Origin of the sequence: Pseudomonas putida, assembly GCF_005080685.1 — a bacterium.
Classification (GTDB): domain Bacteria; phylum Pseudomonadota; class Gammaproteobacteria; order Pseudomonadales; family Pseudomonadaceae; genus Aquipseudomonas; species Aquipseudomonas putida_V.
In genome coordinates this window covers 114,986-169,861 of record NZ_CP039371.1, presented here as the reverse complement: position 1 = coordinate 169,861, position 54,876 = coordinate 114,986, and the positions used below count along the sequence as shown (strand labels likewise).

The window sequence follows — 54,876 nt, the reverse complement described above, 5'->3', positions numbered from 1 at the left end:
CGAACTCGAACAGCAGTTACGCCAGGTACTGCGCGGCGGCACCCTGGACCGCCAGCCTGACGACCTGGCCATCGAGGTCGACGAGGAGTCGCGCCTGCTGGCCTACAGCCTGACCCCGGTCAGCCACCCCGAAGGGCCGATCCTGGGCGCCGTGATGGTCTTGCACGATGTCACCGAGCAGCGCGTGTTCGAGCGCGTGCGCAGCGAATTCGTGCTGCGTGCGTCCCACGAATTGCGCACCCCGGTCACCGGCATGCACATGGCGTTCGGGCTGCTGCGCGAGCGGGTAAAGTTCCCCGCCGAAGCCCGGGAGAACGACCTGCTGGAGACCATTGGCGAGGAAATGCAGCGCCTGACCCAACTGATCAACGACCTGCTGAATTTCTCGCGCTACCAGAGCGGCCTGCAGAAGCTGGAACTGGCGCCCTGTGCCATCGATGAGCTGCTCGATCGCGCCCAGTTGCGCTTTGCCGAGCACGCGGGCGCCAAGCACATAGAGCTGGTCAAGGCGCTGGAGGGGCCGCTGCCGCGCATCCAGGCCGACGTCGCGCAACTGGACCGTGTGCTCGACAACCTGCTGCACAATGCCATCCGCCATACCGCCCCCGGCGGCCATATCCGCCTGCATGCACGGCGTCATGCCGAGCGCGTGATCATCAGCGTCGAGGACAACGGCGAGGGTATTGCCTATGGGCAGCAAGGGCGGATCTTCGAACCCTTCGTTCAGGTGGGACGCAAGAAAGGTGGCGCCGGCCTGGGCCTGGCGCTGTGCAAGGAAATCGTGCAGCTGCATGGCGGGCGCATGGGCGTGTTCTCGCGGCCGGGGCAAGGCACCCAGTTCTACATGGCGCTGCCGGCATAGGAAGCTAGGCCTCGTCCCCCATCGGCGGTGCGCCTTTGTACCGGCCGCGCACCACCAACTCGATGAACTGCCGGGCATTGAGCGGGTGGGCGAACAACCAGCCCTGGCCATAGTTCACACCCTCGCTGTTGAGCAGCACCGCCTGGTCCTCGCACTCGATCCCTTCGGCGATCACCCGCAGGTGCAGGTCATGGGCCATGCGGATGATGTGCGGCGCCACACCGCTGCTGGCGGCGTCATGGCCCAGCGCATCGATGAAGGCCTTGTCGATCTTCAGGCAGTCCACCGGCAAGGTCTGCAGGTAGGCCAGGCTGCAGTAGCCCGTGCCGAAATCATCGATCAGCACCTGGTGGCCGACCGCGCGCAGCGCCTGCAGATTGTCCCGCGCCACTACCACATCGATCAGCCCACGCTCGGTGACCTCGAAGGCGATCTGCCTGGGCGAGACCCGATGATGGGCCAGCAACCGTGCCGCCACCCGACCGATGCGCGGCACCATCACATCGCAGGCCGCCAGGTTCACCGAAATGTACAGGTTATGGTTGGCGCGCAGCAGATGGCCCAGTTGCTCGAGCACCCGTTGCAGCACGAAGTCGGTGATCTCGCAGATCTGCCCGGTGTTTTCCGCCAGGGGGATGAACAGGTCGGGGCTGGTCAGACTGCCGTCGGGCCTGCGCCAGCGCACCAGCGCCTCGGCGCCGACGCAGCGCCGGCTGTCGAGTTCGATGATCGGTTGGTAGAGCACCTGCAATTCGCCCCGACGCAGGGCATTCTGCAACTCCGAACTCATCGAGCGACGCTGCAGGATCAATTGCAGCACCAGCCAGCCAATGCAGCACGCGGCCAACACGCTGCCAGGGAACAACAACCAGAGCGTGCCGTTCATGCGCAGGGGCAGGCTGGCGCGCGGAGCGATCAGGACCAGCTGGTAATCCGGCGACTTGGTCGGCATGCGATAGACCAGCCGGTCGGGTAGCTCGAGCAGTGCGGTTTGCCCGGACGCCCACCAATCGGGGGCCGGCGGCCAGGGCTGGCGCGGGCCGAGCACGGGAATGGCGCGGTTGCCGTTGTCCAGCACCACCAGCAGGCTGCCGCCCGGCGGCAGGTCGACCACATCGGTCAGGTGCCCACGCGAAGTGGACACCAGGAAGTTGCCGCGCCCGAGCATCAGGGCCGCCAGGTTCTCGTCGGGCTCGGTGGTGGTGTTGAGCCAATAGCTGTAGGTAGGGCCCTGGATATCGGGCGCACGCAGCGGCACGAACGCCGGCAGCGCGCCGCGGTTGGAGCAGGCGAAGCTACGGTCGACGTAGGCTGCTTCATAGATGAACCGCGAGCCCAGCGCAGCCTCGCGCAACGCCACCATCATCGCGGCGCTGCAACCACGCAAAGGCTGCGCCTGCAATTGGTCGACCGAACGGCGCAACTGGCCGAACACCTGTTCGAGGCGTTCAAGAAAGCGCTCGCCCTGGGCATTCATCTGCGCGCTCTCGCTCTGCTTCATCTGATGCAGGGCGATGGCGAAGCTGGCAGTCAGCAACACCGCGGCGCTGGCCAACGCTGCAAGAGTGGCCAGCATCCAGGGTCGATAGAAAAATTGGCGCAACGCAGTTAAAAGGGCCAGCATCGCAAGCATCCAGTTGATTACCAAGGTATAGCAACTGGATGGCGAATTGGCGCGGCCATTGAGCGGAGCGGCTCAACGCATGCGGTTGAGTACCTGGAGCATGGCTGCGGTCTGGGCATCGGGCGTGCCGTCGAAGCGCTGCGGGCGGAAGCGCATCTGGAAGGCGGCGATCACGTGGCGGGTGGCGACGTCCAACTGCCCGGTCTGGTCGATGGCGTAACCGAAACGCGCCAGTTCCTGCTGGTACCAGCCGATGGTCGGCGGATTGGCACTGAAATAGGCCTGCTGGCGCGCCACGGCATTGGCTTCGGGCCAGACACCGAGGCCCGCATCCGCCAGGCGCTTCCAGGGGAACATCGGCCCGGGATCGAGCTTGCGCAGCGGCGCGATGTCGCTGTGCCCGATGATATGCCGGGGCTCGATGTGGTTACGTTTGACGATGTCCTTGAGCAAGGCGATCAGCGACTGGATCTGGGCTTCGCTGTAGGGATACCAGACCCGGCCATTAGGCGTGTCGTCGAAGCCTGGGTTGACGATCTCGATGCCGATGGAGCTGGAGTTCAGCCAGGTGCGGCCCTGCCACTGGCTTTCGCCGGCATGCCAGGCCCGGCGGTTCTCGTCGACCAACTGGTAGATGGTGCCTGGGCCGTCGCCGATCAGGTAATGGCTGCTGACCTCGCCATGGGTGAGCAGCGCCAGCGAGCGCTCCAGGGAGGCACTGGTGTAGTGCAGGACGACGAACTGGATGCGGTCGTCCTGGTTGGCCGAGGGGTGGCTGCGGTCGATGCGCAGGCCGGTCGAGCAACCGGCCACGGTCAACAGCAGCACCGCGATTAGCATGGGTTTAGCGAAGGAGAACACATCAAGAGCCTCTGCTGGGGAGCGCTACAGTATAACCGCTAGCCTTGCTCTACGCGGTTGCGTCCCTGCGACTTGGCGCGGTAGAGCGCATCGTCGGCACGCTTGAGCACCTGGTCGCCACGCTCGCCGGTGCGGAACGTGCCCAGGCCGATGGAGACGGTGATCACCACACGCTCGCCTTTGAAATGGAACGGGCAGGCCTCGATCGCTGCGCGCATGCTTTCGGCTACCTGCGCAGCCGCAGGTGGCGAGGTCTGCGGCAGCAGCAAGACGAATTCTTCGCCGCCGAAGCGGGCGATGAAGTCGCGCCCGCGCAGGCGCTTGCTCAACTGACCAGCAACGATCTTCAGCACCTTGTCCCCGGCCAGGTGGCCATAGCTGTCGTTGATCCGCTTGAAGTGGTCCAGGTCGAGGATGGCCATGGCCAGGTGGCCACCGTTCTCCTGCCAGTCGAGGATTTCGCGCTCCACCCTCTCGCTCCACGCCGCCCGGTTCGGCAAGCCGGTCAAAGGGTCGATCAGCGCCTTCTGGCGCTGCTCCTCCAGGTGTTCGCGGTAACCGAGCGCCTCCTGCTCCATGTTCGCCACGCGTTCGGCCAGGCCGTGCAAGCGCCCCGCCAGCTCCTGTTCGCGCAGGTCCCGGGCGTGCTGGTGCTCGTCCATGGTCGTCAACAGGCCTTCCAGGCGGTTTTCCAGGATGTGCTTGAGGCTGTCGACATCCGCGGCGCCCTGCACGCTGTGCTGCAGCCCGCCGACCTGCTCGCGCAGCTGATTGTCCAGGTCCCGCGCCGCCGAACTGTTGTCGGCGTGGCCCGCACTGGCTTCGTGCAGGTGGCTCTGGAAACCTTCCAGGCGCTCGTTGAGCTGCTGCAGGTAGGCCTCGAATTCATGCTGGCCGCTGTCGGTGATCGCCAGCATGAGCACCGCCAGGTCATCGAGCACAGGTATCAGCTCGTACCAGTTCAGCCCGCGTGCCACCCGATTGCGCATTTCCAGGGCCTGGGCCTTGTGGCGTTCGGGCAGGCTGAGGTCGTCGAGCAGGCCGAGCAGGGTCTGCTCGATGTGCGCCGCCACTTGGCTATATGGAGGCTCGACGGCATCGGGGAGCGCGTAGGGGCCGTCCTCGCCCTGCAGTTCCTCGGCTGTGTCTGCCATTGGCTCTACTGGGGCGGCGGCGGTACCTTGTTCCGGCTCAGCGTCGGGCTCGGAGGGGATGTGCTCGGTGGGCGCCGGCTCGGAGGGGGTGTGCTCGGTGGGCGCCGGCTCCGAGACGATTTCGACTGGCACTGTCGCGGCGAGAGGGGACGCCGCCGGTTGCGCCTGTGGCGCAGGGTCTTCCTGACGCGCATCGCCCACCTCGGCATCGCCATCGGCCACTGGAGCCTGTTCAGGGGGCTGAGCGACAGGAGCCAGAGGCTGCAATTCGTCGATATCGGCAGTTTCGGGTGGCTCGGGCGCAGCTGGCGGCTCGGCGACAGATGCTGCAGCCGCCGCCGGCTCAGCCTCGGCAGGGGCCTGCACATCATCGTGCGCCTCGCCGTCGCGGCCACCGAACAACCGCTGGAACAATCCAGGCCGCGACTCCTCCGGCGTACTCAACGAAGACAGCGCCCGACCCTGCAGGCCGCTGAGCTCGCTCAACAGCGGCGGCAGCTCACGCGACTGGCTGACGCCTCCGTCGAGCTTCTTCGCCAGCTTCTTCAAGGGCCGGGACAGGTCTCCGGACAACGGCAGGGCCTGGAGCTGGGTCACCAATGCGGTGAGCGCGTCGCTGACCTGGTTCATGCGGGTTTCGCGGCGCTGTTCGGAGTCCAGCACGGCCTTTTCCAGACGCGGGATCAACCCGGCCAGGCCTGCATCCATGTTGTCGCGGCGGATGACCTCGCGCATTTCCTTCATGCATTCGTCGACCGCCTTGTCACTGCCTTCGGCGGCCAGCGAACTGCGTACCAGGCCACGGCGCAGCAGGTCGAGACGCGCTTCCCAGCGACGTTCGAGCTTTTCCTGCTGTTCGATGCTTTTGAGGTATTTTTCTTTCCAGCGCTCAGCTTCTTCGGTCATGCCTTGATCCGCAACGGTGGTGCATCGGGTGGCTGTGTGTACTGGCTGTCGGCGCGAGTTGGCAACACTTGAGGGTTGGCCCCGCCAAGGTTGATCTAGCTCAGGACCGGCAGCGTATCCACAGTCAATGCATCAGGCAATCGGATCTCGACGGCGACGGGAAGGTGGTCTGAAATCGGCTGAGCCAGGACCTCGACCCGCTCCAGGGTCAGGCTCGGGCTGAGCAGGATATGGTCCAGGCAGCGTTGCGGGCGCCAGCTGGGGAAAGTGGCCTCGACCTGCGGGGCGACCAGCCCCAGATCTCGCAGCGGCGAGCGCTCGAGCAGGTCGTTGGCGTGGGTGTTCATGTCGCCCATCAGCACCTGATGGCGGTAGCCGCCGATCAGCTCGCGGATGTAGCCCAGTTGCAGGGCGCGGGTCTTGGCCCCGAGCGCCAGGTGCATCATCACCACGATCAAGGCATCCTCGCCCTCGCCGAAACGCACCAGGATCGCGCCCCGGCCGGCGGGGCCAGGCAGCGGATGGTCCTCGAGCAGTTGCGGCTTGAGGCGGCTGAGCACGCCATTGCTGTGCTGGGCGAAACGCCCGAGATTGCGGTTGAGCTGCTGGTACCAGTAGGGGAAGGCGCCCAACTGGGCCAGGTGCTCCACCTGATTGATATACCCCGAACGCAGGCTGCCGCCGTCGGCCTCCTGCAGGGCCACCAGGTCGAAGTCGTTGAGCAGTTCGCCGATGCGCTGCAGGTTGCCGGCGCGGCCGGTATGCGGCAACAGGTGCTGCCAGCTGCGGGTCAGGTAGTGCCGGTAGCGCTCGGTGCTGATGCCGACCTGGATGTTGAAACTGAGCAGCCGCAGGCGACCATCCTCGGGCAGGCCAGGGGCCTGCAGGTGATGCTCGTTGACCTGCGGCTGGTGCAGGCCAATGCCGCGCGTGGTACGGAAGCGGGGCATGGGGCTGCGCCGCTTACTTAGCGGCGCGCTCCTTGTCGATCAGCTGGTCGGCGACGTTCAGCACGCCTTCCGGCCCACCGGCGGTGCCGAGGTCGAAGCGGTACTTGCCGTTGACCACCATGCTCGGTACGCCGGTGACTTCGTACTTCTTGGCCAGTTCCTTGGCCTGGTTGACCTGGCCCTTGATGGCGAAGGAGTTGTAAGTGGCCAGGAACTTGTCCTTGTCGACGCCCTGGGTGGCGAGGAAGTCGGCCATCTCCGCAGGATCGGTCAAGCGCTTGTGCTGGTTCTGGATGGCATCGAACACCGCAGCGTGGACCTTGTGCTCGACGCCCATGGCTTCGAGGGTCAGGAACATCTGGCCGTGGGCATCCCATGGGCCGCCGAACATGGCAGGTACACGCTTGAAGTTGACGTCCTTGGGCAGTTTTTCGACCCAGGGATTGATGGTCGGCTCGAAGTGATAGCAATGGGGGCAGCCGTACCAGAACAGCTCGACCACTTCGATCTTGCCTGGCTGGGATACCGGAACAGGGTTGCTCAGCTCGATGTATTCCTTGCCGGCAGTGGCAGGCTCGGCGGCCTGTACGGCAGTCATACCGAAGACGCTGGCTGCGACCAGCGCGGCGCTGAGAATCAGTTTACGCATGCTTTACTCCTGAGCATTCATTGGTCGCCTCGACGCGACCTGGTCTGAGACTGGTCGGGAAGGGCCCGAGTTCGTAGTGTAACGGCTGCGGACGAAAAAAAGGGCGGTCCGCGCCGCCCTTTCATCCTTAGTCCCACAACATTAACCGAACGTTAATGCAGACCCTGGATATAGCTGGCCAAGGCCTCGATATCCTTGTTGCTGAGCTTGCCGGCGATGGTGCGCATGGTCATCGCGTCGCCATCGTTGGAACGGTTGCCCTCGCGGAAATCGGTGAGCTGCTTGGACACGTATTGTGCATGCTGGCCGCCCAGATGCGGGAAACCGGCCAGCGCGATGCCAGCGCCGTTGGGTGAGTGGCAACCGGTACAGGCCGGCATGCCTTTTTCCAGATCGCCACCGTTGAACAGGGCGCGGCCACGTTCGACGAGCTTCGGATCGGCGGCCCCCACGCTACCCTTCTGGCTGGAGAAGTAGGCAGCGATATCGGCCAGATCCTGTTCACTGAAATTGGTCAGCATGCCGGTCATCTCCAGCACGGTACGCTTGCCGGACTTGATGTCGTGCAGTTGTTTCTCGAGGTAGCGCTGGCCCTGGCCGGCCAGTTTCGGGAAGTTCGGCGCCAGGCTGTTGCCGTCGGGGTTGTGGCAGGCGCCACAGACGGCCGTCTTGGCCTGGCCGGCGGCAGCATCGCCTTTGATGGGCTCGGCAGCAGTGGCTGCACCTGCGACACCCATGGTCAACAGCAGACTCACGACTAGTTTGTTCATCAGCTAATCCAACACGGCTAAGGGTGAAATGTTATGTATCGGGACTGCCGCTCATCCAAAGGATGACCAAACGGTAGTCCTCGGCACTGCAGTCCATGCACAATCCACGCGGCGGCATAGCCTTGAAACCCTGGGTAACGTGCGCCACCAGTGCGTCCACACCTTGCGCCAGCCTTGGCTCCCAAGCTGCCCGGTCACCCCGCTTGGGTGCCTGTGGCAACTGCCCGGCGTGACAGGCCGCACACGTGCGGTTGTACAACGCCTCGGGATCCTGTGTAGCCTGTGCGCCGTAAAACGGCAGGAACATACCGACAGCAAGCAGCCATTGCGCCATGCGCATCGACCTGACAGGGTTGGGGGCCGCGCTGCGTTCTGATGCGCGAGCTATTGTTCGACACCCCATGCGCATTCCTCTTCGCTGGAAGAATGAGCACACAAAAACTGGGGCATTATATACTTCCGCCATCCAAACGGAAACGACACCGCTTGCCGGCCTTGGCGTTGGCAACACCCACATCGGATATCCCATGCAAGTCAAGAACCCCATCCTCGGCCTCTGCCAGAAAGCCAAATTCGCCCTCAGCGCAGCCAAGGTCGAACAATGCCCGGAAGACCAGGGTTACGAGGTGGCTTTCGCCGGCCGCTCCAACGCCGGCAAATCCAGCGCCCTCAACACCCTGACTCATGCCAGCCTGGCGCGTACCTCGAAAACCCCGGGGCGCACCCAGCTGTTGAATTTCTTCAGTCTGGACGATGAACGGCGATTGGTCGACCTGCCGGGCTACGGTTATGCAAAAGTCCCTATCCCGCTCAAGCAGCACTGGCAGCGCCACCTGGAAGCCTACCTCGGCAGCCGCGAGTGCCTGCGCGGGGTCATCCTGATGATGGACGTGCGCCATCCGATGACCGATTTCGACAAGATGATGCTTGACTGGGCCAAGGCCAGTGGCATGCCCATGCACATCCTGCTGACCAAGGCTGACAAGCTGACCCATGGTGCGGGCAAGAACACCTTGCTCAAGGTGCAGTCGGAAATCCGCAAGGGCTGGGGCGAGGGGGTGACCATCCAGTTGTTCTCGGCGCCCAAGCGCCTGGGCCTGGAGGAGGCCTACCGGGTGCTGGCGGATTGGATGGAGCTGGAAGACAAGCCGGCGGAATAATAAGGTTCTTCACGGATTGTCGGGGGTTTGGCTTGGCTTGTTGGCATTGAGATTGGGAACGGTCCATTTTGTGTAGCGGCGCTACTGGCCCCTTCCGCCTTTACGGCGGCCTACTTTTTTCTTGGAAAAAGTAGGCAAAACCGCTCGCTCCTGCATCCGGCCCTCCGCTGCGCTACGGGTCCCCTCGCTACGGCGCCTTCCGGGCCCGCGCGGCCTACGACTTGCTCCGCAAGTCTACATCTCGCGCCTTCGGCTGCGCCGAAGGGTGCTGCGCACCTGGCCCTACAGGCGCCTACGCTCGGCCTCCTGACGTCGCGAAGTTAGCGGCGGCGCCTGCACTGGCGTTATCTTCGAAAGAGACACCGTGCTATCCGCTACAACACAAAGCGATAGGTAAAGGTAAGCGAGAGCGCAGCGATTCGCCTGCCGTTGCTCTGGCTTTTGATCTGCTCTTGATCTTGCTGTTGATCTTGATCTACCCGCGACCTCAGGAGGCCGAGCGTAGGCGGCTGGAGGGCCAGGTGCGCAGCACCCTCCGGCGTAGCCGGAGGCGCGAGATGTAGACTTGCGGAGCAAGTCGTAGGCCGCGCGGGCCCGCAAGCCGCCGAAGCGAGGGAACCCCGAAGCGCAGCGTAGGGGCCGTATGTGGGAGCAAGCGGTTTTGCGTCCCTTTTTCCAAGAAAAAAGGGACCCGCCGTGAAGGCGGAAGGGGCCGGTAGCGCCGCTACAACACTCGGATCAACCACCCAAGCCCAAGCCCAAGCCCAAGCCCAAAGCCCAGCCCGCACCCCCCAGGCAAATCGCAGGCAAAAAAAACCCCGGACTTCGTATGGGGAGGGGGAAGTTCGGGGTTCAAGTCCGGACCGCTAGGGCAAGTCCAGATATCTGCCAACACTTAACACAACATAGGAGCATCGAAAGGCTTCACCAGCCATTCAGTTACTCTGAGTAGCGTTTCACTGGTTTAGTTCCAGCCCCCTCGAAACTATTTGCGATAGTTTCATGAAACTTAAGAACCGTCTGCCAAGATCCGCAGCACTCGCCACGGATCCTACACAGCTTTGCCCGCTCAATCAGTGAGCTTCGTCCCAATTCGAGCCAACACCCACCTCGACCAGCAACGGCACATCCAGCTGCGCAGCGCTGCTCATATGCTGGCGAATTTCATCTTTCACCTGCTCGAGCAGTTCCTCGCGCACCTCCAGCACCAGTTCGTCGTGCACCTGCAGAATCACCCGCGCATTCAGCCCAGTGCTGCTCAGCCAGTTGTCGACATTGACCATCGCCCGCTTGATGATGTCGGCAGCGGTACCCTGCATGGGCGCGTTGATCGCCGTGCGCTCGGCGCCCTTGCGCAGGGCCGGGTTCTTGGCGTTGATGTCCGGCAGGTACAGGCGGCGACCGAACAGGGTCTCGACGAAGCCTTGCTCGGCGGCCTGGGCGCGGGTGCGCTCCATGTACGCCAGCACGCCTGGGTAGCGAGCGAAGTAGCGGTCGATGTAGTCCTGCGACTGCTTGCGGTCGACGCCGATCTGCTTGGCCAGGCCGAACGCACTCATGCCATAGATCAAGCCGAAGTTGATGGCCTTGGCGCTGCGGCGCTGATCGGTGGTGACCGCATCCAGGTCCACGCCGAACACTTCGGCAGCCGTGGCCCGGTGCACGTCCAGGTCGTTGCGGAAGGCATGCAGCAAGCCTTCATCCTTGGCCAGGTGGGCCATGATGCGCAGTTCGATCTGCGAATAGTCCGCCGCCAGCAGCTTGTAGCCGGGGCTGGCGACGAAGGCCTGGCGAATGCGCCGGCCTTCGGCGGTGCGGATCGGGATGTTCTGCAGGTTCGGGTCGCTCGACGACAGCCGCCCGGTGGCCGCCACCGCCTGCTGGTAGGACGTGTGGATACGCCCGGTGCGCGGGTTGATCTGCCCCGGCAGCTTGTCGGTGTAGGTGCTCTTGAGCTTGCTCAGGCTGCGGTACTGCATCAGCACCTCGGGCAGCGGATAGCCCTGCACGGCAAGGTCGTCGAGCACCGCCTCGGCGGTGGAGGGCTGGCCCTTGGCGGTCTTGCTCAGCACCGGCATGCCCAGCTTGTCGTAGAGGATCGAGCCGAGCTGCTTGGGCGATCCGAGGTTGAACTCCTCGCCAGCCAGTTCGAAAGCCCGGCGTTCCAGTTCGGCCATTTTCACGCCCAGCTCGCCGCTTTGCACCTTCAGCAACTCGGCATCGACCAACGCACCTTGGCGCTCGATCCGGGCCAGCACAGGCACCAGTGGCATCTCGATGTCCATCAACACCGGCTGCACGCTCGGCGTCTGCGCCAGGCGCGCCTGCAAGGCGTGGTGCAGACGCAGGGTGATGTCGGCATCTTCGGCGGCGTAGGGGCCGGCCTTGTCCAGGGGGATCTGGTTGAAGGTCAGCTGTTTGGCGCCCTTGCCGGCGATCTGCTCGAAGGTGATGGTGGTGTGATCGAGGTACTTCTGCGCCAGGCTGTCCATGTCGTGGCGGGTAGCGGTGGAGTTGTACACGTACGACTCGAGCATGGTGTCGTAGGCCACGCCGCGCATCTCGATGGCCGGCGAGCCATTGGCGAGGATATTGATGTCGTACTTGGCGTTCTGCCCGACCTTGGCCTTGTTCGGGTCTTCCAGCAGCGGCTTGAGCGCCAGCAGCACCGCCTCGCGGCTGAGCTGGGCCGGAGCGCCTTCATAGTCGTGGGCCAGCGGCACGTAGGCCGCCTCGAACGGGTCGACCGCGAACGACAGGCCGACCAACTGCGCCTGCTGGGCATCCAGGCTGGTGGTCTCGGTGTCGAAGGCGAACAGTGGCGCCTGGCGCAGTTTCTCCAGCCAGACGTCGAAGTCGGCCTGCTCGTAGATAGTGTGATACTTCGGTTCGACCTGGGCCGCCGGTGGCTCGACCGCCTCGATGGCTTCGCCGGCCTGGGCCGCGTCACGCTGCACCTCGGCGATCCAGCTCTTGAACTCCATCTCGGTATACAGCGCCAGCAGCGCCTCGCGATCAGGCTCGCCGCAGACCAGCGCCTCGACTTCGATATCGAGTGGCACATCGAGCTTGATGGTGGCCAGCTCGTACGACAGGAACGCCGCGTCGCGGTGCTCCTCGAGCTTGGCCGGCAGGGTCTTGGCACCCCGGATGGCCAGGGTCGGGACCTTGTCGAGGTTGGCGTACAGGTCGCTCAGGCCACCGCCGATGCCGGTCAGCAGGCCGACCGCGGTCTTTTCGCCAACGCCAGGCACCCCTGGGATGTTGTCGACCTTGTCGCCCATCAGGGCGAGGAAGTCGATGATGTGCTCGGGGCCGACGCCGAACTTCTCGTGCACGCCGGCAACGTCCAGCACGCTGCCGGTCATGGTATTGACCAAGGTGACGTGGCCGTCCACCAGCTGCGCCATGTCCTTGTCACCGGTCGAGATGATCACCGGACGGCCCAAAGCCGCGCTGCTGCGGGCCAGGGTGCCGATCACGTCGTCCGCCTCGACGCCCTCGACGCACAGCAATGGGTAGCCAAGGGCCTTGACGCTGGCGTGCAGCGGCTCGACCTGTACCCGCAGGTCGTCCGGCATGCTCGGGCGGTTGGCCTTGTACTCGGCGAACATGGCGTCGCGGAAGGTGCCGCCCTTGGCGTCGAAGACCACGGCGAACAGGCTGTCGGGGTATTGCTTGCGCAGGCTCTTGAGCATGTTCAGCACCCCTTTGACCGCGCCGGTCGGCATGCCCTTGGAGGTGGTCAGCGGCGGCAGGGCGTGGAAGGCGCGGTAGAGGTAGGAGGAACCGTCCACCAGGACGAGGGGCGCTTGGCTCATGAGCAGAATCAACCTTTTCGGCGGGTCCGGAGCTAGAATAGCCGGATCAATGACGACAAAGGGACAAGGTTATCATGCGTAGACTCAATCGCCTGTTACTGCTCGGCCTGTTGGCAACCATGCCTGTCGTCGCAATGGCTGCGGATGACGCGCCCTCGGCCGATCCCGAGGTAACCATCCGCACCGAAGGCGACCGAACCATCCAGGAGTACCGCCAGAACGGCTTCCTGTATGCGATCAAGGTCACGCCGAAACATGGCAAGCCTTATTTCCTGGTACGCGCCGATGGCTCCGATGGCAATTTCGTTCGATCCGACCAACCGGACATGCTGATTCCGTCCTGGAAGATCTTCGAGTGGTAATCTGACGCGCATCACTTACATCAACCTGGCACTTCCCGGCGGAAGTGCCCGCATGGGCAACTCTTCATCATGTCAGTCTTCACCCCCGTGACCCGGCCTGAGCTGGAAACCTTTCTGGCGCCGTACGAGCTGGGCCGTCTGCTCGATTTCCAGGGCATTGCCGCCGGCACCGAAAACAGCAATTTCTTCGTCAGCCTCGAACAGGGGGAGTTCGTCCTGACGCTGGTCGAACGAGGCCCGGTGGAGGACATGCCGTTCTTCATCGACCTGCTCGACGTGCTGCACGACGCCGACATGCCTGTGCCCTACGCCCTGCGTGACCGCGACGGCAACGCCCTGCGCGAGCTGTGCGGCAAGCCGGCGCTGTTGCAGCCACGGCTGTCGGGCAAGCACATCAAGGTTCCGAACAACCAACATTGCGCCCAGGTGGGCGAGCTGTTGGCGCACATTCACCTGGCGACCCGCGAGCGCATCATCGAACGCCGGACCGACCGGGGCCTGGACTGGATGCTGGCCAGCGGCGCCGAACTGCTGCCGCACCTGGACGCGCAGCAGGCGGCGCTGCTGCAGCCGGCGCTGGCCGAGATCGAGGCGCACAAGGCGCAGATCCTGGCCTTGCCACGGGCCAACCTGCATGCCGACCTGTTCCGTGACAACGTGATGTTCGAAGGCACCCACCTGACCGGCGTGATCGACTTCTACAACGCCTGCTCGGGGCCGATGCTGTATGACATCGCCATCACCGTGAACGACTGGTGCCTGGACGCACACGGCGCCATCGACGTACCGCGCGCCCAGGCCCTGCTGGCGGCCTATGCGGCGCTGCGGCCGTTCACCGCGGCCGAGGCCGAGTTGTGGCCGGAAATGCTACGTGTGGCGTGCGTGCGTTTCTGGCTGTCGCGCCTGATCGCAGCCCAGGCGTTCGCCGGCATGGATGTGATGATCCATGACCCGCGCGAGTTCGAGGTGCGCCTGGCGCAGCGTCAGCAGGTGGCGTTGCACCTGCCGTTCGCACTCTAGGCCGCGTCGGCCCTTTCGCGGGCTTGCCCGCGAAAGGGCCATTACAGGCTCAGAGCTGCTCCAGGCACCCCGCCAGGTCACTGCCCAGCTTCTCCAGCAGGCGCTCATAGCCCTTGCCATCCACCGGATCGGTACCCCCCAACGCATCCAACTCCGCCAGACGCACAGGCAACCCGGCAGTCAACGTCTCGGCCAGACGCGGGCGGATCGGTGGCTCGCTGAACACGCAGGTCTTGCCCACTTCCTGCAAACGCGCGCGCATCGCCGCCACGTGCTGGGCACCGGGCTGTACCTCGGAGGCCACGCTGAACACCCCGGTGTGCTTCAGGCCATAGGCATTTTCGAAGTAGTCGAACGCCTCGTGGAACACGAAGTAGGGTTTGTCGGCGACACCTGCCACGCGTGCCTTGATGCGCGCATCCAGAGCGTCCATGCGCTCGACGAAGGCCCGGCCGTTGGCCATGTAGCGCGCGGCATTGGCCGGGTCGGTGCGCGCCAGGTCGGCGGCCATCGTCAATGCGATCACCCGCGCGTTGACCGTCGACAACCACAGGTGGGCATCGAGGCTGCCCGGACGGTGGTCGTGGTCATGATCGTCATGCGCCTCTTCCTCGTGGGACTGGCTGTCCTCGCCGAAGTGGCGCAGGTGCATGCCCTTGAGCGTCTGCACGGCCACCGTGGGCTTGCTGCGGCTACCCAGCACCCGCGGCAGGAAGCTCTCCATGTCGGGGCCGATCCAGTAGAGCAAATCGGCATCGGCAACCCGTCGCACGTCGGAAGGGCGCAAGGCATAGTGGTGCGGCGAAGCGCCAGGCGGCAGCAGCACATCGGGGCTGCCGACGCCGTCCTGCACCGCTGCGGCAATCTGCTGCAGGGGCTTGATACTGGTCAGCACGCGCACGTCGGCCTGCGCCGAGCACGCGATGAAAGCGACAAAAAGCACAAGGAATCGGGACACGTTTAATACTCGGCTCGTCAGAAACAGGTAACATAATAACGTCTCCATCCAGAACCGTCGCTGCCCATGTCCATCACGCCGCTGGCCAACCGTCCTCACGATCATTCCCATTGCGTGCACAGCGCATTGTCCGAAGCCGATGCCCTGTGCACCCGCCAGGGCCTGCGCCTGACCGCATTGCGCCGCCGCGTGCTGGAGCTGGTGTGGCAGAGCCACAAGCCGCTGGGCGCGTACGACATCCTCGCCGTGCTCAGCGAGCAGGACGGCCGCCGCGCCGCGCCGCCCACCGTGTACCGCGCGCTGGACTTCCTCCTGGAAAACGGCCTGGTACACCGCATCGCCTCGCTCAACGCCTTCATCGGCTGCAGCCATCCAGAGCACGCGCACCAGGGCCAGTTCCTGATCTGCCGCGCATGCCACGTGGCCATCGAGCTGGAACAGCAGAGCATCAGCGACGCCATCGTCGCCAGCGCCCTGGACGTGGGCTTCAGTGTCGAGACCCAGACGGTCGAGGTGGTCGGCCTGTGCAGCAACTGCCGGAGCGCGGCATGAGCGACGCATTGATCCGCCTGGAGCAGGTCGGCGTCACCTTCGGCGGCGAGGCAGTGCTGGACAGCATCGACCTGTCGGTGGCACCGGGGCAGATCGTCACCCTGATCGGCCCCAACGGTGCCGGCAAGACCACCCTGGTGCGCGCCGTGCTCGGGTTGTTGAAACCACACCGCGGCAAGGTATGGCGCAAGCCGAAGCTGCGTATCGGCTACATGCCGCAAAAGATCCAGGTGGATGCAACGCTGCCACTGTCGGTGCTGCGCTTCCTGCGCCTGGTACCCGGTGTAGACCGCGCCGCCGCTCTCTCGGCGCTGCAGGAAGTGGGCGCCGAACAGGTCATCGACAGCCCCATCCAGACCATTTCCGGCGGCGAGATGCAACGCGTGCTGCTGGCCCGCGCCCTGCTGCGCGAGCCGCAACTGCTGGTGCTGGACGAACCGGTGCAAGGTGTGGACGTGGTCGGCCAGACCGAGTTGTACAACCTCATCACCCGCCTGCGCGACCGCCACGGCTGCGGCGTGCTGATGGTGTCCCACGATTTGCACCTGGTGATGAGCACCACCGACCAGGTGGTCTGCCTGAACCGCCACGTATGTTGCTCCGGCCACCCGGAGCAGGTCAGTGGCGACCCCGCTTTCGTCGAGCTGTTCGGTCAGAACGCCCCGAGCCTGGCCATCTATCACCACCACCACGACCACAGCCACGACCTGCATGGCTCGGTGGTCGCCCCCGGCACCCATGTTCACGGAGAGCACTGCAAGCATGGCTGATTTTCTTCTGTATGCCCTGCTTGCGGGTCTTTCCTTGGCGCTGGTGGCGGGCCCGCTGGGTTCCTTCGTGGTGTGGCGGCGCATGGCCTATTTCGGTGACACCCTGTCCCACGCCGCGTTGCTGGGGGTGGCCATGGGCTTTGCCCTGGACGTCAGCCCGGCGCTGGCGGTGACCGTCGGCTGCCTGCTGTTGGCGATCCTGCTGGTGACCTTGCAGCAACGTCAGCCACTGGCTTCCGATACCCTGCTCGGCATCCTCGCGCCCAGCACCCTGTCGCTGGGCCTGGTGGCGCTGAGCTTCATGCACGATGTGCGCATCGACCTGATGGCCTACCTGTTCGGTGACCTGCTGGCCATCAGCACCACCGACCTGGCCTGGATCCTCGGCGGCAGCGCCCTGGTGCTGGTACTGCTCGCCGCCCTGTGGCGGCCGCTGCTGGCAGTGACCGTGCACGAAGAGCTGGCCATGGTCGAAGGCCTGCCGGTGGCAGGCCTGCGCCTGGGGCTGATGCTGCTGATCGCGGTGGTCATCGCGGTGGCGATGAAGATCGTCGGCGTGCTGCTGATCACCTCGCTGCTGATCATTCCGGCGGCAACCGCGCAACGCCATGCCCGCTCACCGGAACAGATGGCGCTGGGTGCCAGCGTGCTGGGCGTGGTCGCGGTCTGCGGCGGCCTGGCCATGTCCTGGTTCAAGGACACCCCGGCCGGCCCGTCGATCGTGGTCTGCGCCGCAGTGCTATTCTTGCTGAGCCTGGCCCTGCCGAAAAGATAGGAAATTGAGGATGCGTCACGGCGCATCCTGCAACCATTTGCCGGGTAAAGGGTCTGTAAGACTTGTTTTCGAGCGTGCGCACCTGGGTGTAGACTTGCTCGCTTTTTGCGCAAATAGAGAGTCGCAGGAATGAAGCCGTTCGCATCCCGTTATCTGCTTGTTGCCGCGTTTTCCCTGTTCCTGGCCGCGTGTTCCAGCGCGCCGGTGGACCAGGCCACCGCACCTGCCCAAGCCGATGCCTGGCAGCAGCTGCAGCAAAGTATCGCCAGCAACGAGCTGGCCACAGCCGAAGACCAATTGGCCGCCTTGCAAGCCCAGGCGCCGGATGACTCGCGCCTGGAGCAATACCAGCGACAGTTGGCCGAGGCCTACCTGCAACGTAGCCAGATCGTGCTGCAAAAGGGCGATGTCAACGCCGCTGCCACTGCCTTGGCCCGCGCTCGCGCGCTGATGCCACAGGCTCCGGCGGTGACCGGTGGCGATGCCGTCGCCATGGCGCGCAAGGCTGAACTGGAAAAGGCCGAGGCGGCGTTGAAAGCGGCCGAGGCCAAGCCAGCGGCGCGCGTGATCGACCCCACCGCGCCAAGCACCGTGGTGGCATTGAAAACTACCGATATTGCAGCGATGCGTCGGCAACTCGACGAGATCGCCAAGGATGTGGTGAATTACCAGTGTGACGTGGTGTTCCAGGTGCCGCGCACGCAAGACGCACCTTGGCTGAAGACCCTCCTGGAAAAGCGCGTGCACAAGATCGACAGCGGATTCGCCTTGAAGCAAAAGCACGAGATCCAGCGCTCGCTGCCGGCGCAGGTGGTGCTGATTCCGCATCAGCAGTGAATCCGTCAGCGCCCCATCGCCGGCAAGCCGGCTCCTACCCTTAGGAGCCGGCTTGCCGGCGATGGGCTGCAAAGCAGCCCTCCTCAGGCAGGAACAGCCTCGGCCGCAGCCTCCCGTTCCCAAACCCGATGTGCCTCGACCGCCTTCACGAAGGCTTCCACTGCCTTCTGGTCATCCCCCAGCAGCAAGCCTTTGTCCGCCTTGAGCCCAAGCCCGTCGACCAGCGATTTGCCCTCGGCAGCGAAGGCGATCGCCTTGAGGTGCTTGTAGGCTTCCAGCAAGAAATGCTTGGCCAACCCGCTACCCGCCAGCGCATCCAGGGCCTTCTTGCCACCGGGCACCACCACCCCATCGAACATCACCGAGGGCATCCCCTCCATCGAGGCATCCACTGCCAGCGCCTTGCCATCGGCCGCCTTGACCGGAGCCGACGTCGGGCCAAGCACGAGGATGCGCGCACTGTGCGCCTCGAGCGCCTTGCGCCAGTGGTCGACATTGCCGGCGTCCACGCCATCGGCCACCAGTACGGCGATCTTGCGCCCCTTGATGCCGACATCGCCCAGGTGGTTCATCTGGCTCAGGGCTGGCGATTGCTTGAGCTGGCTACCCTTGACCTGCACGGTCCCGGCCTTCGGCGCAGGCAGGCCAAGGTTGGCCGCCACCGCCGCGGCGAGCTTCAGGTCGATGTTGGCGAGGATCTCGTTCACCTCGCGGGCGCGGATATGCTCGCGCTCGACCTTGCCCAACTCGAAGCTGTAGGCCTTGACGATGTGCTGCTGCTCGGTCGCGCTCATGCTCTGGAAGAACAACCGCGCCTGGGAGAAGTGATCGCCGAACGACTCGCTGCGCTCACGGATCTTGTGTGCGTCGATGCGCTCCTGATAGCTCTCGAAACCGCCATCCTGCGGCCCTGGCGGCGTCTCCTTGGGCCAGCCGCTATCGATGGAATTCGGCTCGTAGGAGGCGCGCCCCTTGTGCAATACATGCTGGTGCATCGCATCGCGCTGGTTGTTGTGGTTGGGCGCCACCGGGCGGTTGATCGGGATCTGGTGGAAGTTCGGCCCACCGAGACGGCTGATCTGGGTGTCGGTGTAGGAGAACAACCGGCCCTGTAGCAGCGGATCGTTGGTGAAATCGATGCCCGGCACGATGTGCCCTGGGCAGAACGCGACCTGCTCGGTTTCGGCGAAGAAGTTGTCCGGGTTGCGGTTGAGCACCATCTTGCCCAGGGGCGTCACCGGCACCAGTTCCTCGGGAATGATCTTGGTCGGGTCGAGCAGGTCGAAATCGAACTTGTGCTCGTCCGCCTCCGGAACGATCTGCACGCCCAGCTCCCATTCCGGGTAGTCGCCGGTCTCGATGGCCTCCCAAAGGTCGCGACGCTGGAAGTCGGTGTCCTTGCCCGCCAGCTTCTGCGCCTCGTCCCACAGCAGCGAGTGCACGCCCTGGCGTGGTTTCCAGTGGAACTTGACGAAACTGGCCACGCCCTGGGCATTGATCAGGCGGAAGGTGTGCACGCCAAACCCTTCCATCATCCGCAGGCTACGCGGAATGGCGCGGTCGGACATGGCCCACATGACCATGTGCGCCGACTCCGGCACCAGGGAGACGAAATCCCAAAAGGTATCGTGGGCCGAGCCGCCGGTGGGCATTTCGTTGTGCGGCTCTGGCTTCACCGCGTGGACGAAATCGGGAAACTTGATCGCGTCCTGGATGAAAAACACGGGCATGTTGTTGCCAACCAGGTCGAAATTACCCTCATCGGTATAGAACTTGACGGCAAAGCCGCGCACGTCGCGCACCGTGTCGCCTGAGCCCCGCGGCCCCTGGACCGTGGAAAATCGCACGAATACCGGGGTGATCTTCTCAGGGTCCTGGAGGAAACCGGCCTTGCTCAGTTCGGCGTGGCAGCCATAACTCTGGAAGTAACCGTGAGCGCCGGTGCCACGGGCATGGACGATGCGCTCAGGAATGCGCTCATGGTCGAAGTGGGTGATCTTCTCGCGCATGATGAAGTCTTCGAGCAGAGAAGGCCCCCGGGCGCCAGCCTTGAGCGTGTTCTGGTTGTCGGCGATGCGCACGCCCTGGTTGGTCCGCAGGGCCTGGCCGGTGGCATCGCTGCGCACCTCTTCCAGGCTCTGCAGTTTGGCGTTGGTATTGGCTCGGTCCGGGGTCTGGGTGCCGGCAACTTCACTGTTTCTGGGCGCGTCCGTTTTCTTGCTGGGCATGATCGGCTCTCCTCTTCAGTCTTCAGGCGTGCCCATTCGGGCTTGTCCTGTAGTGACCGGGACGCTTCGCCGAGCGTTCAATCGGGTTTACCAGTTGTCGCGTTATGCCCGTGGAATTGGTGCATTACGAAATAAATGCTAAGAACAGCTATGGGAAAACGCTAAAATGCGCGACCCCAGCTAACCGCTGACCCAAATTCCATGCGCCCCACAAGGTTCGCTACGTGATCGAGTTCCAACAAGTGCACAAGACCTACCGCGTCGCCGGTAGGGAAATCCCCGCCCTCAATCCGACCAGCCTGACCATCGAAGACGGCCAGGTGTTCGGCCTGATCGGCCATTCCGGCGCCGGCAAGAGCACCATGCTGCGCCTGATCAATCGCCTCGAAGAGCCCTCCGGTGGCAAGATCATCATCGACGGCGAAGACGTCACCGCGTTCAACGCTACCCAATTGCGCGGCCTGCGCCAGCAGGTCGGGATGATCTTCCAGCACTTCAACCTGCTGGCCTCCAAGACCGTTGCCGACAACGTCGCGCTGCCACTGACCCTGGCCGGCGAGCTGTCGCGCAGCGAGATCGACAAGCGCGTCACCGAGTTGCTGGCCCGCGTGGGGCTCTCCGACCACGCCAGGAAGTACCCGGCGCAGTTGTCCGGCGGCCAGAAGCAACGCGTGGGCATCGCCCGCGCCTTGTCCACCAACCCGAAGATCCTGCTGTGCGACGAAGCCACCAGCGCCCTCGACCCGCAGACCACCGCCTCGGTGCTGCAACTGCTGGCCGAGATCAACCGTGAGCTGAAGCTGACCATCGTGCTGATCACCCATGAAATGGACGTGATCCGCCGGGTCTGCGACCGCGTGGCGGTGATGGACGCGGGGCAGATCGTCGAGCAAGGCTCGGTGGCCGACGTGTTCCTGCACCCGCAGCACCCGACCACCAAGCGCTTCGTCCAGGAAGACGAGCAAGTCGACGAAGGCGAACAGCGCGACGATTTCGCCCATGTGCCGGGCCGCATCGTGCGCCTGACCTTCCAGGGCGAGGCCACCTACGCGCCGCTGCTGGGCACCGTGGCCCGCGAGACCGGCGTGGACTACAGCATCCTCGCCGGGCGCATCGACCGCATCAAGGACGTCCCCTATGGGCAGCTGACCCTGGCCGTCACCGGCGGCGACATGGAAGCGGCCTTCGCCCGCTTCACGGCAGCTGACGTACATATGGAGGTACTGCGTTGATGGACGCCCTGAATTTCTTTGCCAACGTCGACTGGGCCGAAATCTGGCTGGCCACCGTCGATACCATGATCATGCTGTTCGGCTCGCTGTTCTTCACCGTGCTGCTGGGCCTGCCGCTGGGCGTGCTGCTGTTCCTGTGCGGCCCTCGGCAGATGTTCGAGCAGAAGGGCGTGTACGCGTTGCTGTCGCTGGTGGTCAACATCCTGCGCTCGCTGCCGTTCATCATCCTGCTGATCGTGATGATCCCGATCACCGTGCTGATCACCGGCACCTCGCTGGGCGTCGCCGGTGCCATCCCACCGCTGGTTGTGGGCGCCACGCCGTTCTTCGCACGGCTGGTCGAAACCGCCCTGCGCGAGGTGGACCGCGGCATCATCGAGGCGACCCAGTCGATGGGGGCAACGACCCGCCAGATCATCACCAACGCGCTGCTGCCGGAAGCTCGCCCGGGCATCTTCGCGGCCATTACCGTCACCGCCATCACCCTGGTGTCTTACACGGCCATGGCCGGCGTGGTCGGTGCCGGCGGCCTGGGCGACCTGGCGATCCGCTTCGGCTACCAACGCTTCCAAACCGACGTGATGATCGTCACCGTGGTGCTGTTGCTGATCCTGGTTCAAGTCCTGCAGAGCGTGGGCGACAAACTGGTCGTGCATTTTTCCCGTAAGTAACCCAATGGGGTCGGCCCGGCCGGCCCACCCGGGGGCCGTCGCGGCCCTCACAAGGAGTGATCAATGAAGAAGCTGCTTGCTGTCATTGCCGCTGTCGCGGCCTTCTCGGCGCACGCCGAAACCCTGACCGTCGCCGCCACCCCGGTGCCCCACGCCGAGATCCTCAACTTCGTCAAACCGCAATTGGCGAAAGAGGGCGTGGAGCTGAAGGTCAAGGAGTTCACCGACTACATCCAGCCCAACGTGCAGGTCGCCGAGAAGCGCCTGGACGCCAACTTCTTCCAGCACCAGCCGTACCTGGATGAGTTCAACAAGGCCAAGGGCACCGACCTGGTCAGTGTGGTCGGCGTGCACCTGGAGCCGCTGGGCGCCTACTCGAGCAAGTACAAGTCGCTCAACGAGCTGCCGGACGGCGCCACCGTGGTCATCCCCAACGACGCCACCAACGGCGGCCGTGCCTTGCTGCTGCTGGACAAGGCCGGCGTGATCAAGCTCAAGGACAACAAGAACATCCTGTCCACCGTGAAAGACATCACCGGTAACGACAAGAAGCTCAAGTTCCGCGAGCTGGAAGCCGCGACCATTCCGCGTGTATTGACCCAGGTCGACCTGGCGCTGATCAACACCAACTACGCGCTGGAAGCCAAGCTGAACCCTGAGAAAGACGCGCTGGAAGCCAAGCTGAACCCTGTGAAAGACGCGCTGGTCATCGAGGGTAGCGACTCGCCGTACGTCAACATCCTGGTGGCCCGCCCGGACAACCTGAACTCCGACGCGATGAACAAGCTCAAGGCGGCCCTGCACTCGCCCGAGTTGAAGCAGTTCATCACGGACAAGTACAAGGGCGCAGTGGTACCGAGCTTCTGAGCCGCTAGACCTCGCTGAAACCATCGCCGGCAAGCCGGCTCCTACACGAAGGTGCGCCGCATTGACGGACACCCCGCTACCTGTAGGAGCCGGCTTGCCGGCGATGAGGCCGCCCAAGACAACCGCTACCTTGCGTCGCCCGCCGACTCTCCTTCCAACGCCTGCAGCGCCTGCCGCGCGTGGCCTCCCTCCAGGTAACGGCCCACCAGCAAGGACAGCTCGCCACCACTGAGCGCCTTGCCGTCCACGCTCCAGCGCCCCAAGGCCAACGTGACCTGCCGGGTCCGCGCATCGAACTTGGCGTCGGGCTCCCAGAACCTGCGCTTGTGGAACACCGGCAACGGTGCATCCTCGGCCAGCTGCAACACCACCGCCAGGCCAGGCGAGACCTTGATCATGTATTGATCGAAACAATGCAGCGCGATCGCTTGCGGGGCATTGGCAAAGCGCACCGTGTCCCGGGTCAGGATCAATGCGGGAGTGGCGGCACGTTTGATGAAGCGCCAACCGAACACGCCGAGCATCACCCCGGTGGCGGCAATACCCACGGCCAGCACACGGAAGAAGGTGATCAGCCCAGGCTTGGCGCCGTGCACATTCACGCCCAGCACCAACCATAGCGCGGCCAGCAGGCAGCCGATCGCCACCACCAGGAGAAAACGGCCACGCACTTGCGCGCCTTCGCGAACGATACTTTCGCTCGGCACCGCCTGCGCTCGTTCCTCCAGCTCGCGGCGCATCTCCTGGCGCTGGCGCGCGAGGAAGCCGCCGAGGGCTGCCGTCAGCTGGCGTGACAGTGCCGCAACGTCCGGCACGTCCTCGGCAAGGCGAGCCAGCGCCTGGTCGACCAGCACCGGGCGCAGGGCCTGGCCGTGGCGCGCATCCTCGGCCGACATGCCCAGCGCCTGAATGCGCTGCAAGGTCTGTGGATGGGTATCGGTCGGGTGGGGCAGTTGATCCGCCAGCTCGTTGTCCGGCAGCGCTATCGGTTGCTGTTCGAGGTGGGCCAGCACCGCGCCGAGGAGGTCCTGCGGCCATTGCTCCGGCTGGCCGCACAGGTGCGCATGGTGCTGATCGATCAGCGGCTCCAGCGCGCCGATCCGCACCAGCGAATCCACCACCGCCTGCGGCCCGCCAATCTTCGCGCCTGCGGCATCGGCCAGCAGTTCGCGCTCGCGGCTCCAGTAGCTCACGGCATGGTCGAATCGCTGCATCGAGTACACGGCCAGCGCGAAGGCCGGCAGGGTCAGCAATCCGCGTAGAAAGCCTGCCTCCATGTGCTCGCCAAGCACCCCGATGCTGCGCCACACACCCTGGTAGATGGGCGCGAAACGCATACTGTAGGCGGTGTCCTCGCCCGAGAAGTGGGCCAGCTCGTGGGCGATCACCGCATCGCTTTCGCTGCGGCTGAGCACCGCCAGCAACGGCAACGGCAGGTACAGCGTGCGCCCCTGCAGGCGGCGTTCGTCCGGCTGCAGCAGGACATCGGCCGAGGTCACGTAGAAGCCTTCGAGGCAGCCGACCACGATGTTGTCCGGCTCCAGCGCGTCGAGCCGCCGCGCCAGTGACCGCACCCTGGCCCACAGCTCAGGCGCCTGCTGCTCGGTCAGCGGCGTGCCGAAGATGTCGTGGGGCTCGGGGTTGAACAGTTGCAGCATGGTCTTGAGATGCCCTGGCAGGCGGTACAGCGGCCAGAGCATTGCCAGAATCAGGAAACCCACCAGCAGTTGCAGCTTGAGCACCCCGGCCGAGGTCTGCTTCAGCGCGAACAACCAGAGCGCTTCATAAGCGATTTCCAGCACGGCAGTCAGGGTCAGCAGCACCATCAGCGCGGCCAGCACCAGCGGTAACAGTTGCCGTACCCTATGGAACAAGCGCACCAACCTGGCCCTTGAGGCCAGCGCAGCCTTGCCGGCCCAGCGCAGCGTCACCAGCGAGCCCACGCCCAGCAGCGTGAGCAAGGTCGCCAACGGCAGCGACCACTGCGCCAGCGCGGTGCCGATGCGGGCGAAGGTCAACTCGCGCTCGACCTGCTGCAGATACAGCACCGCCATGCTGTTGGCCATGGCGGGGTTCACCGGGCGCCCATTGAACTGGACGTCGCGATGGTCGCGCTCGCGCTGCATGTGCTCCACCTCGGCGATGAAGCCATGCAGTCGGCCGCGCTCTTCCAGTAAAAGGGTGCGGTGCCCATCGGCGCGATGGCCCTGCCAAATGGCCAGGGCCAACAGCAGCAGCGGCAGCAAGACCAGCCGCCAGGCAAGAATGCGCGTGTCGCGCGAGGTCATATCGGGCTCTCCATGCCAATGCTCGAGGCCGGTCATCCTAACCGACAGGAAAGCGGAGTCAAACGCGCGATCGGGGTCAGTCGCGTTTGACCAGCCCCGGCAACTGCGCCACCAGCTTCTGGTTGTTGAACGGCGCCCGGATGAAGCCACGCTGGCGTCCATCCGGGCCGACGATCGCCAGGTTGCCGCTGTGGTCCACGGTGTAGCCGGGCTTGCTGGTATCGGCCGGGATGAACGGAATGCTCAGGGCGTTGGCAAGCTTCTGGGTGTCCTCGATCGATCCTGCAACGCCGACGAAGTCCTTGTCGAAGTAGCCCAGGTACTGCTTGAGCTGGTTCGGCGTGTCGCGGTTCGGGTCGACGCTCACCAGCACCACCTGCAAGCGGTCCACGGCCTCCGTGGGCAGCTCGCTCTTGACCTGGCGCAACTGGGCCAGGGTAGTCGGGCAGATGTCCGGGCAGTAGGTGTAGCCGAAGAACAGCAGCGACCACTTGCCCTTCAGATCGTCCAGTTGCAGCGGTTGGCCGTTCTGGTCGGTCATGGTCACGTCCGCCACCGTGCGGCTCTGCGGCAGCAAGATGATGCCGGCATCGATCAGCTCGGTGGGATTGGGCTGGTTGCGCTCGCTGAGCACCTTGTTGACGGTCAGGCCGATGATCAACGCGACCAGGGCAACGAGGATGAAGACGGTTTTCTGGGTTCGGGTCATAGGCTCAGCAACAGGTAGTGGTCAACGAGCATCGCGGTGAACAGCGCGAACAGGTAGCCGATAGAGTACTTGAAGGTGCCGATCGCCGCATGCGGCCGGCTGCCACGGTACAACACCCAGGCCCAGTGCAGGAAGCGCAGGCCCAGGACCAGGGCGCAGGCCAGGTACAACGGACCGCTCATGTGGATGGCGTAGGGCAGCAGGCTCACCGCGAGCAACATCAGGCTGTACAGCAGGATATGCAGGCGCGTGTAGCGCTCGCCGTGGGTCACCGGCAGCATGGGGATGTCGGCCTTGGCGTACTCAGCCTTGCGGTGAATGGCCAGGGCCCAGAAGTGCGGCGGGGTCCAGGCGAAGATGATCAGCACCAGCAGCAGCGGCTCGGCGCCGACCTGGCCGCTCACCGCCACCCAGCCGAGCAGCGGCGGGGCAGCGCCGGCCAGGCCACCGATGACGATGTTCTGCGGTGTGGCACGCTTGAGAAAGCCGGTGTAGAGCACGGCGTAGCCGAGCAGCGAGGCCAGGGTCAGCCAGGCAGTGAGGGGGTTGGTGAACACCAGCAGCAGGGCCATGCCCAGCAGTGCCAGGGCCAGGGCGAACAGCAACGCCGGCAAGGGCTCGACCCGCCCCTGGGCCAGCGGGCGCTGATCGGTACGGGCCATCAGCGCATCGATACGCCGATCCAGCACATGGTTGACCGCCGCCGCGCCGCCAGCGCACAGGCCAATGCCGAGGTTGCCAAACAGCAGCACGCTCGCGCTCGGGCCGCCATGGCTGGCCAGCAACATGCCCACCAGCGAGGTGATCAGCATCAGCGCTACCACTTTGGGCTTGGTCAGCTCCAGGTAGTCGCGCCAACTCGCTCGCCGGGCGTCTAGAAGCGTCGCCATGCCGGGCTCCTCGCGGGTTGGCCGACGCTGCCAGCAGCCACCGGCGTCAGGCGCCAGCCCTGGCCGACGCGGACCTTGTCGACCACACGGATGCGGTAGTTCACCAGCACCATGCACAGCAGCAGCGACGCGCCCCGGCGTTATGCGCCACGGCAACCGCCAGCGGCAGATGGAACACCACGTTGCTGATGCCCAGGCCCACCTGCAACGCCAACACCAGCAGCACCAGCCGCGCCAGGCCAATCAGGCCGCAGCGATAGAGCTTCCAGCTGAGCATCAGCAGCACCGCCGTGACCAGCAGCGCGCCGAGGCGGTGGCTGATGTGGATTGCCGTGCGCGCATCGCTGTCCAGTTGCCCGCCCAGATAGTTGGGGCCAACATGCTGGGTCAGGTGAAAACCGTTGCTGAAGTCCGCCGCCGGCCACCACTGGCCATGGCAGGTGGGCAGGTCGATGCAGGCGACCGCGGCGTAGTTGGCGCTGACCCAGCCGCCGAGGGCGATCTGCCCGATCACCACCAACAAGCCCAGGGCCGCGACCCGGCGCAGGCTCAGCGGCAACTTGGGCAACGGCGCAAAGGCCCGCGACAACCGCAGCGACAGCAGCATCAGTAGGCTGAGCGTGGTGAAGCCTCCCAGCAGGTGGGCGGTGACCACTTGTGGCCACAACTTCAAGGTCACCGTCCACATGCCGAACGCCGCCTGGGCCAGCACCACGCCCAACAGCAGCAAAGGCAGTCGGTACGGCTGGGCTGGCAGGTCATGGCGGGCATGGCGGCGCAGCGCCTGTAGGGCGAGCAGGGCGATCACCACGGCGAGGGTGCCGGCGAAGTAGCGGTGGACCATCTCGGCCCAGCCCTTGGCGGCTTCCACCGGATGGTCGGGAAAATGCAGCTCGGCGTGGGCCAGCTGCGCTTCGCCCTTGGGCACGCCGATGAACCCGTAGCAACCCGGCCAGTCGGGGCAGCCGAGGCCGGCATGGGTCAGGCGGGTATAGGCACCCAGCAGGACGACCAGCAATGCCAGCAGGGTGGCGAATACAGCGAGGCGGAATCCGGGTCTGGCCATGGCAGGCTCCTAGCCGATGTTGGACAGCTTGAGCAGGTGGCGCAGGTCGTCGAGGACATGTTTGCCATTGACCTTGCCGTCGTAGCGCAATACCAGGTTGCCGTGCGGGTCGACGATCCACAGCTGCGGGCCTGCTTCGCCGACCTTCTGCAGGTAGCGCGAGGCGTCGAGTGGGTAGCGCTGCAGTTGCGGATACTCGCGCTCGAGCAACGCCTGGTAGACGCCGTCCAGCGGCTGGGCCGCCGCCAGGGCATGGCTGGCGCGGCTGGCGTCGCGGCCCAGGCCGACCTGGATCTGCCGCGCCAGGTAGACCAGCCGCTGGCAATCCTCGGCGCAGGCCTGGGGCGCGCTGACCAGCAACTGCCAGCGTGCAACCTCGCCAGCGATGCCGATATCCGCGCGGGTCTCGCCGTTGCCGAGCATCGCCCCGTGGTAGCTGCGGCCTTCCGGCACCCAGAACTTGAGCTTGTACATGCAGGTGGCGAGGACCATCGGCCCGAGCACCACCAGGAGAATCAGGATAAGCTGCAAACGCCCGCGGGCTCTGGGTTTGCTACGTTCAGGCAGGTCCAGCGCAGTGGCGGCGGCCATGGGGTTTCTCCTTCTTGTGATGCCAGCCGAAGTAGAGGTAGAGCAGCACCAGGGCGGTGGCCAAGGCAAACCACTGCACGGCGTAGCCCTGGTGTTTTTCCGGGCCCATGGCCACCACCGGCCAGTCCAGGCGATAGCTGGCCGGGCCTGGTTCCAGGCGCAGCTCATGGTCGAAACCGTCACGCCCCAGTTGTTGCCACAACTGTCTTGCGTCGATTGCCGTCAGCAGGTGCGGCCACTGACCGCCAACCGGGTCTGGGTGTAACTGGAAGGTGCTGCCCGGTGCCACGTACACCGTGGCCTCCAGCGCCAGAGGCTGGTCCGGGGTGGCGAAGCTTACCGGCACGCGGCGATCGGGCCAGGGTAACCAGCCGCGGTTCACCAGCAGCCAAAGGCCGCTGGCCTGGTCCTGGAACGGCTGCAGCAACTCGACACCGGCCTGGCCATCGCGCATGCGGTTGTCCAGCAGCAGGCTGTGCGCGGCATCTAAGCGGCCGTACAGGTGCACACGGCGATAGGCGTTGTCTTGACCTTGCTGCAATTGGCGGGTGGCCACCGGGGTATCGAGCCGGCGCTCGGCGTAGGTGGCCAGCAGCGCGCGTTTTTCATCGGCGCGGCCGAGTTGCCAGCACCCCAGCGCGACCAGGCCCGGCAGCAGCGCAAGCACTACCAGGGTGGGTATCCAGCCAGGGCGAAACGGCCTCACGGGCGCCTCGCTATACTTATCCACATCACCGCATCCCCCCGGAGAAGCGCCATGCTCAAGGCCGCGATTGTCCTGATGCTGTTGGCCACGATTGCCAGCCTGTTCAGTGGCCTGGTGTTTCTGGTCAAGGACGATGAAAACTCGACCCGCCTGCTGAAAGCACTGACCGTGCGCGTGGCGCTGGCCGCCGTGACCATCGGCCTGGTGGCCTGGGGCTTCATCAGCGGTCAGCTGGTGTCACACGCCCCGTTCTGAGGCGCTAAAGCACATACACGAAGATGAACAACCCTACCCACACCACATCGACGAAGTGCCAGTACCAGCTGGCCGCCTCGAAGCCGAAGTGCTTGTCGGGGTTGAAGTGCCCGCGCAGGATGCGCACGAACATGACGAACAGGATGATCGTGCCCAGGGTCACGTGGGCGCCGTGGAAGCCGGTGAGCATGAAGAAGGTCGCGCCGTAGATCCCCGACCCCAGCGTCAGCCCCAGCTTGGTGTAGGCCTCGTGGTATTCGTAGGCCTGCAAGGCGATGAAGCTGGCCCCCAGGACAATGGTCAGGCCCAGCCACAGCTTCAGCGCGCCCCGGTGGTCGCGGCGCAGGGCGTGGTGGGCGATGGTGATGGTGACGCTGGAGCTGACCAGCAAGATGGTATTGATCAGTGGCAAGTGCCAGGGATCGATCACTTCCTTGGGCGGCGGGAACAGTTTCGGGTCCGGCGTGTGCAGCAGCGGCCAGGCGAATTCGAAGCTCGGCCACAGCATGTGGGCGATGCCCTTGTGCCCCTCGCCCCCCAACCAGGGCCCGGCGAGCACGCGCACGTAGAACAGCGCGCCGAAGAAGGCCAGGAAGAACATCACCTCGGAAAAGATGAACCAGCTCATGCCCCAGCGGAACGAGCGGTCCAGCTGCGGGCTGTACAACCCGGCGCGGCTTTCCTTGACCACCGCGCCGAACCAGCCGAACAGCATGTAGGCGAGGAACAGCGCGCCGATGAAGAAGATCAGCGGCCCGTGGGAGTCCGCGTGCCCGGCCTTGAGGTCGTTGAACCAGGTGCCCAGGCCGAACACCGTGATGAACATGCCAATGGTGGCGATGATCGGCCACTTGCTCTGCGCCGGCACGTAGTAGTGATCATGACTTGCCATTGCGGTTCTCCTTCCCTCAACGGGCGCCCTGGGCGTTGGCTACCGTGGCGTGGGCCACCGGCGGATGACGCGCAGTGATGTCGAACAAGGTGTAGGCCAGTGTCAGGTGCTTCACGTTGGCCGGTAGATCGCGGTCGACGATGAAGCGCACCGGCATCTCGATGCGTTCGCCGGGCTGCAGCACCTGCTGGGTAAAGCAGAAGCACTCGGTCTTGTGGAAATACGCCGCCGCCTCGGCCGGGGTGATGCTCGGGATGGCCTGGGCGCTCATCGGCCGGTCGGTGGGGTTGTGGGCGATGAAGATCATCTGGTTGACCGCCCCGGGGTTGACCTCGAGCTGGTCGGCAGTGGAATAGAAGTCCCAGACCATGTCGCTGGCATTGGTCGACATGAACTGCACCCGCACCGAGCGCGTCGTGTCGCTGACCTGGCTGCCTTCGTACTGCCCGCCGGTCTTGCCATTGATGCCGAAGGCCTTGCACATCACGTCGTAGATCGGCACCAGGGCGAAGCCGAAGGCGAACATCACCACCGTCAGCATCAGCAGGCGCAGGACCAGGCGTTTGAGCGGCAGGCCGGACATGGTGGTTACCTATTTGACTTCCGGGGGTGTCTGGAAGGTGTGGTAAGGGGCGGGCGAGGGAATCGTCCATTCCAGCCCCTCGGCACCGTCCCACGGCTTGGCCGGTGCCGGCGCGCCGCCGCGAATGCACTTGATGACGATGAACAGGAAGAAGATCTGCGTGGCGCCGAACAGGAAGGCGCCGATCGACGACACCATGTTGAAGTCGGCGAACTGCAGGTTGTAGTCGGGAATCCGCCTCGGCATGCCGGCAAGGCCGACGAAGTGCATGGGGAAGAAGGCCATGTTCATGCCAATGAACGACAGCCAGAAGTGCAGCTTGCCCAGGGTTTCGTCGTACATGTGGCCGGTCCATTTCGGCAGCCAGTAGTAGGCGGACGCGAAGATGCCGAAGATCGCCCCGGGCACCAGCACGTAATGGAAATGCGCCACCACGAAGTAGGTATCGTGGTACTGGAAGTCCGCCGGGGCGATGGCCAGCATCAACCCGGAGAAACCGCCGATGGTGAACAGGATGACGAAGGCGATGGCGAACAGCATCGGCGTCTCGAAGCTCAGCGAGCCTTCCCACATGGTGCTCACCCAGTTGAAGACCTTCACCCCGGTGGGCACCGCGATGAGCATGGTGGCGTACATGAAGAACAGCTCGCCGACCACTGGGATACCGACCACGAACATGTGGTGGGCCCAGACGATGAACGACAGGAAGGCGATCGCCCCGGTGGCGTAGACCATCGAGGTGTAGCCGAACAGCGGTTTGCGCGAGAACGCCGGGATGATCGAACTGACCGCGCCGAACGCCGGCAGGATCATGATGTACACCTCGGGGTGGCCGAAGAACCAGAACACATGCTGGAACAGTACCGGGTCGCCGCCGCCGGCCGCGCTGAAGAAGCTGGTGCCGAAGTGAATGTCCATCAGCATCATCGTCACCACTCCGGCCAGCACCGGCATCACCGCGATCAGCAGGAACGCGGTGATCAGCCAGGTCCAGACGAACAGCGGCATCTTCATCAGGGTCATGCCCGGCGCACGCAGGTTGAGGATGGTGGCGATCACGTTGATCGCACCCATGATCGAGCTGATACCCATCAGGTGGATGGCGAAGATGAAGAAGGTCACGCTGGCCGGCGCATAGGTGGTCGACAGCGGGGCGTAGAAGGTCCAGCCGAAGTTGGGCCCGCCGCCGGGGCTGAACAGGGTCGAGACCAACAGCAGGAACGCCGCCGGCAGCAGCCAGAAGCTGAAGTTGTTCATCCGCGGCAGGGCCATGTCGGGGGCGCCGATCATCAGCGGGATCATCCAGTTGGCCAGGCCGACGAAGGCCGGCATCACCGCGCCGAACACCATGATCAGGCCATGCATGGTGGTCATCTGGTTGAAGAATGCCGGCTCGACGATCTGCAGGCCGGGCTGGAACAGTTCGGCGCGGATCACCATGGCGAATGAGCCGCCCAGCAGGAACATGGTGAAGCTGAACCACAGGTACATCGTGCCGATGTCCTTGTGGTTGGTGGTCAGCACCCAGCGCATCAGGCCCTTGGCCGGGCCATGGGCGTGCTCATGGCCGTGGGCGTGGTCGTCGATCACTGCACTCATGTCCTGTCTCCTGCAATCCGTTGATTGCCGCGAGTAACCCGCTTCATTTCGCTTCGGCCTGCTTGAGCGCGAGCACGTCCTTCGGCGTGACCATGTCGCCCTTGTTGTTGCCCCAGGCGTTGCGCTCGTAGGTGACCACGGCGGCGATGTCGACTTCCGAGAGTTGCTTGCCGAAGGCCGCCATCGCCGTACCCGGGCGGCCATGGAAGACCACGCCCAGGTGCTCCTCCTTCGGCCCGGTGGCCACTTTCGAGCCCTTGAGCGCCGGGAACATCGGCGGCAGGCCCTGGCCTTCGGCCTGATGACAGGCGACACAGGTGGTGTGGTAGACCTTGTCGCCGCGCGCGACCAGTTCCTCGAGCGTCCATTCCTTGCTGGTCAGCTCCTTGAGCTGGGCGGCTTCGGCCTTGCGTTCGGCGAGCCAGGTGTCGTAGTCGGCCTTGGACTTGACCTCGACCACCACTGGCATGAAACCGTGGTCCTTGCCGCACAGTTCGGTGCACTGGCCACGATAGATGCCCGGCTTCTCGATGCGCGCCCAGGCTTCGTTGACGAAGCCCGGAATGGCATCACGCTTGACCGCGAAGGCCGGCACCCACCAGGAGTGGATGACATCCGCCGCAGTCACCAGAAAGCGCACCTTGGCGCCCACCGGCAGCACCAGCGGCTGGTCGACCTCCAGCAGGTAGTGCTCGTCCTTGGGCGCCTGGTTGTGGATCTGCTCGGTGGGCGTGGCCAGGTTGCTGAAGAACTCCACGTCCTGGCCCAGGTACTTGTAGTGCCACTTCCACTGGTACCCGGTGACCTGGATATCGATGTCCGATTCGCTGGCATCGTAGATGTCGATCAGGGTCTTGGTGGCGGGGATGGCCATGGCCACGAGGATCAGGAAGGGCACGATGGTCCAGAGGATCTCGACCCAGGTGTGTTCGTGAAAGTGCGCGGCCTGCTGGCCGGTCGAGCGGCGGTGCAGCACCATCGACCAGAACATCGCGCCGAACACCACGATGCCGATGATCACGCAGATCCAGAAGATGGTCATGTGCAGGTCGAAGACGGCGTTGGAGACCTCCGTGGCCCCAGGCGCCATGTTCACGGTCCAGGCGGCGTTGGCCTGGTCGAAAACCGTCCACAACAGGAGGCCCATCCAGACATGTGGATGTCGCATCATTGCGGGTTCCCCTTATCGTTCTTGTTGTCCCGGAGGCGTGGCCTGCGGCAAGGGGGGGACGGCGGTCAAGACTGCCTGGCTTCGACGACCGAGCCCCTGCAAAAAGCAGTCGGGCCTCATCAACGAATCACGTTCAACCGGAGTATAGACACGGACCCCCGCGTCGCAACGGCGGGAATGAAATGAACTTCACGCGCGCGGGAAAAACGCCGTAAAGCCCGAGATAGAGCGGTTATGGCAAAATAATGGCCAAGCTTTATGCTCAGAAGCGCACACGTTTGCGAGACTTATAACAAATACGTCTTAGGTATGTTGTATACCGAGCTAATTTAGTGTCTTCCGTTTGAAACGTAATGTCCCTGGAGTTGTCATGAACATCGCTGCTGTACGCGAGCAGATCCAACAAGCCCATCAACACGAAGCCCAGACCGGCCAACTTGCCGAACGCCTGGCAGTGCAACTGCCACATCTGCACCCGTCGATCCATCTGCCCGAGCAGGACGCCCAGGGAACCTTGTCACGCTTCGTCAGCGCCTACGTCGAACAAGTGCCGGAACTGCTCGAGGCCGCTCACTCGGTCGCGCGCGAAGCCGGTATAGAGTCACAGATCAAGCCGGTGTTGAAAATTGCCGAAGCCTACTTTCTGCAGCCGCCTGAATTGAAGCCCAAGCACGTGGGCCTGGACTGCCTGCTGGATGAAGCGTACCTGGCGCATCGCCTGGTCGAAGAGGTCAACGATCTGTACATCCGCCACTTCCAGCAACCGCTGATTCCGGTGGATACCACGGTGGCCAACCTGATCGCCCACCAGTTGATCGGCGAAGACTTTGCCAACCAGCTGGACGAGGTGGTGCACCATTCGGTGGACGAAATGCTCGATGACGAAAGCTTCGCCAGCGAGTCGGTGGAGGCCTACCGCGATACCCTGAGCAGCCCCAAAACCGGCGCTGCCTGGAAGCGTTGGCCATGCCTGTCGCGGCAGCTGGGGGTGGAGTTGGGGCAGCCCCACTGATCTCCATGGGAGCGGGTCTGTGGGAGCGGCCTGTGGGAGCGGCCTTGCGTCGCGAAAGGGCCGCAAAGCGGCCCCAGGGTTTCAGCTGCGGCGCGGGAATCCTGGGGCTGCTATGCAGCCCTTTCGCGACGCAAGGCCGCTCCCACAGGCCGCTCCCACAAAAATCACCTGCAACCTGCGATAGCCTACGCCCCAACCCCCGCCGTGGTCCGCATCCGCCCCTCGATCCGCCGCTTCAACCGCCGCTGCTCGATCACCAACCGCGAGCCATGGGCGGCGTTGCTACGCCCCCAATCCTCCAACAGCTCCAGGCACGAGTGGTCGATATAGCTCAGGTTGCCCAGCGGCACATGCAGGGTTGTGCCCACCGGCACCCTGTCCAGCACCCGGGTCAGCGCCGGCACCTTGAGGAAGGTCGCCGCGCCGCTCAGACGCAACTCCATGTGCCCAGCTGGCTCCAGGTCGACCAGGTTGATCTTCAGTCGCGCCGCCTTGAATGCCAGCTTCAGCAGGGTCAGGGCGAAGCCCAGCAGCACCCCGGTGAGCAGGTCGGTGAAGACGATCGCCAACGCCGTCGCGGCGTAGGTGAACATCGGCATGCGACCGTAGCGGCCAAGGCCTCTGAAGGCCTTGAAATCCACCAGCTTGATGCCGGTGTACACCAGCACGCCGGCAAGGCTCGCCACCGGAATCTGCTGCAGCACGCTGCTCAGCACCACGACGAAGGCCAGTAGCCACAGGCCATGCAGGATCGCCGAGGCACGGGTCTGCGCCCCCGCCTGCACATTCGCCGAACTGCGCACGATCACCCCGGTCATCGGCAGGGCACCGAGCACGCCACAGAGCATGTTGCCGATACCTTGCGCCGACAGTTCGCGGTCGAAATCCGAGCGCTGGCCACTTTGCATGCGGTCTACCGCAGCCGCGGAAAGCAGCGTCTCGGCGCTGGCGATGAAGGCCAGGGCGAAGGCGGCGACCAGCAGGGTCGGATCGGCGAGCTTCAACAGGTCGTCCGGGCGAATCCAGTCGATGGCCTCGGACAGGTCGGCAGGCACCACCACGCGGTTGACCGGCAGGGCCAGCCACATGCTGATGAGGGTCATGCTCGCGACCCCGAGCAGGGCGCCGGGAATGAACCGCAGTTTCTGCGGACGCAAACGCTCCCAACCCCACATCAAGGCGATGGTACCCAGGCCCAGTGCGCCCGCCTGCCAACCATTGCCGGCCGTCTCCAGCGGCAAGGCCGCCATCAACGTGGCCGGAAACTCCAGCAGGTTCTGCATGCCCGAGGGCTGCGGCGCGGTGTCGAACATCACGTGGACCTGGGACAGGACGATCAGCACGCCGATCCCGGCGAGCATGCCGTACACCACCGCCGGCGCCGTAACGCGGAACCAGCAGCCCAGCCGCAGGCGCCCCGCCAGCAACTGCAACACCCCGGCCAGCAACAGGATCGGCCCGAGCATGCCCATGCCGTGCTGGCGTACCAGCTCGAACACCAACACCGCCAGGCCAGCCGCCGGGCCACTGACCTGCAGCGGCGAGCCCGCCAGGAAGCCCACCACCACGCCGCCAATGATACCGGTGATCAAGCCTTTGGCCGGCGGCATGCCGGAGGCGATGGCAATGCCCATGCACAGGGGCAGGGCGACCAGGAAGACCACCACCGACGCCAACAACTCACGCGGCAGGGCCGCTTTCAACTGTGTAATGTTCACCCTATTTCTCCTTTCTCTGTCGCACGGCCAATCCGATGGCCGTGGGCACGTGGGCCCCTGACGAACGCGCAGGCGCGGGCCGCCAGCGAGCATGCCGGCAGGGCAGTCAGGGAATTCAAGGCAGCCGAAGGCCGCGCCACACCCTCATGGGGTGCAGCCGGCTATCAAGGTTCTAGCGGTGCAAGGGTCGCTTAGTAGCGGCCTCTCGGAGTGGCGCAGGGGACCGGCTCGCCGGCAGCCAGGGGCAGGAAGCTATCGCTGGCCGCGTCGTAGGCTTCGATCTTGCTGGTCTCGATGTCGTAGACCCAGCCGTGGATGTACAACTCACCGGCCGCCAGGCGCGAGGCGACCGAAGGGTGGGTGCGCAGGTGATGCAACTGGGCGATGACGTTTTCCTTGGTCAGCACCTTCATCGTCTCGTGCTCGCTGCCGCAGGAGCAGTTGTTCTCGACCACGGTGCGCGCGACCTCGGCATGGCGCAGCCAGGCACCGACGGTCGGCATCTTGTCCAGCGAGTGCGGGTTGAGCACGGCTCGCATCGCGCCGCAGTCGGAGTGACCACAGATGATGATGTGGTGCACTTTCAGCGCCAGCACGGCGTATTCGATGGCGCTGGAAACACCACCGTTCATCTGGCCATAGGGCGGTACCACGTTACCGACGTTGCGGGTCACGAACAGGTCGCCCGGCGAGCTCTGGGTGATCAGCTCGGGGACGATGCGCGAGTCGGCACAGGTGATGAACATGGCACGCGGCGTTTGCGCCGTGGCGAGCTTCTTGAACAGCTCCTGCTGCTCGGGGAAGACGTCATGGTGAAAACGCAGGAAGCCGTCGACGATGTGTTTGAGGGCGGCATCGGCGCTCTCGGCAGGGGCCTGCGGAACGACCTTGGATGGGTCCTTGACGGGCATGATTCATCCTCTTGACGGTGTGTAGGTAAATCCATTTTACCGGTGAAAGATTCTGGCTATGCAGGGAGTTAGATGACACGCACGAGCCATTGATCACAGTCTTCGTCGACTGGTTTCCTACGCTAGCGGGGAAAACTTAACTGAAACTTAATTCGAGGGCTCTAGAACAAGTGTTCCAGATGAGAAAGGCGGGATTTGGATAATAGCAAAAAAGTATCAAATGGCTAGGGGTATTAGTGAAATTATCTGGTCCGATTAGTCGTACTGAAGGGTGTCTAGGTGGACGCTAGAACAGTGCCATCTGCCCACCGGGCGGGCAGAACGCCGAGCAATCCAGCGCCTGTGCCTCTCGTCCGGCAAACTCCAAGCGCTTCATGGCCCGGGCGAACCGCTGGGCCAGCAGTTCGGCGAACACCCCTTCGCCGCGCATTCGCGAGCCAAACCGGCTGTCGTACAGTTCACCACCGCGGCTTTGCCGAATCAGACTCAGCACATGCGCCGCCCGCTGCGGATAATGGTCCTGCAGCCATTGCTCGAACAGCGGCGCCACCTCCAGCGGCAGGCGCAGCAGCATGTAGGCCGCACTCTGCGCCCCGGCATCCTTGGCGGCCTGGAGCAGATGTTCGAGTTCGCTGTCGTTGATCATCGGAATCATCGGCGAGCACAGCACCCCCACCGGTACCCCGGCTTCACGCAGCACGCGGATCGCCCGCAAGCGCGCCTTGGGCGATGCCGCACGGGGCTCCAGCACCCGCTTGAGTTCATCGTCCAGGGTCGTGAGGCTGATCATCACCCGCGCCAACCGCTGGCGGGCCATCTCCGCCAGCAGGTCGAGGTCGCGCAGCACCAGCGAGCCCTTGGTGACGATGGTCACCGGGTGGCGAAAACGCAGCAGTACTTCGAGCAACTGCCGGGTCAGGCGCTGCTCGCGCTCGATCGGCTGGTAGGGATCGGTATTGGCGCCCAGGTTGATCGGCGCGCAGACATATCCCGGCTTGCTCAACTGCTCGGCCAGCACCTGGGCAGCGTTGGTCTTGGCGATCAGCTTGGTCTCGAAATCCAGGCCTGGCGACATGTCCCAGTAGGCATGGCTGGGCCTTGCATAACAGTAGATGCAACCATGCTCGCAGCCCCGGTAGGGGTTGATCGACCGGTCGAAGGGCAGGTCGGGCGAGGTATTGCGGGCGATGATGGTCTTGGCCATCTCGACCCGCACCTCGGTGCCCTGGGTTTGCGGGACCTCTTGATACCAGCCATCGTCCTCCACCACCGAGCGGCTGGGCGCGAAGCGGTTATGCGGGTTGTTGGCGGTACCACGACCGCGGATGGAAGTCGGCTGCATGAGCGGACCCTCTACACTGTATTTTCATACAGTACAGCAAAGCCCCGAAGCATTGCCACTACCGTCAGGCGGCGCCGTGCCGCCGCGCATACGCCTGCAATGACATGGGCCGGCCGACGAAGGCCAGGAACGACGCGCCCATGCCGCGTGAGCCACCCTTGGCGAGAATTTCCCAACGTACTGCACGGCCCAATGCCGTCTCGTCGGCGTCGGCCGCTTCGAAGCGGGTGAACGCATCGACCGCATGGGTCTGCGCCCACTTGTAGCCGTAGAACCCGGCTTCATAGCCGGACACCATGTAGTCGAACGATTCGGCGAAACGCTCCTGAGCGAACGTGTCGGGCAGGCCGACCCGGCGGGTGGCATCAACAGCCAGTTGGCGCAAGTCTTCACGGGCGCTTGGGTCACGGTGTGCGGTGAAGTCGAACCAGCCCTTGCGCAGTTGCTCGGCCTCGCTCACCGATTGCATGCGGCTCTTGGCCGCAAGCCACTGGTGCAGCTGCGGCAATGACACCGACGCAGGTTGCGCCACGGCATGCAGCGTCGATGCGGACCAGCACCACTGCTCGAGGAGCTTGCCGACGAACTCGCAGCGGTCCGCGCCGAGCGATGTATCCGCCACCCGGTTGAGCCGACGATGGTCGTTGCTCACCAGCACTTGGTTCAAGGCATGTCCGAATTCGTGGAACAGCTGGCAAAGTTGCTCATGGCCCAGAGGCGACGCGGGCTGGCCCGGTACTCGCTTGAAGTAGCAGGAGAGCAGCACGGCCGGCAATGTGAGCGCCCCATCGGCATCGACATGGCGCTGGCGCATGGGGTAACAGGTCGGCCAAGGCATCTTGTTCGCGCGCACATAGAGATCCAGGTAGATATGGCCAAGCGTCGCCCCCGCCTCGCTGACCTCGAGAACATGCACATCCGGGTGCCAGGCAACCAAGCCAGAAGAGGAGATTCGAATACCGAGCAGCCGCTCATGCAATTGCCACAACCCCGTCAGGACCCTGTCCAACGGGAAAAGCGTCTGCATGCGCACCTCGACTTCCTCGCTGCCTTCCAGGCGTAGCTGACGCGCCAGGTATGCAATGTCCCATGGCTCGACCGGGACGATCCCCAGCCTCTCGCCCAGGGCCTCTATCGCCCGCAGATCGGCTTGCAGGCGGGGGCGATTCTGCTCGATCAACTCATCGATGAACCGCTCGACCTGATCCGCCGTCCGCGCCGCCTTGGTTTCCATGCCCAGTTGCGCGGCATCGGTCACGCCCAGCAATTGAGCGCGCTCGTGACGCAGGCGCAGCAACGCTTGCAGTACCGGCGCATTGTCCAGCGCATTGTCCGGCCCTTGGTCGGATGCCAGGTTTCGCGAGGCGCGGTACACCTTTTCACGCAGCTCGCGATCGTCGGCCCAGGCCAGCAGAGCCTCGACCGTGGGTTGCTCCAGGTCGAGCCACCAGCCCTGCTCACCATGGGCCTGGGCATTGGCCGCCAGACGCTCGCGCTGCGCAGGCAGCAGGCCGGCCAGGCGAGACTCGTCCGTGATGCAATGCTCCCAGGCAAGACGTGCGTTTTCCAGGTTGCCCAGGAACTGGTCTTGCAGTCGCGTGATCGCCGCCTCGGTCGTCCGTAGCTGCTCGAGTGCTGCGCCATCGAGACCGTAGCCACCCAGGCGCAAGTCGCGCAGGATGAGGGTCTGCACGACTTTTCGTTCGCCGTCGAGCTGGAGGGTGCCTAGGCGCTGGTAGGCTTCATGGAGCCCAGGCTGGCTGTATTTGTGCTGTTTCCAGGCCAGGCACAGCTCATAACAGGCGTTGACCGCGTCGCGCCAGGCATCGCCTTCGTAGGCCAGCGGCACGAGGAGGTCGAACAGGCCTTCGAGACGCTGGTCCAGGCGGTCGATCGCCAGCACGAAGTCGTCCCATCCGGGCGATTGTCCGTGGGCTTGGATGATCTGTTCGAGTGCCGCGATATTGTCATCGCGCAGGGATTGGAAGAGGGGCTCGAGCTGCTCGGGTCGCAGTGCGGGATAGTCAAGCAAGCCATGGGCTAGCTTGGGAAGGCTGTCGGTCATGGATCACCCTGGTGCTGATTGAAGGGCGGCCAGGGTAGGGCGTCGCTCGATCAGGGCGGGAAGCCATATTTAGGTGCAACAGGGCTGGCGCCCATGCAGGCGCCAGCCCCGAGGATCACTCGGTGGTTTTCTTCAACTTGGGGTTGGGGAAGAACTGCACCGTCTGCACCTGTGCCGGGGTGGGGGCCTTGGGCGCCTGCTGATTGACCCGTGTGCCCAGCTCCTTGGGTACCGACAGGCCCTGTTCGTTGAGCGTGTCGGTGAAACCGCAGGCGACGCACTCGCGGTGCGGCACGCCGTCCTCGTTCCACATCATCAGCTTGTCCGGCTCGCTGCACGCCGGGCATACCGCCCCGGCGATGAAGCGCTTCTTGGTCTTGTTCACGGCTACCTCGCTCATGCTGCCGCGTCCTCGCTCAGGCCACTGTGGCGCAGCAATGCATCGATGGAAGGCTCACGGCCACGGAAGTCGACGAACAGCACCATCGGCTCACGCGAACCACCACGGGCCAGGATAGCCTCGCGGAAGGCGCGGCCGGTCTCGGCATTGAACACGCCCTCTTCCTCGAAGCGCGAGAAGGCGTCGGCCGACAGCACCTCGGCCCACTTGTAGCTGTAATAGCCGGCCGCGTAGCCGCCGGCGAAGATGTGCGCGAAGCTGTTGGGGAAACGGTTGTACGCCGGTGGGCGCATCACCGAAACCTCGTCGCGCACGCCTTCGAGCACCTGCAGCACGCTGCGGCCGTCGCCGTGGCTGGCGTGCAGTTCGAAGTCGAACAGCGAGAACTCCAACTGGCGCACCATCATCATGCCGGACTGGAAATTCTTCGCTGCCAGCATCTTGTCCAGCAGGTCCTGGGGCAGGGCGGCGCCGGTTTCGTAGTGACCGGAGATCAGCGCCAGGCCTTCGGGCTCCCAGCACCAGTTTTCCATGAACTGGCTCGGCAGCTCGACCGCATCCCAGGCCACGCCATTGATGCCGGACACACCGGCATGTTCGATGCGGGTCAGCAGGTGGTGCAGGCCATGGCCGAATTCGTGGAACAGCGTGGTCACTTCATCGTGGGTTAGCAGCGCAGGCTTGCCAGGCGCTGCCGGGGTGAAGTTGCACACCAGGTTGGCCACCGGGCTCTGCAACGCGCCCGCGGCGGTACGGCGACGGTCGCGGGCGCCGTCCATCCAGGCACCGCCACGCTTGTTGGCGCGGGCATACAGGTCGAAGAAGAAACGGCCGACGTGCTGGCCGTTTTCCTTGATTTCGAACAGGCGCACGTCCGGGTGCCAGGCATCGAAGCCCTTGAGCTCGTTGATCTCGATGCCGTACAGGCGCTGGACGATGGCGAACAGGCCGCCGAGCACCTTGTCGATCGGGAAGTAGGCGCGCAGGGCTTCCTGCGAGACGCTGTAGCGCTGCTCGCGCAGCTTCTCGCCGAAATAGCCGGCATCCCAGCTGGCCAGCTCGGCGCAGCCCTGTTCGCCAGCGTACGCCTTGAGCTGCTCCAGGTCCTGGGCGGCGAAGGGCTTGGAACGCTTGGCCAGGTCACGCAGGAAGCTCAGCACCTGGTCGCTGGACTCGGCCATCTTGGTCGCCAGGCTCAATTCGGCGTAGTTCTGGTAACCCAGCAGCTCGGCCAGCTCCTGGCGCAGATCAAGGATCTCGCGCATCACCGGGCCGTTGTCGAACTGGCCGGCATTGGGCCCCTGGTCCGAAGCGCGGGTGCAGTAGGCGGCGTACAGCTCCTCGCGCAGGGCGCGGTCGCTGGCGTAGGTCATCACTGCGTAGTAGCTGGGAAACTCAAGGGTGATCAGCCAGCCTTCGAGACCCTTGGCCTGGGCCGCGGCAGCCATCTGCGCCTTGGCAGAATCGGGCAGGCCGGCCAGGGCGGCTTCGTCGGTGACGTGCTTGGTCCAGGCCTGGGTGGCGTCGAGCAACTGGTTGGAGAAGCGGCTGCCCAGCTCGCTGAGCTTGCTCTGCACCTCGGCGTAGCGCTGCTGTTTGTCTGCCGGCAGGTCGATGCCCGACAGGCGGAAGTCACGCAGGGCGTGCTCGAGAATGGTCTTCTGCGCCACGTCGAAGCCGGCGGCCTCTGGGCTGTCGATCAGCGCCTGGTAGGCTTCGAACAGCGCACGGTTCTGCCCGAGCTCCGTGGAATAGGCGCTCAGCGCGGGCAGGCAAGCCTCGTAGGCCTCGCGCAATTCCTTGCTGTTGCACACCGCATTGAGGTGGCTGACCGGGCTCCAGGCGGCGCCCAGGCGGTCGTTGAGTTCGTCCATGGCCAGCACCAGGCCGGCCCAGGTAGGCTGCTTGCCTTGCTTTTCGAGGATCTGGGCAATGGCTTTGCGGTTGTCGGCCAGGATCTCTTCGATGGCTGGCAGCACGTGTTCGGCGCGGATCGCCGAGAACGGCGGCAGATCGTAGGGCTGCAGAAGCGGGTTGTTCGCACTCACGGTTTGGATACCTTGGCAGAAGAAACACTGGACCATCTTAATTACAATCGACGCCGACCGCAGCAGGCAGCCTGCCTATCGGCACATATGAGAGACGCTATCATGGCCATCCGAAGCTTCCAGCAACACACTCCGAAAGTTGGACCACGCGCCTTCGTCGACCGTTCGGCGGTGGTACTGGGCGATGTGGAGATCGGCGAGGACAGCTCGGTGTGGCCGTTGACGGTGATCCGCGGCGACATGCACCGCATCCGCATCGGCGCGCGCACCAGCGTGCAGGACGGTAGCGTGCTGCACATCACCCACGCCGGCCCGTTCAACCCCGACGGCTTCCCGCTGATCATCGGCGACGAGGTCACCATCGGTCACAAGGTGATGCTGCATGGCTGCACCCTGGGCAATCGCATCCTGGTCGGCATGGGCAGCACCATCATGGATGGCGCCATCGTCGAGGACGAGGTGATCATCGGCGCCGGCAGTCTTGTGCCGCCCGGCAAGCGCCTGGAGAGCGGCTACCTGTACGTGGGCAGCCCGGTGAAACAAGCACGCCCGCTTTCCGACAAGGAGCGGGCATTCTTCCCGTATAGTGCTGGCAACTACGTGAAGCTCAAGGACCAGCACCTGGCCGAAGGCTACGACCAACCTGAGTGACCCTTTTCCATGCACCAGCAGAACATCCTTTTCGACCTCGACGGCACCCTGACCGACCCGCGCCTGGGCATCACCCGTTCGATCCAGTACGCCCTCGCCAAGCTGGGCATCGACGAACCAGACCTGACGCGCCTCGAGCATTTCATCGGGCCACCGCTGCTACAGGCCTTCATGCAGTTCTACAGCTTCGACGAAGCCAGGGCCTGGGAGGCGGTGAACCACTACCGTGAGCGTTTCCGGGTGACCGGCCTGTACGAGAACGAGGTGTTCGACGGCGTGCCAGAGCTGCTCAAAGCCCTCAACGACCAGGGCCGTACGCTGTACATCGCCACGTCCAAGCCCTGGGAGTTCGCCCGCGAAATCGCCCGCCACTTCGCCTTCGACCAGCACTTCAAGGTGATCTACGGCAGCGAACTGGATGGCACCCGCACCAACAAGGTCGAGCTGATCCGCCACCTGCTGGACGAAGAGGGACTGGACCCTGCGCAGACGCTGATGATCGGCGATCGCAAGCACGACCTGATCGGCGCGCGCAGCAATGGGCTGCAGGCGGTGGCGGTAGGGTACGGGTTTGGCAGCCAGGATGAATTGATGGCCGAAGCGCCGGCGTTCCATTTCGAGACGTTGGCGCAGTTGCATCAGGCATTCATCAGGGCTTGATGGCCAGGGGCTGCTTTGCAGCCCATCGCGACACAAGGCCGCTCCTACAAGCGATCGCGCATACCTGTGGGAGCGGCCTTGTGTCGCAATGGGCCGCAAAGCGGCCCCAAAATCTCACTGGCTTACTTCAACCGCTGCAACGCCACCTTGCGCCGATCGATCGGCAACCGCCCCAACTGCTCCACCCGCGCATAAAACCTCGCCCAGTCCCCGCCCACCTCGTCAAACAACGCCGCGAACGCCGGCACCCACTGGTCATACAGCCCGAACGGCAGCAACTTGGCATTGTTCATCGGTCCATAAATCCAGGCGTCATAGCGCTTGTCCCCCGCCCACGCCCCATCGCGCATCACCCGATACTCCCGGCGCAGCCGCTCGAATTCCGCCTGCTTGGCCACTCGCTTGTGCGCATCGTCCAACGGCCCTGCATAGATCGCCTGCAAACGCTCGCGGCTGGCCAGCACCAGCCGGGTGAACTGCTCGCGTTGCGCCGCCTGGCCGTCGGCCAACGGCGCCAACCCACGGGCCACGCGCCATTGCCGCGCGCCTTCCTGCTCGACGAAGGTGGCGAACGACTCATTGAACGCCGTGTCGTCACGCACGTAGAAGCGCTGGTGCGCCAGCTCATGGAAGATCAACGCCGCCAGGCGCTCGTCGCCCCAGCCCACCATCGTCGACAGAATCGGGTCATCGAACCAGCCCAGGGTCGAATAGGCCTCCACCCCGCCCACGTAGACGTCCAGGCCATCCTCACGCATCAGCGCCGCAGCACCCCGGGCCGCGCCCTGGCGGTAGTAGCCCCGGTAGGCGACGCAACCGGCGATGGGGAAGCAATGGGTCACCGGTTGCAGCGACAACTCGGGCGTAGCGAACACGTTCCACACCACATAGGGTCGCCCGAGATCGGCGTAGACCCGGTAGCTGCGGTTGTCTGGCAGTTGCAGTCGCTGGCTGGCGAAGCGCCGCGCCTGTTCGGCATGGGCCAGACGCTGGCGCAGTTGCGGGCTGCTGGCTGGATCGGCCAGCACGTTATCCACAGGCTGGCGCGCGCGCAGCAGTTGCCACTGCCCCTGGGCCAACTGCCCGTAGTAACCGACGCTGCTGCAACCGTTCAGCAGAAGCACGGCCAGCACGGGAACCAAACCCTTGAAAATGCGGTCGAGTGGCCCAGGGCCTGAGCGCTGCAAAAGAAAAAATCGATCCATCTTGGGGCTGTCCCACTGCTCATGGCCATTGCGCCCAAGACTATCTTGCCAGGGGGGAGTACTGCCATGCGTGCCCTGTTCGTCGCCAGTTCGCTAGTCCTGCTGTCTGCCTGTTCGACCTTGCCCGACCCGGACCCCAATCAGGCCTGGATCGACCTCAGCCCGCATGACGATACCTCGCTGCATGCCGTCCAGGTGGACGAACGCGAGTGGGCCGACAACCGCTATTTCGAGGTCGAGCCCGGTAGCCACGAACTGACCGTGCGCTACCAGTTCCCGGTCACGCCGAGCAACATCGGCCCGGTGAACGAGCCCTTGTGGCGCGACTGCCAGCTCAACCTGACCTTCAAGGACTTCAGTGCCGGCCAGCGTTACCAGCTGCAAGCAGGCAGCATCGGCTTCCGTCCCTGGATCAAACTCTACGACCACCAGCAGAAACTCGTCGGCCAGGGCCTGCCAGCCGGATGCCAACGCACCTGAAACCCCTGAACGGCGCTATGCTTGTACCTTGTGAATCGCAAGTGGGAGTATTGCCATGCGCCAGCCCATGATGCTGATCGCCCTCAGTGCCCTGGGGGCCTGCGCCAGCCCCTTGCCACCCGCCGACCCCAAGCAGGCCTGGGTCGATCTCTACACCATGACGCCAGGGCGCCTGGTCATGGCCGACCGGCTCGATGGCCAACGCCTGAACGATGGCCGCTATTTCCAGGTAACCCCCGGCAAGCACGAGCTGGTGGTGCGCTTCGACTATGAAGTGTACGCGGGTGGCTTTACCACCGACCCTCGGGAACGTACCTGCTACCTGACCGTGCGTTTCGATGATTTCAAGGCCGGCGAGCGCTACCGCCTGGTTGCCCGAGCGCCGGTCATGGACCCGGAAGTGGCGTTGTATGACGCCAGCCGCAACAGAGTGGTGGATGAGGCAAGCAACGTGTTCTGCATTCCCTGAGCAGCAAGACCCCGGCGCAGACCTGTCTGCGCTGGGGCCATGGCCCATCTACCTGTCGTTCTTCTGGTAGATGATCTTCTGGGTGCCGCCGTCGCAGGTGCCAACGACCATATTCTGGTCCTTGACCTCGCTGTTGGGCACGATCTCCAAGGCATAGGACGATACGCCCGCAGCCTGGATCTTGGCTTCGATCTCGGCCTTGAGCTCTTCGCACGGTTTGACTGCCGCCAATGCTGAAGTGGCCACGAGAGAAGCCAGCACGGCGATTACGACGCGTTTCATTGAACCGCTCCCGAAAGGGCAGCCTTGCTGCCGACGCTGTTTAGACTACAGCAATCTGCCACTGTTGCGCCGTCAGGCTACCAGCGAAGCGTCCAGGCTGATCTTGGCGTTCAGGACCTTGGAAACCGGGCAGCCGGCCTTGGCCTTGTTGGCGATCTCGAGGAACTGCGCCTCGCTCGCGCCGGGTACCTTGGCCTTGAGGATCAGGTGCACCGCGGTGATGGCGAAACCGTCGGGCTGCTTGTCCAGGGTGACCTCGGCAATGGTGTCGATACGCTCTGCGGTCAGGCCGGCCTCGCCGAGCATCATCGATAGTGCCATCGAGAAGCAGCCAGCATGGGCCGCACCGATCAGTTCCTCGGGATTGGTGCCCGGCGAGCCTTCAAACCGGGTATTGAAGCCGTAGGGATTTTCCTTCAGCGCCCCGCTCTCAGTGGAGATGCGGCCCTTGCCATCCTTCAGTCCACCTTGCCAGATCGCCGATGCTGTCTTTTTCATGATGCCTCCTGGTCATGGTTACGTACCTGTAAATTCAGAGGCACCTTCCTACAGCAAGTTCAGATCAATCCACCGGCCAGCATTGATTCCTGCGAATCCGCCCATACACAAACCAAAAGGCCTCTGGCCTGTGACCTATTGCGGAGGCTCCGATGACCCAGCTGCGTGACCTGAAGATTTCCACCCTCGACCTGGTACCGGTACGCGCCGACACCGGCCCTGCACAAGCGCTGCACAACTCCCTGGACCTGGCGCGTCACGTCGAACGCTTTGGTTACAACCGTTTCTGGGTCGCCGAGCACCACAACATGGACGGCATCGCTAGTTCCGCCACCTCGGTGCTGATCGGTTACCTGGCGGGCGGCACATCGAGCATCCGCGTCGGTTCCGGCGGCATCATGCTGCCCAACCATGCGCCTCTGGTGATCGCCGAGCAGTTCGGCACCCTGGCCAGTCTCTATCCCGGGCGCATCGACCTGGGCCTGGGCCGTGCACCGGGCTCGGACCAGATGACCGCCTATGCCCTGCGTCGCGACCGCGCGGGCAGCGCCGACGACTTCCCGGACGATGTCGAGGAGTTGTCACGCTACCTCGGGCCGCGCACTGATGATCAAAAAGTGATCGCCGTGCCGGGCCACGACACCGAGGTGCCCCTGTGGCTGCTCGGCTCCAGCCTGTTCAGTGCCCAACTGGCAGGCATGCGCGGAATGCCCTACGCCTTCGCCTCGCATTTCGCGCCGCGCATGATGCACGAGGCGATTCGTATCTACCGTGACCACTTCAAGCCCTCGACCACGCTGGACAAGCCCTACGTGATGCTGGGCGTGCCGATGGTGGTGGCCGATACCGACGAGCGCGCCGAGTACCTGGCCACCTCGGTGTACCAACGCATTCTCGCGCTGATCCGCGGACAAAGCCTGATGCAACGCCCGCCGGTGCCGAGCATGGATGGCCTGTGGCTGCCCCACGAGCGCGATGCGGTGGGCAGCTTCCTGGGCCTGGCGATGATTGGCAGCCCGCAGAAGGTGCGGGCCAAGGTGGAAGTGCTGCTGGAGCAGACGGGGGCGGATGAGCTGATCTTTACCTGCGACCTGTACGAACATGCCGACCGGGTGCGTTCCTATGAGCTGATGGCGCAGGCGCTCAAGACCGAGTGATGTTCTTCGCGGGGCAAGCCCGCTCCCACAGGGGCCGCGTGCTGCACGGGCCCTGTGTGGGGCTTGCCCCGCGAAGCATCCACCGCACCAACCACGCCGGTAGACGATTTCCTTGGTGCCACCCTCGCAGCTGCCAACGACCTTGCCCGCCGGCTCACCCTTCTTGACCACCTCGAGCGTGTAGCCGCTGACGCCCTTGGCATCGAGCTTTGCCGCAATCTCCGCCTTGAGCTCTTCGCACGGCTTGCCCGCCGCGAACGCTCCTCCCGCCAACGCCATCAGCCCTACCGCCACAATCGTTCTTTTCATCGCCTGCATTCCTTGAATGGATGAAACCGAAAAAGGGCGCCGGCAAAGGCACCCTCGAAAACCATCATCGCGCCTGGGCCACTGGCCCTGGCATGGCCTCAGCTGTTGGCGATGCGGAAGCCGACCTTGAGCGTCACCTGGTAGTGCTCGACCTTGCCGTCGCGGATATGCCCACGGGTATCGACCACCTCGAACCACTCCAGCAGCTTGATGCTCTTGGCCGCCTCGGCCAGCGCATTGTTGATCGCATCCTCGATGCTGGTGGTCGACGACCCCACCAACTCGATCTTCTTGTACGTGTGATGATCGCTCATGACGTTCTCCTTGAAGGGTTGTGACACTTGAGCCTAGCAGCGCCGGCCTGGTTTACCTGCGAGCCGTCAGCGTCGCTGAAAGTTCGATCGCACTTTCAACGCAGCGGGAAGTCGCAATCCTTACCACCCCTACCGCGAAGGAGAGTCCACATGCCACGCAATTCGCTGCGCAAAGCGTCCCTGGAAAGCATGGAAACCGAGATCGAAAACCTGCTCAAAGCCCTGGAGAACCTCAAGCACGACGCCTCCGAGGAGTCGCAGAAATCGCTCAAGTCCATTCGCAGCAATGCCGAAAACGCGCTGCGTCATTCGCGCAGCCTGCTTGGCGATGCCTATGAAGAGGTGAAGACCCGCACCCGCCAGACCGGCATCGCCACCCGCGACTACGCCCAGGAACACCCGCTGACCACTGCCGGCGTGGCGGTGGGCGCCCTCGGCCTGCTGGCTGCCTGGCTGCTGTGCAAACGCAACTAAACGAGCTGGCTGTCCAGTTCCCGGCGCAGCCACTGCGCCAATTGCTCGGCGCGCCCATCCGCGGCGCGCCTGGGCACCCATAGCGCCAACGCCGCACGGGTCGGCGAAAACCCCCAGGGCGCGCTCAGCCGCCCGGCGCGAAGGTCATCGGCCACCAAGGGTTGCGGCGCGATGGCCACCCCAAGGCCCGCCACCGCAGCTTCCAGCAGGTAATACAAGTGTTCGAAGGCCTGGCCGTACTGCAACGCAGCCGGGTCCAGCGCTTGTTCGGCGGCCCACGTCGGCCATGCCTGTGGCCGCGACGTGGTGTGCAGCAGCGGCTCGCCCAGCAATGCCTGCACCGGCGCCTTGCGCAGGCGCTCGAAACCGGCGAAGTGCGGGCTCAGCACTGGCCCTATGCGCTCTTCGGCCAATACATGCACCTGCATGTCCGCAGGCCACGGCGGCTCGGCATACACCAGCAATGCATCTAGCCCCGGACGGCGTGGATCGAGGTCACCCTCGCCAGCCGACAGGTGCAGGCGCAACTCCGGCAGGTCGGCCTTCAGCCTGCCCAGGCGCGGGATGAACCAGCGCGCCAGCAGGCTCCCGGAGCATCCCAATACGAATGGCGCCTCGCTGACATCGCGACTGAGCTCAGCGCAAATGCCGCGCAGGCGGTCGAAGGCATCGAAGCTGGCGTCGCGCAGGCGGATGCCGGCATCTGTGAGTTTGATGCCACGGCCATCCTTGACGAACAGCGCGATCCCCAAGTGCTCTTCGAGTACCTTGAGCTGCCGGCTCACCGCGCCATGGGTCACGTGAAGCGCTTCGGCTGCTTGACTGACGCTGTTCAGCCGAGCCGTGGCCTCGAAGGCGCGCAGGGCATTGAGCGGGGGAAGATCGTGGGCCATTGTCTTGTGAGTTTTCCTGACAGGTTTGCGCAATCTTATCGGTTTTCAGGCGGGCTTGCCGTGGTTAGAGTAAAGCCCATCACTCATTCATAACGCCCTGGAGCGCCCCATGACCCAGACCCAATACCGCCCCGGCCCGGATGCCAACGGCCTGTTCGGCGCGTTCGGCGGCCGCTACGTGGCCGAAACCCTGATGCCCCTGGTGCTGGACCTGGCCCGCGAATACGAAGCGGCCAAGGCAGACCCCAAGTTCCTCGAAGACCTCGCGTACTTCCAGCGTGACTACATCGGCCGGCCGAATCCGCTGTACTTCGCCGAGCGCCTGACCGAGCACTGCGGCGGCGCGAAGATCTTCTTCAAGCGCGAAGAGCTCAACCACACGGGCGCGCACAAGGTGAACAACTGCATCGGCCAGGTACTGCTGGCCAAGCGCATGGGCAAGAAGCGCCTGATCGCCGAGACCGGCGCCGGCATGCACGGCGTGGCCACCGCCACCGTGGCGGCACGCTTCGGCCTGCCTTGCGTGATCTACATGGGGGCCACCGACATCGAGCGCCAGCAGGCCAACGTGTTCCGCATGAAGCTGCTGGGCGCCGAGATCGTCCCGGTCACCGCCGGAACCGGCACCCTCAAGGACGCCATGAACGAGGCCCTGCGCGACTGGGTCACCAATGTCGATGACACCTTCTACCTGATCGGCACCGTCGCCGGCCCGCACCCGTATCCGGCCATGGTCCGCGACTTCCAGTCGATCATCGGCAAGGAAACCCGCGCCCAGCTGCAGGAAAAGGAAGGCCGCCTGCCTGACAGCCTGGTCGCCTGCGTCGGCGGAGGCTCCAACGCCATGGGCCTGTTCCACGAATTCCTCGAAGAGCCGAGCGTGCAGATCATCGGCGTCGAAGCCGGCGGCCACGGCGTGCACACCGACAAACACGCGGCCAGCCTCAACGGTGGTGTGCCAGGTGTGCTGCATGGCAACCGCACCTACCTGCTGCAGGACGAGGACGGCCAGATCACCGACGCCCACTCGATTTCCGCCGGCCTCGACTACCCGGGCATCGGCCCGGAGCACGCCTACCTGCACGAAGTGAAGCGCGTCGAGTACGTCAGTATCACCGATGACGAAGCCCTCGACGCGTTCCATGCCACCTGCCGCCTGGAAGGCATCATTCCGGCGCTGGAAAGCTCCCACGCCCTGGCCGAGGCGATCAAGCGCGCGCCGAGCCTGCCCAAGGATCACCTGATGGTGGTGTGCCTGTCGGGCCGTGGCGACAAAGACATGCAAACCGTGATGAACCACATGGCAGCCCAGGAGAAACAGGCATGAGCCGTCTTGAACAACGCTTCGCCGAGCTCAAGGCCGAAGGCCGCTCCGCGCTGGTCACCTTCGTCACCGCTGGCGATCCGGGCTATGACGCCTCGCTGCAGATCCTCAAAGGCCTGCCAGCCGCCGGCGCCGACGTGATCGAGCTGGGCATGCCGTTCACCGACCCGATGGCTGACGGCGTGGCCATCCAGCTCGCCACCCTGCGCGCCCTGGAGGCTGGCCAGACCCTGGCCAAGACCTTGCAGATGGTTCGCGAATTCCGCGTTGGCGACCAGACCACGCCGATCGTGCTGATGGGCTATTACAACCCGATCCACCGTTTTGGCGTGGACCGGTTCGTGGCCCAAGCCAAGGATGCCGGTGTCGATGGCCTGATCATCGTCGACCTGCCGCCCGAACATGACGCCGAGCTTGCGACCCCGGCCCAGGCCTCGGGCATCGACTTCATCCGCCTGACCACACCGACCACCGACGATGCACGCCTGCCGCGCGTGCTGGAACGCAGCTCCGGCTTCGTCTACTACGTGTCGGTGGCGGGTGTGACCGGTGCCGGTTCGGCCACTACCGAGCACGTGACCGAGGCCATTGCACGCCTGCGTCGGCATACCGATCTGCCGATCAGTGTCGGCTTCGGCATCCGTACCCCAGACCAGGCGGCGGCGATCGCTCGCCTGGCCGATGGTGTGGTGGTGGGCTCGGCGCTGGTCGACAAGATCGCCCAGGCCAAGGACGCCGACCAGGCTGTCAGCGATGTGCTGAGCCTGTGCTCGGCGCTGGCCGAAGGGGTGCGCGGCGCACGGCGCTGAACGGCGCCGTCTGGTTGCGGGGTTGCGCAGTTGCGAATGGCGCAACTGGCATTTTTGCCAGTAGCGCATTGCAACCCGGATCCACATCCTTGGGCTTCAACTTACCAAAGGAGTGGGTTTGATGCGCTATCTGGCCGGCTTTACCCTTGCGGCACTGATTTCCAACGGTGCGTTCGCTGCCACTTGCCCAGATGTGGAGGAAATCACACAAAAGGCAGGTACAGTCCACGAAACCGAGGGTGGTACCGACATCATCCTCGAGGGCTATCACTACGAGGCAAAAAATGCCGACGGCGAATGGACAGGCTTCACTCCGGATGCTGAAGAAGTAGACTTGGCGGCATTCAAACCTGCGAAATCGTCACCCGATGCCACCCCTCCGATTTGCCGCTATGAAGACGGCGGAGACGGAGGTATCAGCTTGTCACTCAAACCGTAACCTGTGGTGAAGGGCGCAATGCGCCCTTCAATGCGTGCTCAAGGCTGAAAAATCGACAGATTCAAAGGCCGCACTGCCCCCATCCAGATCGCATGATCTCGATGATCCAGCAGCTCATCCCCGGTCAGCGGGTGCAGGAACACCACCAGCCCCTTGCGATTCAGTGCCAACCACGGCAACACCACGCCCACCACTTCGGGGGCAAAAGCCAGTTGGCAGCTCCAGTCCGGGTGCGGCCCCACCGGTTTCTGATGCATGCGCCCCATGGTCACGGGAAACAGCCGCGCCGCTTCCTCACACAACTCCCGCGCTTGTTCGAGGGTGTTTGCGTCGTAGTATACGTGGGCGTGATAACCCTTGATCCATTGCATGTTAACTCCTGAATCTGGTCAAACCATCACCACCGGCCAAAGGCTTGGTGCAGTGAAAAATGCCGAAACTCCGGCCTACACCTACGAAAGAGCCCTCACAGGCCCCGTTCTTGCTCCAGCCAGTCCACGAACCGCGCAATCAGCGCCCCGCGCCGCTTGCGCGGCGGCAGCACCGCGTAATACCCACGCGAGGAGCGCAGATTGCCTTCCACGGTCCGGCACAACAGCCCCTGCTCGACCAACCCGTCGACCAGATGACCCCAGCCAATCGCCACGCCCTGCCCGGCAATGGCCGCCTGGATCAACAGCGTGTAATTGTCGAACCGCAGTTGCCCCGGCGGCGGCGGGCTGGCCAGGCCAAGGCCACGAAACACGCCCGCCCAATCGAACCAGCGGGTGCCCTGGCCGGGGCGCAAATGGAGCAGGGGCAATCGTTGCAAAGCCTCGGCTGACAAGGGTTTGCCATGAGTCAGCCGGGGGCTGCAGACCGGGAAGACCTCCTCGTCGAAGAGCCAGCGGCTTTCGCCCTGATGAAACCGGCCATCGCCGAACAGCACTGCCACGTCGATGTCCGGGCGCAGCATCGCCTGGGTGCGCTCGCTGGTCACCAGGCTCACGTCGACCTGTGGATAAGCCTGGTGGAAACGCTGCAGCCGCGGCATCAGCCAAAAGGCGGCGAAGGCGAAGTCGGTGGCCACCTGCAACACTTCACGCTGGCCCTGGCCACTGGCCTGGGCAACGCCTTCATTCATGCACTGCAAGCCTTGCTGCACCTGCTCGAACAGTAACTGGCCGGCCTCGGTGAGTTCGATACCGCGATAGATCCGATCGAACAGGCGCGTGCCCAACTGTGCTTCCAGACGCTTCACTTGTTGGCTCACCGCTGGCTGGGTGGTGCCCAGCTCCAGCGCCGCCGCGGTGAACCCGCGCAAGCGGGCGGCGGCCTCGAACACCCGCAGGGACTCCAGCGACAGCTCGGCAAGGTGGTCAAACATAAGCGTGGCTAATCCCAGTCATTGCCCGCCATGGGCTTTACCCCCGTTATCCACAGGCTCATCGTTAAAAGCAAGCGAAACGCATAACCCTCGACGATGGAAGCCCACATGACGCGCCCGAATATCCTGTTCATCATGGCCGACCAGATGGCCGCACCGCTGCTGCCGATCTACGCACCGTCGCCGATCCAGATGCCCCACCTCAGCCGCCTCGCCGAACAGGCCGTGGTGTTCGATTCGGCCTACTGCAACAGCCCGCTTTGCGCGCCTT

55 protein-coding genes and 2 pseudogenes (2 of these 57 only partly in view) are annotated in these 54,876 nt (G+C 64.3%); 23 read left to right on the top strand and 34 right to left on the bottom strand.

The window, feature by feature from the left end; all coding sequences use genetic code 11:
* Window positions 1-862, top strand: partial view of a KinB sensor domain-containing domain gene (locus E6B08_RS00815; protein ID WP_136912354.1) — the end only. Its footprint begins 905 nt before the window's first position; 862 of the gene's 1,767 nt are visible here — the last part of the coding sequence; its start codon lies beyond the left edge, outside the window; the stop codon is at window positions 860-862.
* Between the two features lie 4 nt (window positions 863-866).
* On the opposite strand, the gene E6B08_RS00810 is transcribed toward E6B08_RS00815, so the two are convergent.
* The 7 genes from E6B08_RS00810 to E6B08_RS00780 all read right to left on the bottom strand — a co-directional run bounded on the left by E6B08_RS00810 (window position 867) and on the right by E6B08_RS00780 (window position 8,110).
* On the bottom strand, window positions 867-2,486 hold the full coding sequence (locus E6B08_RS00810; protein ID WP_192938607.1) for an EAL domain-containing protein: 1,620 nt from the start codon (window positions 2,484-2,486) through the stop codon (window positions 867-869).
* Between the two features lie 72 nt (window positions 2,487-2,558).
* Window positions 2,559-3,326 carry an N-acetylmuramoyl-L-alanine amidase gene (locus tag E6B08_RS00805; RefSeq protein WP_136917305.1) on the bottom strand — a complete coding sequence of 256 codons (768 nt, stop codon included), beginning with the start codon at window positions 3,324-3,326 and terminating at the stop codon, window positions 2,559-2,561.
* Window positions 3,327-3,385: 59 nt separating this feature from the next.
* A complete protein-coding gene (locus tag E6B08_RS00800; protein WP_136912352.1) occupies window positions 3,386-5,407 on the bottom strand; it encodes a GGDEF domain-containing protein in 2,022 nt (673 codons plus the stop codon).
* 95 nt (window positions 5,408-5,502) lie between these two features.
* Window positions 5,503-6,357, bottom strand: coding sequence for an endonuclease/exonuclease/phosphatase family protein (locus E6B08_RS00795; protein WP_136912351.1), 855 nt, complete (start codon window positions 6,355-6,357; stop codon window positions 5,503-5,505).
* 13 nt (window positions 6,358-6,370) lie between these two features.
* Entirely contained in the window at window positions 6,371-7,006 is a 636-nt protein-coding gene (dsbA, locus tag E6B08_RS00790; protein WP_136912350.1) for a thiol:disulfide interchange protein DsbA, read from the bottom strand.
* 152 nt (window positions 7,007-7,158) lie between these two features.
* Window positions 7,159-7,776: a c-type cytochrome gene (locus E6B08_RS00785; protein ID WP_136912349.1), complete on the bottom strand. Its 618-nt coding sequence runs from the start codon at window positions 7,774-7,776 to the stop codon at window positions 7,159-7,161.
* Window positions 7,777-7,807: 31 nt separating this feature from the next.
* Window positions 7,808-8,110 (bottom strand): c-type cytochrome, encoded by a 303-nt coding sequence (locus E6B08_RS00780; RefSeq protein ID WP_136912348.1) that lies wholly within the window; start codon window positions 8,108-8,110, stop codon window positions 7,808-7,810.
* 193 nt (window positions 8,111-8,303) lie between these two features.
* Between E6B08_RS00780 and yihA the strand changes: the two genes are divergently transcribed.
* On the top strand, window positions 8,304-8,936 hold the full coding sequence (yihA, locus tag E6B08_RS00775) for a ribosome biogenesis GTP-binding protein YihA/YsxC (RefSeq protein ID WP_136912347.1): 633 nt from the start codon (window positions 8,304-8,306) through the stop codon (window positions 8,934-8,936).
* A gap of 1,073 nt (window positions 8,937-10,009) precedes the next feature.
* On the opposite strand, the gene polA is transcribed toward yihA, so the two are convergent.
* Window positions 10,010-12,757, bottom strand: coding sequence for a DNA polymerase I (gene polA / locus E6B08_RS00770; RefSeq protein WP_192938606.1), 2,748 nt, complete (start codon window positions 12,755-12,757; stop codon window positions 10,010-10,012).
* A 74-nt stretch (window positions 12,758-12,831) separates the two neighbouring features.
* Between polA and E6B08_RS00765 the strand changes: the two genes are divergently transcribed.
* Window positions 12,832-13,119 (top strand): DUF2782 domain-containing protein, encoded by a 288-nt coding sequence (locus E6B08_RS00765; protein ID WP_136912345.1) that lies wholly within the window; start codon window positions 12,832-12,834, stop codon window positions 13,117-13,119.
* Window positions 13,120-13,188: 69 nt separating this feature from the next.
* On the top strand, window positions 13,189-14,139 hold the full coding sequence (locus E6B08_RS00760; protein ID WP_136912344.1) for a homoserine kinase: 951 nt from the start codon (window positions 13,189-13,191) through the stop codon (window positions 14,137-14,139).
* A gap of 49 nt (window positions 14,140-14,188) precedes the next feature.
* Here E6B08_RS00760 and E6B08_RS00755 read toward each other — a convergent pair whose 3' ends face one another.
* Window positions 14,189-15,145 carry a zinc ABC transporter substrate-binding protein gene (locus tag E6B08_RS00755; RefSeq protein WP_136912343.1) on the bottom strand — a complete coding sequence of 319 codons (957 nt, stop codon included), beginning with the start codon at window positions 15,143-15,145 and terminating at the stop codon, window positions 14,189-14,191.
* 18 nt (window positions 15,146-15,163) lie between these two features.
* Here E6B08_RS00755 and zur point away from each other — a divergent pair, with 18 nt between their 5' ends.
* The 4 genes from zur to E6B08_RS00735 all read left to right on the top strand — a co-directional run bounded on the left by zur (window position 15,164) and on the right by E6B08_RS00735 (window position 18,031).
* The gene (gene zur, locus E6B08_RS00750) at window positions 15,164-15,649 is read left to right on the top strand and encodes a zinc uptake transcriptional repressor Zur (RefSeq protein ID WP_136912342.1); all 486 of its coding nucleotides are present in this window, start codon (window positions 15,164-15,166) and stop codon (window positions 15,647-15,649) included.
* Window positions 15,646-16,419, top strand: a complete 774-nt coding sequence (gene znuC / locus E6B08_RS00745; protein WP_136912341.1) for a zinc ABC transporter ATP-binding protein ZnuC — start codon at window positions 15,646-15,648, stop codon at window positions 16,417-16,419. The genes zur and znuC overlap by 4 nt, the downstream gene beginning before the upstream one ends.
* A complete protein-coding gene (gene znuB / locus E6B08_RS00740) occupies window positions 16,412-17,194 on the top strand; it encodes a zinc ABC transporter permease subunit ZnuB (protein WP_136912340.1) in 783 nt (260 codons plus the stop codon). Before znuC ends, znuB begins: the two co-directional genes overlap by 8 nt.
* A 129-nt stretch (window positions 17,195-17,323) precedes the next feature.
* Complete coding sequence (locus tag E6B08_RS00735; protein ID WP_136912339.1) at window positions 17,324-18,031, top strand: PA5502 family lipoprotein; 708 nt, start codon at window positions 17,324-17,326, stop codon at window positions 18,029-18,031.
* 83 nt (window positions 18,032-18,114) lie between these two features.
* On the opposite strand, the gene katE is transcribed toward E6B08_RS00735, so the two are convergent.
* Window positions 18,115-20,259, bottom strand: coding sequence for a catalase HPII (gene katE, locus E6B08_RS00730; protein ID WP_136912338.1), 2,145 nt, complete (start codon window positions 20,257-20,259; stop codon window positions 18,115-18,117).
* 224 nt (window positions 20,260-20,483) lie between these two features.
* On the opposite strand from katE, the gene E6B08_RS00725 reads away from it, so the two are divergent.
* From E6B08_RS00725 to E6B08_RS00715, 3 genes are all read left to right on the top strand, one after another.
* Window positions 20,484-21,491: a methionine ABC transporter ATP-binding protein gene (locus E6B08_RS00725; protein ID WP_136912337.1), complete on the top strand. Its 1,008-nt coding sequence runs from the start codon at window positions 20,484-20,486 to the stop codon at window positions 21,489-21,491.
* A complete protein-coding gene (locus E6B08_RS00720) occupies window positions 21,491-22,162 on the top strand; it encodes a methionine ABC transporter permease (protein ID WP_136912336.1) in 672 nt (223 codons plus the stop codon). Before E6B08_RS00725 ends, E6B08_RS00720 begins: the two co-directional genes overlap by 1 nt.
* Before the next feature lie 63 nt (window positions 22,163-22,225).
* Entirely contained in the window at window positions 22,226-23,029 is an 804-nt protein-coding gene (locus E6B08_RS00715; RefSeq protein WP_136912335.1) for a MetQ/NlpA family ABC transporter substrate-binding protein, read from the top strand.
* Window positions 23,030-23,154: 125 nt separating this feature from the next.
* On the opposite strand, the gene E6B08_RS00710 is transcribed toward E6B08_RS00715, so the two are convergent.
* From E6B08_RS00710 to E6B08_RS00685, 6 genes and pseudogenes are all read right to left on the bottom strand, one after another.
* Complete coding sequence (locus tag E6B08_RS00710) at window positions 23,155-25,317, bottom strand: M48 family metallopeptidase (RefSeq protein WP_136912334.1); 2,163 nt, start codon at window positions 25,315-25,317, stop codon at window positions 23,155-23,157.
* A 76-nt stretch (window positions 25,318-25,393) separates the two neighbouring features.
* A complete protein-coding gene (locus tag E6B08_RS00705) occupies window positions 25,394-26,026 on the bottom strand; it encodes an SCO family protein (RefSeq protein WP_136912333.1) in 633 nt (210 codons plus the stop codon).
* Window positions 26,023-26,916, bottom strand: a complete 894-nt coding sequence (gene cyoE / locus E6B08_RS00700; protein WP_136912332.1) for a heme o synthase — start codon at window positions 26,914-26,916, stop codon at window positions 26,023-26,025. The genes E6B08_RS00705 and cyoE overlap by 4 nt, the downstream gene beginning before the upstream one ends.
* A pseudogene (locus E6B08_RS00695) lies at window positions 26,901-27,982 on the bottom strand (COX15/CtaA family protein). Before E6B08_RS00695 ends, cyoE begins: the two are co-directional and overlap by 16 nt.
* A 9-nt stretch (window positions 27,983-27,991) precedes the next feature.
* The gene (locus E6B08_RS00690; RefSeq protein ID WP_136912331.1) at window positions 27,992-28,573 is read right to left on the bottom strand and encodes a hypothetical protein; all 582 of its coding nucleotides are present in this window, start codon (window positions 28,571-28,573) and stop codon (window positions 27,992-27,994) included.
* On the bottom strand, window positions 28,542-29,279 hold the full coding sequence (locus tag E6B08_RS00685) for an SURF1 family protein (protein WP_136912330.1): 738 nt from the start codon (window positions 29,277-29,279) through the stop codon (window positions 28,542-28,544). The genes E6B08_RS00690 and E6B08_RS00685 overlap by 32 nt, the downstream gene beginning before the upstream one ends.
* 51 nt (window positions 29,280-29,330) lie before the next feature.
* Between E6B08_RS00685 and E6B08_RS00680 the strand changes: the two genes are divergently transcribed.
* Window positions 29,331-29,534, top strand: coding sequence for a twin transmembrane helix small protein (locus tag E6B08_RS00680; protein WP_136912329.1), 204 nt, complete (start codon window positions 29,331-29,333; stop codon window positions 29,532-29,534).
* Between the two features lie 4 nt (window positions 29,535-29,538).
* On the opposite strand, the gene E6B08_RS00675 is transcribed toward E6B08_RS00680, so the two are convergent.
* From E6B08_RS00675 to coxB, 4 genes are read right to left on the bottom strand one after another with little or no spacing between them, the layout of a single operon-like run.
* The gene (locus tag E6B08_RS00675) at window positions 29,539-30,426 is read right to left on the bottom strand and encodes a cytochrome c oxidase subunit 3 (RefSeq protein WP_136912328.1); all 888 of its coding nucleotides are present in this window, start codon (window positions 30,424-30,426) and stop codon (window positions 29,539-29,541) included.
* 16 nt (window positions 30,427-30,442) lie between these two features.
* On the bottom strand, window positions 30,443-31,009 hold the full coding sequence (locus E6B08_RS00670; RefSeq protein ID WP_136912327.1) for a cytochrome c oxidase assembly protein: 567 nt from the start codon (window positions 31,007-31,009) through the stop codon (window positions 30,443-30,445).
* A gap of 9 nt (window positions 31,010-31,018) precedes the next feature.
* Window positions 31,019-32,608 carry a cytochrome c oxidase subunit I gene (gene ctaD, locus E6B08_RS00665; RefSeq protein ID WP_136912326.1) on the bottom strand — a complete coding sequence of 530 codons (1,590 nt, stop codon included), beginning with the start codon at window positions 32,606-32,608 and terminating at the stop codon, window positions 31,019-31,021.
* 43 nt (window positions 32,609-32,651) lie between these two features.
* Window positions 32,652-33,779 (bottom strand): cytochrome c oxidase subunit II, encoded by a 1,128-nt coding sequence (coxB, locus tag E6B08_RS00660; RefSeq protein WP_136912325.1) that lies wholly within the window; start codon window positions 33,777-33,779, stop codon window positions 32,652-32,654.
* Window positions 33,780-34,149: 370 nt separating this feature from the next.
* Between coxB and E6B08_RS00655 the strand changes: the two genes are divergently transcribed.
* Window positions 34,150-34,791, top strand: a complete 642-nt coding sequence (locus tag E6B08_RS00655) for a hypothetical protein (RefSeq protein WP_136912324.1) — start codon at window positions 34,150-34,152, stop codon at window positions 34,789-34,791.
* A 185-nt stretch (window positions 34,792-34,976) separates the two neighbouring features.
* Here the strand turns inward: E6B08_RS00655 and E6B08_RS00650 are convergent, their stop codons facing one another.
* The 6 genes from E6B08_RS00650 to prlC form a co-directional block, all read right to left on the bottom strand.
* Window positions 34,977-36,509 (bottom strand): SulP family inorganic anion transporter, encoded by a 1,533-nt coding sequence (locus E6B08_RS00650; RefSeq protein ID WP_136912323.1) that lies wholly within the window; start codon window positions 36,507-36,509, stop codon window positions 34,977-34,979.
* A 191-nt stretch (window positions 36,510-36,700) separates the two neighbouring features.
* Window positions 36,701-37,420 (bottom strand): carbonic anhydrase, encoded by a 720-nt coding sequence (locus E6B08_RS00645; RefSeq protein WP_136912322.1) that lies wholly within the window; start codon window positions 37,418-37,420, stop codon window positions 36,701-36,703.
* 286 nt (window positions 37,421-37,706) lie between these two features.
* On the bottom strand, window positions 37,707-38,762 hold the full coding sequence (locus E6B08_RS00640) for a PA0069 family radical SAM protein (protein WP_136912321.1): 1,056 nt from the start codon (window positions 38,760-38,762) through the stop codon (window positions 37,707-37,709).
* Between the two features lie 64 nt (window positions 38,763-38,826).
* On the bottom strand, window positions 38,827-40,827 hold the full coding sequence (locus tag E6B08_RS00635) for a M3 family metallopeptidase (RefSeq protein ID WP_136912320.1): 2,001 nt from the start codon (window positions 40,825-40,827) through the stop codon (window positions 38,827-38,829).
* A gap of 115 nt (window positions 40,828-40,942) precedes the next feature.
* Entirely contained in the window at window positions 40,943-41,227 is a 285-nt protein-coding gene (locus E6B08_RS00630; protein WP_136912319.1) for a YheV family putative zinc ribbon protein, read from the bottom strand.
* Complete coding sequence (gene prlC / locus E6B08_RS00625) at window positions 41,224-43,311, bottom strand: oligopeptidase A (protein ID WP_136912318.1); 2,088 nt, start codon at window positions 43,309-43,311, stop codon at window positions 41,224-41,226. Before prlC ends, E6B08_RS00630 begins: the two co-directional genes overlap by 4 nt.
* 66 nt (window positions 43,312-43,377) lie before the next feature.
* On the opposite strand from prlC, the gene E6B08_RS00620 reads away from it, so the two are divergent.
* Window positions 43,378-43,926 carry a gamma carbonic anhydrase family protein gene (locus E6B08_RS00620; protein ID WP_136912317.1) on the top strand — a complete coding sequence of 183 codons (549 nt, stop codon included), beginning with the start codon at window positions 43,378-43,380 and terminating at the stop codon, window positions 43,924-43,926.
* 9 nt (window positions 43,927-43,935) lie between these two features.
* On the top strand, window positions 43,936-44,586 hold the full coding sequence (locus E6B08_RS00615) for an HAD family hydrolase (RefSeq protein WP_136912316.1): 651 nt from the start codon (window positions 43,936-43,938) through the stop codon (window positions 44,584-44,586).
* A 122-nt stretch (window positions 44,587-44,708) separates the two neighbouring features.
* Here the strand turns inward: E6B08_RS00615 and E6B08_RS00610 are convergent, their stop codons facing one another.
* The gene (locus E6B08_RS00610; RefSeq protein ID WP_136917304.1) at window positions 44,709-45,773 is read right to left on the bottom strand and encodes an aminopeptidase; all 1,065 of its coding nucleotides are present in this window, start codon (window positions 45,771-45,773) and stop codon (window positions 44,709-44,711) included.
* Between the two features lie 84 nt (window positions 45,774-45,857).
* On the opposite strand from E6B08_RS00610, the gene E6B08_RS00605 reads away from it, so the two are divergent.
* Together E6B08_RS00605 and E6B08_RS00600 are read left to right on the top strand one after the other, a co-directional pair.
* Window positions 45,858-46,271: a hypothetical protein gene (locus E6B08_RS00605; RefSeq protein ID WP_136912315.1), complete on the top strand. Its 414-nt coding sequence runs from the start codon at window positions 45,858-45,860 to the stop codon at window positions 46,269-46,271.
* 55 nt (window positions 46,272-46,326) lie between these two features.
* A complete protein-coding gene (locus tag E6B08_RS00600) occupies window positions 46,327-46,740 on the top strand; it encodes a DUF2057 domain-containing protein (RefSeq protein WP_136912314.1) in 414 nt (137 codons plus the stop codon).
* 48 nt (window positions 46,741-46,788) lie between these two features.
* On the opposite strand, the gene E6B08_RS00595 is transcribed toward E6B08_RS00600, so the two are convergent.
* Together E6B08_RS00595 and E6B08_RS00590 are read right to left on the bottom strand one after the other, a co-directional pair.
* Window positions 46,789-47,022, bottom strand: a complete 234-nt coding sequence (locus E6B08_RS00595) for a DUF1161 domain-containing protein (RefSeq protein WP_136912313.1) — start codon at window positions 47,020-47,022, stop codon at window positions 46,789-46,791.
* A 72-nt stretch (window positions 47,023-47,094) separates the two neighbouring features.
* Window positions 47,095-47,520 (bottom strand): OsmC family protein, encoded by a 426-nt coding sequence (locus E6B08_RS00590; RefSeq protein ID WP_136912312.1) that lies wholly within the window; start codon window positions 47,518-47,520, stop codon window positions 47,095-47,097.
* Between the two features lie 152 nt (window positions 47,521-47,672).
* Here E6B08_RS00590 and E6B08_RS00585 point away from each other — a divergent pair, with 152 nt between their 5' ends.
* A complete protein-coding gene (locus tag E6B08_RS00585; protein ID WP_136912311.1) occupies window positions 47,673-48,677 on the top strand; it encodes an LLM class flavin-dependent oxidoreductase in 1,005 nt (334 codons plus the stop codon).
* Between the two features lie 90 nt (window positions 48,678-48,767).
* Here the strand turns inward: E6B08_RS00585 and E6B08_RS00580 are convergent.
* Window positions 48,768-48,986: pseudogene (locus tag E6B08_RS00580) on the bottom strand (DUF1161 domain-containing protein); the annotation flags it as partial.
* Window positions 48,987-49,084: 98 nt separating this feature from the next.
* Window positions 49,085-49,300: a dodecin gene (locus E6B08_RS00575; RefSeq protein WP_133325735.1), complete on the bottom strand. Its 216-nt coding sequence runs from the start codon at window positions 49,298-49,300 to the stop codon at window positions 49,085-49,087.
* Window positions 49,301-49,450: 150 nt separating this feature from the next.
* Here E6B08_RS00575 and E6B08_RS00570 point away from each other — a divergent pair, with 150 nt between their 5' ends.
* Window positions 49,451-49,774, top strand: coding sequence for a DUF883 family protein (locus E6B08_RS00570; RefSeq protein WP_136912310.1), 324 nt, complete (start codon window positions 49,451-49,453; stop codon window positions 49,772-49,774).
* Here the strand turns inward: E6B08_RS00570 and E6B08_RS00565 are convergent.
* Window positions 49,771-50,667 (bottom strand): LysR family transcriptional regulator, encoded by an 897-nt coding sequence (locus E6B08_RS00565; RefSeq protein WP_136912309.1) that lies wholly within the window; start codon window positions 50,665-50,667, stop codon window positions 49,771-49,773. The two genes, E6B08_RS00570 and E6B08_RS00565, sit on opposite strands and share 4 nt — an antisense overlap.
* Before the next feature lie 109 nt (window positions 50,668-50,776).
* On the opposite strand from E6B08_RS00565, the gene trpB reads away from it, so the two are divergent.
* The 3 genes from trpB (at window position 50,777) to E6B08_RS00550 (ending at window position 53,239) form a co-directional block, all read left to right on the top strand.
* A complete protein-coding gene (trpB, locus tag E6B08_RS00560) occupies window positions 50,777-51,994 on the top strand; it encodes a tryptophan synthase subunit beta (RefSeq protein ID WP_136912308.1) in 1,218 nt (405 codons plus the stop codon).
* Window positions 51,991-52,800, top strand: a complete 810-nt coding sequence (gene trpA / locus E6B08_RS00555; RefSeq protein WP_136912307.1) for a tryptophan synthase subunit alpha — start codon at window positions 51,991-51,993, stop codon at window positions 52,798-52,800. Before trpB ends, trpA begins: the two co-directional genes overlap by 4 nt.
* 121 nt (window positions 52,801-52,921) lie before the next feature.
* Window positions 52,922-53,239 (top strand): hypothetical protein, encoded by a 318-nt coding sequence (locus E6B08_RS00550; protein ID WP_136912306.1) that lies wholly within the window; start codon window positions 52,922-52,924, stop codon window positions 53,237-53,239.
* 38 nt (window positions 53,240-53,277) lie between these two features.
* Here E6B08_RS00550 and E6B08_RS00545 read toward each other — a convergent pair whose 3' ends face one another.
* Window positions 53,278-53,610, bottom strand: coding sequence for a DOPA 4,5-dioxygenase family protein (locus tag E6B08_RS00545; RefSeq protein WP_136912305.1), 333 nt, complete (start codon window positions 53,608-53,610; stop codon window positions 53,278-53,280).
* A gap of 95 nt (window positions 53,611-53,705) precedes the next feature.
* Window positions 53,706-54,605, bottom strand: a complete 900-nt coding sequence (locus E6B08_RS00540) for a choline sulfate utilization transcriptional regulator (RefSeq protein ID WP_136912304.1) — start codon at window positions 54,603-54,605, stop codon at window positions 53,706-53,708.
* A gap of 108 nt (window positions 54,606-54,713) precedes the next feature.
* Between E6B08_RS00540 and betC the strand changes: the two genes are divergently transcribed.
* On the top strand, window positions 54,714-54,876 hold the 5' portion of the coding sequence (gene betC / locus E6B08_RS00535; RefSeq protein ID WP_136912303.1) for a choline-sulfatase. 1,355 nt of this gene lie beyond the right edge of the window; the window shows 163 of its 1,518 coding nt (coding positions 1-163); its start codon is at window positions 54,714-54,716; its stop codon lies beyond the right edge, outside the window.

What these genes read in the sequence shown, in the direction of transcription:
- E6B08_RS00810 (WP_192938607.1), bottom strand. Translation starts at nt 2,486, where the DNA reads ATGCTGGCCCTTTTAACTGCGTTGCGCCAATTTTTCTATCGACCCTGG.
- E6B08_RS00805 (WP_136917305.1), bottom strand. Translation starts at nt 3,326, where the DNA reads ATGCTAATCGCGGTGCTGCTGTTGACCGTGGCCGGTTGCTCGACCGGC.
- E6B08_RS00800 (WP_136912352.1), bottom strand. Translation starts at nt 5,407, where the DNA reads ATGACCGAAGAAGCTGAGCGCTGGAAAGAAAAATACCTCAAAAGCATC.
- E6B08_RS00795 (WP_136912351.1), bottom strand. Translation starts at nt 6,357, where the DNA reads ATGCCCCGCTTCCGTACCACGCGCGGCATTGGCCTGCACCAGCCGCAG.
- dsbA (WP_136912350.1), bottom strand. Translation starts at nt 7,006, where the DNA reads ATGCGTAAACTGATTCTCAGCGCCGCGCTGGTCGCAGCCAGCGTCTTC.
- E6B08_RS00785 (WP_136912349.1), bottom strand. Translation starts at nt 7,776, where the DNA reads ATGAACAAACTAGTCGTGAGTCTGCTGTTGACCATGGGTGTCGCAGGT.
- E6B08_RS00780 (WP_136912348.1), bottom strand. Translation starts at nt 8,110, where the DNA reads ATGGCGCAATGGCTGCTTGCTGTCGGTATGTTCCTGCCGTTTTACGGC.
- yihA (WP_136912347.1), top strand. Translation starts at nt 8,304, where the DNA reads ATGCAAGTCAAGAACCCCATCCTCGGCCTCTGCCAGAAAGCCAAATTC.
- polA (WP_192938606.1), bottom strand. Translation starts at nt 12,757, where the DNA reads ATGAGCCAAGCGCCCCTCGTCCTGGTGGACGGTTCCTCCTACCTCTAC.
- E6B08_RS00765 (WP_136912345.1), top strand. Translation starts at nt 12,832, where the DNA reads ATGCGTAGACTCAATCGCCTGTTACTGCTCGGCCTGTTGGCAACCATG.
- E6B08_RS00760 (WP_136912344.1), top strand. Translation starts at nt 13,189, where the DNA reads ATGTCAGTCTTCACCCCCGTGACCCGGCCTGAGCTGGAAACCTTTCTG.
- E6B08_RS00755 (WP_136912343.1), bottom strand. Translation starts at nt 15,145, where the DNA reads ATGGAGACGTTATTATGTTACCTGTTTCTGACGAGCCGAGTATTAAAC.
- zur (WP_136912342.1), top strand. Translation starts at nt 15,164, where the DNA reads ATGTCCATCACGCCGCTGGCCAACCGTCCTCACGATCATTCCCATTGC.
- znuC (WP_136912341.1), top strand. Translation starts at nt 15,646, where the DNA reads ATGAGCGACGCATTGATCCGCCTGGAGCAGGTCGGCGTCACCTTCGGC.
- znuB (WP_136912340.1), top strand. Translation starts at nt 16,412, where the DNA reads ATGGCTGATTTTCTTCTGTATGCCCTGCTTGCGGGTCTTTCCTTGGCG.
- E6B08_RS00735 (WP_136912339.1), top strand. Translation starts at nt 17,324, where the DNA reads ATGAAGCCGTTCGCATCCCGTTATCTGCTTGTTGCCGCGTTTTCCCTG.
- katE (WP_136912338.1), bottom strand. Translation starts at nt 20,259, where the DNA reads ATGCCCAGCAAGAAAACGGACGCGCCCAGAAACAGTGAAGTTGCCGGC.
- E6B08_RS00720 (WP_136912336.1), top strand. Translation starts at nt 21,491, where the DNA reads ATGGACGCCCTGAATTTCTTTGCCAACGTCGACTGGGCCGAAATCTGG.
- E6B08_RS00715 (WP_136912335.1), top strand. Translation starts at nt 22,226, where the DNA reads ATGAAGAAGCTGCTTGCTGTCATTGCCGCTGTCGCGGCCTTCTCGGCG.
- E6B08_RS00710 (WP_136912334.1), bottom strand. Translation starts at nt 25,317, where the DNA reads ATGACCTCGCGCGACACGCGCATTCTTGCCTGGCGGCTGGTCTTGCTG.
- E6B08_RS00705 (WP_136912333.1), bottom strand. Translation starts at nt 26,026, where the DNA reads ATGACCCGAACCCAGAAAACCGTCTTCATCCTCGTTGCCCTGGTCGCG.
- cyoE (WP_136912332.1), bottom strand. Translation starts at nt 26,916, where the DNA reads ATGGCGACGCTTCTAGACGCCCGGCGAGCGAGTTGGCGCGACTACCTG.
- E6B08_RS00690 (WP_136912331.1), bottom strand. Translation starts at nt 28,573, where the DNA reads ATGGCCGCCGCCACTGCGCTGGACCTGCCTGAACGTAGCAAACCCAGA.
- E6B08_RS00680 (WP_136912329.1), top strand. Translation starts at nt 29,331, where the DNA reads ATGCTCAAGGCCGCGATTGTCCTGATGCTGTTGGCCACGATTGCCAGC.
- E6B08_RS00675 (WP_136912328.1), bottom strand. Translation starts at nt 30,426, where the DNA reads ATGGCAAGTCATGATCACTACTACGTGCCGGCGCAGAGCAAGTGGCCG.
- E6B08_RS00670 (WP_136912327.1), bottom strand. Translation starts at nt 31,009, where the DNA reads ATGTCCGGCCTGCCGCTCAAACGCCTGGTCCTGCGCCTGCTGATGCTG.
- ctaD (WP_136912326.1), bottom strand. Translation starts at nt 32,608, where the DNA reads ATGAGTGCAGTGATCGACGACCACGCCCACGGCCATGAGCACGCCCAT.
- coxB (WP_136912325.1), bottom strand. Translation starts at nt 33,779, where the DNA reads ATGATGCGACATCCACATGTCTGGATGGGCCTCCTGTTGTGGACGGTT.
- E6B08_RS00655 (WP_136912324.1), top strand. Translation starts at nt 34,150, where the DNA reads ATGAACATCGCTGCTGTACGCGAGCAGATCCAACAAGCCCATCAACAC.
- E6B08_RS00645 (WP_136912322.1), bottom strand. Translation starts at nt 37,420, where the DNA reads ATGCCCGTCAAGGACCCATCCAAGGTCGTTCCGCAGGCCCCTGCCGAG.
- E6B08_RS00640 (WP_136912321.1), bottom strand. Translation starts at nt 38,762, where the DNA reads ATGCAGCCGACTTCCATCCGCGGTCGTGGTACCGCCAACAACCCGCAT.
- E6B08_RS00635 (WP_136912320.1), bottom strand. Translation starts at nt 40,827, where the DNA reads ATGACCGACAGCCTTCCCAAGCTAGCCCATGGCTTGCTTGACTATCCC.
- E6B08_RS00630 (WP_136912319.1), bottom strand. Translation starts at nt 41,227, where the DNA reads ATGAGCGAGGTAGCCGTGAACAAGACCAAGAAGCGCTTCATCGCCGGG.
- prlC (WP_136912318.1), bottom strand. Translation starts at nt 43,311, where the DNA reads ATGGTCCAGTGTTTCTTCTGCCAAGGTATCCAAACCGTGAGTGCGAAC.
- E6B08_RS00620 (WP_136912317.1), top strand. Translation starts at nt 43,378, where the DNA reads ATGGCCATCCGAAGCTTCCAGCAACACACTCCGAAAGTTGGACCACGC.
- E6B08_RS00615 (WP_136912316.1), top strand. Translation starts at nt 43,936, where the DNA reads ATGCACCAGCAGAACATCCTTTTCGACCTCGACGGCACCCTGACCGAC.
- E6B08_RS00605 (WP_136912315.1), top strand. Translation starts at nt 45,858, where the DNA reads ATGCGTGCCCTGTTCGTCGCCAGTTCGCTAGTCCTGCTGTCTGCCTGT.
- E6B08_RS00600 (WP_136912314.1), top strand. Translation starts at nt 46,327, where the DNA reads ATGCGCCAGCCCATGATGCTGATCGCCCTCAGTGCCCTGGGGGCCTGC.
- E6B08_RS00595 (WP_136912313.1), bottom strand. Translation starts at nt 47,022, where the DNA reads ATGAAACGCGTCGTAATCGCCGTGCTGGCTTCTCTCGTGGCCACTTCA.
- E6B08_RS00590 (WP_136912312.1), bottom strand. Translation starts at nt 47,520, where the DNA reads ATGAAAAAGACAGCATCGGCGATCTGGCAAGGTGGACTGAAGGATGGC.
- E6B08_RS00585 (WP_136912311.1), top strand. Translation starts at nt 47,673, where the DNA reads ATGACCCAGCTGCGTGACCTGAAGATTTCCACCCTCGACCTGGTACCG.
- E6B08_RS00575 (WP_133325735.1), bottom strand. Translation starts at nt 49,300, where the DNA reads ATGAGCGATCATCACACGTACAAGAAGATCGAGTTGGTGGGGTCGTCG.
- E6B08_RS00570 (WP_136912310.1), top strand. Translation starts at nt 49,451, where the DNA reads ATGCCACGCAATTCGCTGCGCAAAGCGTCCCTGGAAAGCATGGAAACC.
- E6B08_RS00565 (WP_136912309.1), bottom strand. Translation starts at nt 50,667, where the DNA reads ATGGCCCACGATCTTCCCCCGCTCAATGCCCTGCGCGCCTTCGAGGCC.
- trpB (WP_136912308.1), top strand. Translation starts at nt 50,777, where the DNA reads ATGACCCAGACCCAATACCGCCCCGGCCCGGATGCCAACGGCCTGTTC.
- trpA (WP_136912307.1), top strand. Translation starts at nt 51,991, where the DNA reads ATGAGCCGTCTTGAACAACGCTTCGCCGAGCTCAAGGCCGAAGGCCGC.
- E6B08_RS00550 (WP_136912306.1), top strand. Translation starts at nt 52,922, where the DNA reads ATGCGCTATCTGGCCGGCTTTACCCTTGCGGCACTGATTTCCAACGGT.
- E6B08_RS00545 (WP_136912305.1), bottom strand. Translation starts at nt 53,610, where the DNA reads ATGCAATGGATCAAGGGTTATCACGCCCACGTATACTACGACGCAAAC.
- E6B08_RS00540 (WP_136912304.1), bottom strand. Translation starts at nt 54,605, where the DNA reads ATGTTTGACCACCTTGCCGAGCTGTCGCTGGAGTCCCTGCGGGTGTTC.